Below are 57,532 nucleotides of genomic sequence, written 5' to 3'. Positions count from 1 at the left end.
CTATGGCACGCTGGTGCATATGCTGAACCACGAGGTGGGGCCGAAGCTCATTGGCCGTGACCCTGCCGACATCTCCGCCATATGGGAGATGCTCTACAACGGCGTACGCCACGAGATGGCGGCGATTTCGGGTCACGCCATGCCGGAGATCGCGCGGCGCGGTCTATCCGTCGCGGCGATCAGCGCGGTCGACATGGCGCTGTGGGACATTCTCGGCAAGTCACTCGGCGTCCCCGTCTGGAAGCTCTTGGGTGGCCGCAAGGCGGACAGGTTGCCTGCCTATGCTTCGGGTGGTTGGGAGAGCGCGGACCGGATCGGCGAGCAGCTCCAGTCCTATATCGCGGCCGACGGCTTCAAGTCGGTCAAAATGCGCGTCGGCGCGATGGACCGTGCGCCGCATGTCTCGGCGTCGCGGGTGCGGGCGGCTCGCAAGGCGATCGGCCCCGACATCGACCTGATGGTCGATGCGCACGGCACCTATACGGTCGCCGAGGCGAAGCGCTTCATCCAGATGGTGGCGGATTGCGACCTCGCCTGGTTCGAGGAACCGGTGATAGCCGACGATAAGCCGGGCATGGCGGAGGTACGCGCGGCGGGCAATGTGCCGATCGCCGCGGGCGAGAGCGAGGCGACCCGTTTTGCCTTCCGCGATCTCGCGGTGCTGCGGGCCGCCGATATATTTCAGCCCGATCCGGCCTTCTGCGGCGGCATCACGGAGGCGATGCGCATCAGTTCGCTCGCCAGCGCCTTCAACCTCCGTTTCGCACCGCATCTGTGGGCCGGTGCGCCCTGTTTTTTCTCGGGCCTGCACCTGTGCGCGGCTTCCCCGGCAAGCTTCGTCATCGAGTATTCGCTCGGCGCGAATCCGATGATCCATGATCTCGTCGAGGACACTGTGTCGGTGAAGGACGGCATGATAGAGATTCCCGATAAACCCGGCCTGGGCTTCACGATCAATCAGCGGGTCCTGGAGGCTCACGCGCAAAGATAGTGACGATGAAAGAAAACTCCCTACTCTCCGATCTCGCAGGATATCTTTTCGCGAATTCGAGCGACAACGGCCGCACGCCTTCAGAGCGGGAGCTTGCAGAGCATTTCGCCGTCAGCCGCGGCCAAATTCGCGAGGCGCTGGCGATCCTGGAGGCTATGCGCATCGTCGAGCGCCGCGCCAAGTCCGGTATCTACCTGACGACCACGGAGGCGAGCGTCGAGGCCATGGCACTCTTTGCCCGCGCCGGCGTGCCGCTTGATCCGATCCTGATCTACGAGACCGTGGAGCTTCGCAAGATCCATGAGATCAAGGCCGCGGAACTCGCCTGCCTGCGGGCCACGGAAGAGAATTACCAGCGCCTGCGCGATATCCTCGCCGCGTCCGAGGCGAAGCTTGCCGCTGGCGAGGGGCTGGCGCGCGAGGACCGGGATTTCCATCTGGAGATCGTCCGAGCGACCAAGAATAGCGTCTTCTATCGCGTGTGCAGTGTCTACTACGTGATGGGCGAGCAGCGCCTGCCGATCTATTTCGGCGACATCGCCCGCAGCCGGCGCTCGCATGAGGAACATATCCGCATCTACGAGGCGCTTATTGCTCGCGACGGCAATCTCGCCCAGGCGCTGATGAGCGCGCACCTCCAGGGTGCGGAAAGCTACTGGAAGGGTCTCATCGGCGGGCCCGAGACGGTCGCCGGATAGCCGTAACCGGCTGGGAGGGCCGATGAGCTTCATCTTTTCCACGCATCCCCTGCATCCAGCGGCCGAGGCCATGCTCGAGGCTGCGGGCGATCTGCGCGTCGCGTCCGCCGCCGATCCCGAAACGTTGCTTCGAGAAGGGCAGGGCGCGGGCATCATCGTCGTGCGCGCGCCGATCCCGCCGGCCTTCTTTCGGGATGCGCCGGCGCTTCGCGCTGCGATCCGCCACGGCGCCGGGCTCGATATGGTGCCGATGGATGCGGCGACCCGTGCGGGCGTGCTCGTCGCCAACGTGCCGGCCGTCAATGCGCCGACGGTCGCCGAGCACGTCTTCCTCGTGACGATGGCCCTGCTTCGGCGCTTCCGCCTGATGGACCGGGAACTGCGGCAGAAGGGCTGGGCGGCGGGGCGCAGCCAGTCGGACGGGGCTGTGGACCTCGGCGGCCGAACCATAGGCATCGTCGGCATGGGCAATGTCGGCAAGGCAATCTTCCGGATCGCGAAGTTCGGTTTCGGCGTGGAGGTGGTCGCCACGAGCCGGTCGCCTGAAAGCGTGCCACATGGTGCGCGCTACCTGCCGGTCGACGACCTCGTCGCGACGGCCGACGTCGTCGTGCTCTGCTGCCCCCTGACGCCGGAGACGACCGGCCTGCTCAATGCCGAGCGCATCGGCCGCATGAAGCCCGATGCCATTCTGGTCAACGTCTCGCGCGGCCCGGTGATCGATGACGCGGCGCTGATCCAGGCGCTGCACGATGGCCGCATCGGCGGAGCCGCGCTCGACGTCTTCGCAACGCAGCCACTCCCACTCGACCATCCCTATTTCGGCTTCGATAATGTCATCGTCACTCCGCATCTCGCCGGTCTAACGGAAGAGAGCATGATGCGTATGGGAACGGGCGCGGCCAGCGAAGCCATGCGCATCATGAACGGCGAACTGCCAGTCAATCTGCGCAATCCCGAGGTGGTCGAACACTATCGCCGGCGCTTTCCGGCATAGCTCTGAGCCCCCTCGCGACAATCCGAAACGCTACCGACCCCCGCGGTGTCACGCGGGCCGCTGGCATCTCTCGGATCTATCAGGTCAGCTCGGGTACCGCAGGCTCATACCGCTGTTGCCGTCGAAAAGCACGACCTTTTCAGGATTCCAAGAGAAGCGCACGGACTCGTCGATCTCCAGCTCGGTGCGGGCCGGCACGGTTGCCTGCAACAGCTCCCCGTTGCCGGTTCGCAGCGTCACGATCTTTTCGACGCCATGGTTCTCCACGTCGTGCACCCGTGCTTCCCCCGGCGCACCGCTGTCGAGGAAGAGGTCCTCGGGGCGGATGCCGAAGGTGAGCGGGCGACCGTCCGTCGCAATCCCGTGCCCGTTGCCGAGCGGCAGCCGGTAGCCCTCGGTGGCCACGGCCTCGCCGCCTTCAAGCGTGCCGCCGATCAGGTTCATCGGCGGCGAGCCGACCGCGCGGGCGACGAAGGTGTTGACCGGGTTGTTGTAGATTTCATGCGGCGTGCCCGTCTGCACGAGATGGCCGTTGTTCAGCACGCCGATCTTGTCGCCCATCGACATGGCCTCGATCTGGTCGTGTGTGACGAACAGGAAGGTCGCGCCTAGGTTCATCTGCAGGTTTTTCAGCTCGGTGCGCAGCGCCTCGCGCAGTTTGGCGTCGAGCGCCGAAAGCGGTTCGTCCATCAGGAAGACGCGCGGCTTGCGTACTATGGCTCGGCCGATCGAGACGCGCTGCATCTCGCCGCCCGACAGCCGGTCCGTCTTGCGGTCGAGCAGGTGCTCGATGCGCAGGGTTTTGGCGACCCGGTCGACGCGTTCCTTGATCTCTGCAGGTTCGACGCGGCGGATAGGAGATTTCAGTGGAAATTCCAGGTTCTCCCGCACCGTATAGCGCGGATAGAGCGAATATTGCTGGAGCACCAGGGCCACGTCGCGCTCGGCGGCGCCCCAGTCGGCGACGTCCTGCCCGTCGATGAGGATCTGCCCTGCCGTCGGCTTTTCCAGAGCGGCGATCAGGCGCAGCGTCGTCGTCTTGCCGGCACCGGTCTGGCCGAGCAGCACGAAGAACTCGCCGTCAGCGATTTCGATGTTCAGGTTTTTCAGCGCCGCGTGGTTGCCGAAGGTCTTGGTGATACCCTTGAGTTCGATATGCGCCATCAGAGTCTGATCCCGAGCGACGAGCCGGTCGCCGTGTTGAAGAAATGCGCCTGGTCGGGGTCGATGCGTGCCCAGACGGCTTCGCCCGGACCGGGCACGAATCCGCTCTTGGTGCGGGCCCTGATCATCTGGTCGCCGACCTTCAGGTCGACGATGTCGTGCGAGCCGAGCGGTTCGATGATATGCGCCTCGACTTGCATGAAGCCCTCGCGGGCCTCGCGCGAGATGAGTACCCCCTCTGGCCGGACGCCGAGCGTCAGCTTGCCGTTCTCGGCCTTCGCGTCCGAGAGGCGGTTGGCAAGGGCGGCGGGGAACTCGAAGCCCTTTGCCCCACCGCTGACCTGCACGCTGGCATGGCCGCCCGTTTCGCTGACGGTCGCCTGCGCCATGTTCATGACGGGGCTGCCGACGAATTGCGCGACGAACATGTTCGCGGGATAGGCATAGACCTCGGACGGGCTTCCGACCTGCTGGAGAATGCCCTCGTGCATGATGACGATGCGGTCGGCGAGCGACATGGCCTCGACCTGATCGTGGGTCACGTAGATGGTGGTCGAGCCCTGCTTGATATGCAGGCGTTTGATTTCGGCGCGCATCTCCTCGCGCAGTTTTGCGTCAAGCGCGCCGATCGGCTCGTCCATCAGCATGGCCTTTGGGCGGCGCACGAGTGCCCGGCCGATCGCCACGCGTTGCATGTCGCCGCCCGAAAGCGCCGAGGGCTTGCGGCCGAGAAACTCGGTGATGCGCAGCACGCGCGCGATCTCGCGCACCGCCGTGTCAATGTCGCCCTTGCTCATGCGCGTCGCGCGCAGCGGAAAGGCGATGTTTTCGTAGACCGTCATGTGCGGATAGAGTGAGAAGGACTGGAACACCATGGCGATGTCCCGGTCCGATGCCTTCATGTGCTGCACCGGCTGGCCGTTGATCAGGATGTCGCCTTCGTCGATGGTCTCCAGGCCCGCGACGGCGCGCAACGTCGTCGTCTTGCCGCAGCCGGATTGTCCGAGCAGCACGATGAATTCGTTGTCGGCGACGGCGAGATTGAGGTTCTTGATGACCTGGACGGCACCAAAATATTTCTGGATGCCGCGAAGTTCGATCTGCGTCATGAATGGCTGCCTTCGTCTCGTTGCTCGTCCCGCGGGATTTTGGTCGTCACCATGAAGGCGATCAGCCCGACGAGTGTCATCGTCAAGCCGTAACGGTGGAGAAACAGGTTCCAGGGCTGGCAGAGCGCGATGATGCCGAAGATCATCAGGTACTGCGAACCGGGTTCGAGATATTTCTGGCTGAGGGTGCGGAAGGTCATTTGCGGATCGCTCCGAAGCTCATGCCGCGCAGGAGATGGTTCCTGAGCAGGAAGGTGAAGATGGCGACCGGCAGCAGGAACAGGAACGTGCCGGCCGCAATCACCGTCCAGTCCGGCAGGCCCGAGCCGACCTGGCTCGGGATGAAGGGCGGTGCGGTCTGCGCGCGCCGGTTCGTCATGATCAGCGCGAATGCATATTCGTTCCAGGCCGTGATGAAGCAGAAGACGGCGGTGGCGGCGATGCCTGTCGCGGCTTCCGGGATCACGATCTTGAAGAAGGCCTGCATGCGGGTGTAGCCGTCGACGAGTGCCGCCTCCTCATATTCCTTCGGGATCTCGTCGATGAAGCCCTTCATGAGCCAGACGGAGAAGGAGAGGTTGAAGGCAGTGTAGAGTATGATGAGGCCCCAGTGCGTGTCGTTGAGGCCGACGACGCGGTACATCAGGAACATCGGGATGGCGACGACGACGGGCGGCAGCATGCGGGTCGACAGGATAAAGAAGAGAAGGTCCGCTTCTCCCTTCACCTTGAAGCGCGAGAAGCCGTAGGCCGTGAAGGTCCCCATGCCGACGGCCAGCACCGTGGACGTGATGGCGACGATCAGCGAGTTCATGAAGCGGTTCGGATAGCCGGACGGCTGGATTTCGCCGCGCCCGGAGCGGACGATCTTCTCGCCCCCGTCGAACACCATGCGCTCCCACCAGGGGGCGGCGGCATATTCTTCAGGAGTCGGCGCTCCGCGCAGTTGCGAGCGCTTGGTGAAGAGCTTCACGAAGGGCGAGATTTCCGGCTCGAAGAGCACGGTCGGCGGAATGGTGGTGGCGAGGTTGCGCGGCTTGAAGGCCGTCGAGGTGATCCAGTAGATCGGCGCCAGGAAGATCAGCGTGATGACCAGCACGGCGGCGATCGCCACCCGGTTCAGCGCGCGTTCGGAGCGGGTTTGGACGGCAGCCATCTCAGCGCTCCTTCACCTTGTTGAGATACTTGACGTAGATGTTGGTGATGGCGAGCACCATGATGAGCACGATGTAGGCGAGCGCGCAGGAGCGCCCTGTCTGCCATTCCTGAAAGGCCATCTTGTAGAGCCGGATCGAGATCACCTCGGTCGTCGGTTGGCTCGTCAGGATGTAGGCGAGGTCGAAGGTCTTGAAGGCTTCCATGGTACGGAAGATGATCGCGATCATCAGGATCGGCGCCACCAGCGGCAGCGTGATGCGGAAGAAGGTGTAGAACGGCCCCGCCCGGTCGATAGCCGCCGCCTCGTAGAGATGCTTCGGCACGGCGGAAAGGCCGGCGAGCGACAGCAGCATCACGAAGGGCGACCACATCCAGATGTCGGTGATCGCCACGGCGTAGAGCGCCATGTCGGGGTTCGACAGCCATTCAAAGGAGCCGAGGCCGAGCGCGTAGTTGATGATGCCGAAGGACGGATCGTAGAGCAGCTTCCAGAAGAGGCCGACCACCGCCATCGACAGCATCATCGGCAGCAGGAGCAGCGTGGTGAGCAGACCCTTCAGCGGAATGTCGCGGTTGAGCAGCATTGCGGTGCCGAAGCCGACGATCACCTGCCCTGTCACAGAGACGATCACATACTTTGCGGTGATGGCGAAATTCGACCAGATGAAGGTATCGTTGAGCAGCTCGCGGTAGTTCTGAAGGCCGACGAAATTGGCCCGCGCGTTTGACGAGGCGCGGAAGTCGGTAAAGGAATAGCCGAGCGAATAGATCAGCGGAAAGATGTTGAAGACGATCAGAAAGAGGATCGTCGGGATGATGAACAGGTTGCGGATACTAATATCGCTCATGCCGCGCGAGGCGGCACGCGATTTCGCGTCCAGGGATGTCATGACGACGGTTGCCAATGTGCTCCTCCTCAAAGAGCCCAGCGCTGGACGCAGTGATGGCATCCGGTTGCGCATTACCTGAGCATGAACAAGTGCCATGCGTCCTTTGGTTCTCGGGTGCAGAAAAACGGGAGGGAGCTACGCACCCTCCCGTGCTGTATCAACGCCTAGTGACGGCCATACTTCTTGAAGGTCGTGTTCCAGTCCCTAGCAAGCGCGTCGAGCGCTTCCTTCGCTGTGCCCTCGCCGGCGGTGACGAAGGGATAGATGCGCTGGTTCATCTGGATCAGCAGTTCGGCATATTCAGGCGTCGCCCAGAAGTCCTTCACCTTGAACATGGTCTCGTAGAAGGCCTTATTATAGGGTGTTGCATTCTGGAATTCCGGCGATTCAAGCACTTTGGCGCTTGCCGTGTAGCCGCCCAGTTCGGCCCAGCGCTTCTGGGTCTCGTCCTTGATGAACCATTCCAGGAATTTCATCGCCTCTTCCTGGTTGTCCGAGTATGAAACGACCGAGATACCCTGGCCGCCGAGCGCTGCGAACTGATCGCCGCCCGGACCTGCCGGGTTGGCGAAGAAGCCGGTGACCTTGGCGTTCGGGTTGGACGCCTCGTTGACCAGCGCCGGGAAGAAGGCGAAGTAGTTCATGCTCATCGCCGTCAGATTCTCGGTGATCGCCTGGTTGTTCTCGACGAAAAAGGTCTTGGCCCAGCCGGGAGGCGTGAAGCCGTAGAGCTCGCGATACATTTCGAGCGCCTTGACGTTCTTCTCCGAATTGATGATGCCGTCGACCTTGTAGTTCTGATAATCGCCAAGCTCGCCGCCATAGGAGAAGATCGCGTTCTCGACGCCCATCACCAGGCCGTCATAGGAGTTGTCGGTGTAGATCGCGATGCCGTAGCGCTTTTCGTTCGGACGGTGGAAGAATTCGGCGATGTCACGCATCTCGGCCCATGTCTTCGGCGGGGCGAGGTCGTAGCCGTATTTGGCCTTGAAGGCCTCCTTCTCCTTGGGGTCCTCGAACCAGTCCTTGCGGTAGGACCAGCCGACGGCATCGCCTTCAGCCGGGATCGACCAGTACTTTCCGGAGTTCGAGGGATATTCGGCGTAGTATTTCACCGTTGCCGGCGCCATGACTTCTTTGAGCTTGTGCTTATTGAAGAAGTCGGTGAGATCGACATAGTGCCCGGCTTCGGACGCAGCGCCGATCCACTGGCTGTCGCCGACGACCATGTCGTAGGCCGAGCCCTTGGCGTTGAACTCGGTGAAGGCCTTGGTCTGAAAGTCGGCCCACGGCGTGGTCTCGACAGTGACCTTCACGCCGGTTTCAGCCTCGTATTCGTTCACGAGCTCCTGAAGGTAGTTTGCTGGGTCCCACTCGGCCCAGAAGATCGTCAGTTCCTGGGCTTGTGCGGACGTTCCGCAGGCCCACATCAAGCCGACACCGGCCAACAGACCGGTCATAGTTTTGCGCATAACGTTTCCTCCCATTTATGCACGCTTCCCGCTTCGTTGCAGGCCTTCCGATCCGACTTTCCGATCCTCATGGGTGGTTGTTCGCTCTGGTGGGGCCTCCCCGACCCTTGCCCCGTTTCAGATCTCTAGCCTGAATGCTGGTTCCTTCATCTGGTAGTACCAAATATAATTATCGTCAAGAGCAACTTTCGGCGGAGATTCCGCCCGTGACTCGCCTTCAAAGTCTCTAGATCGCACCGATAAACTCGCATTTCTGGATGTCGTCTTGTCGGGCAGTCTGATTGATGGTGGCCGATCCGGACAACAACACAGAAAGATATTCATTAAACTGGTCGAACCAGTTTTCATTGTAGGTCGGAGGGTTGTCAATGTCATGCCTCGCTCCCCGCCTCCCGTACCGCAGCTTCAACGAGTGCCTTGGCCGCCCATGCGGCAACAGACTGTGCGCTTTCGGAGGTAAGTCCCCAGATATCCTTCAACACGATCAGCACCTCGACGCCGAAGACAAGGGAGAGTGCCTGTGCAAGGCGTTCCCGGGCCTCGGGCGGCACGGTGCCCTGCAGGGGCCTGGTCACGCTCTTCAGGAGATCGACGCGGTGGCCGCGCGTGAACAACGGCTCGTTGCCGAGCGTGCCGGCCTGGCGCTGCGCCCACTGGTCCAGCGAAAGCTTCAGCGCCGCTTTGAAGGTGGCCTCGAACTCGTCAATGCGCGGCATCGCGGTCGCCAGCAGGTCGGCAACGCGGGTGCGCGCATCGGGACTGTCGGACGACCAGTCGAGTATGGGTCCCAGAGCCTCGTCCACCACGGCATGCACGAGCGCAGCCTGGCTTGGAAAGTAACGGTAGGCGGTTGCGCGCGAGACTTCGGCCGCCTCGGCGACTTCGCTTACCGACGGAGTGATGCCGGATTGCATGAGCCGCGTTGCCGTTTCGAGCATCAGTTTCCGCGTGCGGGCACGCGGGCCTCGCTCGGCGGTTCTGGCGGTTTCGTTCTGTTGACGTGAGACATGCATGTCTTTATGATACGCGCGTCTCACAAATTTGCAAGAGCCGATCGAGTGGCTGTAAGAGTGGGATATGGCGGGGTGGGAAACCACCTAGTCGCGGAGGAGAAATGAAGCACATCTACGTGGTCGGAACGGCCGACACGAAGGGCGAGGAGCTTGCCTATCTGGCCGCTTGCGTCGAGACGGCGGGCGGCGGTGTCGTGCGCGTCGATGTCGGCACGCGCCAGCCTGCGACCGCCGTCGATATAAATGCCGAGACGGTTGCGGCCTTCCATCCGGAGGGCGTTGGAGCCGTCCTTGCCTGCGACGACCGCGGCAGGGCGGTCGAGGCAATGGGCATTGCCTTCTCGCGCTTCCTCGCCGAGCGCCAGGACATTGCCGGCGTCATCGGTATCGGCGGAGGCGGTGGCACCTCGATCGTCACCGCAGGCATGCGCCAATTGCGGCTCGGCCTGCCTAAGATCATGGTCTCGACGCTCGCGTCCGGCGATGTCGCCCCCTATGTCGATGTTTCCGACATCGTGATGATGCCCTCGGTCACCGACATGGCGGGCCTGAACCGGCTGAGCCGGGTCATCCTGCACAATGCGGCCCAGGCGATCACGGCCATGGCCAGCCGGCCCGCTGAGGTGACGGCGTCGAAACCGGCCCTCGGCCTTACCATGTTTGGGGTAACGACACCTGCAGTAACCGCCATGGTCGAGCGCCTCAGGGCGGACTACGATTGCCTGGTCTTCCACGCCACCGGTACGGGCGGGCGCACGATGGAGAAGCTTGCCGACAGCGGGCTCGTCTGCGGTGTGCTCGACATCACGACCACCGAGGTCTGCGACTTGCTTTTCGGTGGCGTCCTGCCTGCCGCCCCGGACCGTTTCGGCGCGATCGCTCGCACAGGCTTGCCCTATGTCGGCTCCGTCGGCGCGCTGGACATGGTAAATTTCTGGGCCCCGGAGACGGTGCCGGGGCACTATGCCGACCGGCTCTTCTACCGCCACAACCCGAACGTCACGCTGATGCGCACGACGCCCGCCGAATGTGCGCAGACCGGACGCTGGATCGGCGAGAAGCTCAATCTCTGCCACGGCCCCGTACGCTTCCTCATTCCCGAGAAGGGCGTCTCGGCCCTCGACATCGAAGGCGGTGCATTCTTCGACCCGCAAGCCGACGCCGCGCTCTTTGCCGCGCTGGAGGCGACCGTGAAACCGACGGCGGCGCGACGCATCGTCCGCCTGCCGCTCCATATCAACGACCCGCAATTCGCAGACGCCGCCGTCGCGGCCTATCGTGACATCGCCAACCCCTGAGAGACAACATCAATGCCAGCCATACCTCGCAAGACCATCCTCGAAAAATTCCACGGCATGATCTCAGCCGGGGTGCCGATCGTCGGCGGAGGCGCCGGCACGGGCATCTCCGCCAAGGCCGAGGAGGCGGGCGGCATCGACCTCATCATCATCTACAATTCGGGGCGCTACCGCATGGCGGGCCGCGGCTCGGCGGCCGGCCTGCTCGCCTATGGCAATGCCAACGAGATCGTGAAGGACATGGCGCTCGAGGTGCTTCCCGTCGTGAAAACGACGCCGGTGCTTGCCGGCGTCAACGGCACGGACCCCTTCGTGCTGATGCCGCGCTTCCTCGCCGACCTGAAGGCAATGGGCTTTTCCGGCGTGCAGAACTTCCCCACAATTGGCCTCTTCGACGGCCGGATGCGGCAGAGTTTCGAGGAGACGGGCATGGGCTACGCTCTGGAGGTCGAGATGATCGCCACCGCCCACGGGCTCGACCTGCTGACGACGCCCTATGTCTTCAATGAGAGCGAGGCGATCGACATGACGGTTGCCGGCGCCGACATCGTCGTGGCGCATATGGGGGTGACGACCGGCGGCACGATCGGCGCCACCTCCGGCAAGTCGCTCGATGACTGCGTCGATGAGATCAAGGCGATTGCCAAGGCCGCGCGCTCCGTGCGCGACGACGTCATCGTGCTCTGCCACGGCGGCCCGATTTCCATGCCTGAGGATGCGCGCTACATCCTGGAGCGTTGCCCTGGCTGCAACGGCTTTTACGGCGCAAGCTCGATGGAGCGCCTGCCGGCAGAGGCGGCGATCCGCAAGCAGACGGAAGATTTCAAGGCGCTCGCCATCGGCGCGGTCGTCTGAGGACGGACACGGAGGAGGCCGTTTCATGGCAAAGGACGCGTATTTCATCTATCCAAAGGATGTGAGCGCCTTCGGTTTCGACTGGGGCAAGCTGTCGCTGACGGTGGCGCCGGAGGTCAACGGCGCCAACCGTTTTTCCGGTGGTGTCGTCGACCTGCCGAGTGGCGAGGGCCATGCCCGCCACAATCATCCGGGGGCAGAGGAGATCATCTTCGTCATCTCCGGCGAGGGCGAGCAGATGGTTGAGGACGAGAACGGCAATCCGATCACGACGAAGGTCGGGCCCGGCTGCACGGTCTATGTTCCGGAAAGCCGCTTCCATTCGACGAAAAATACCGGCGCGGAGCCCATGCAGCTCTTCGTCGTCTATTCGCCGGCGGGGCCGGAGCTTGCGCTTCGCGAGCTGCCGGACTTCCGCCTGCTGCCGCCGGGCTCGTGAAGCCGGGCATACATTTTCTGGGAGGAAAAACGGTGAACATCGATGCAAGGGAAACAAGGCCCGCCGTGGCGCCGTTCGATACGGCCAAGCTCGACCGGCTCATGGAGGAGGCAGGTATCGACGTCATCGTCGCCACCTCCAAGCACAACACGCAATATCTGATGGGCGGCTACAAGTTCATCTTCTTTGTGGCCATGGATGCCATCGGCCATAGCCGGTACCTGCCCGTCGTCGTCTACGACAGGGGCGCACCTGACCACGCGGCCTATCTCGGCAACCGAATGGAAGGCGGCGAGCACCAGAACAATCCATTCTGGACACCGACCGTGCACACGGCGACCTGGGGCACGATCGATGCCGCAGCACTTGCCGTCGAACATCTGAAGAAGATCGGCAAGGCGGGTACGCGCATCGGCATCGAGCCGGCATTCCTGCCGTCGGATGCCCGCGATGCGCTTGTCGCAGGCCTCGAGGGCGCGCGTTTCGTCGATGCGACGCATACGCTCGAACGCCTGCGCGCCATCAAGACGCCGGACGAGCTTGCCAAGCTGCGGACGGCTTCCGAACTCATCACGGAAGCGATGAACGCGACGATCGCCGGCGCCCGGGAGGGTTCGACGAAAACGGAGATCATTGAGCAGCTCCGGCGCGAGGAGACGAACCGCGGGCTCCACTTCGAATATTGCCTGCTGACGCTCGGCTCCAGCCACAACCGCGCGGCCTCGCCGCAGGCCTGGGGGAAGGGCGAGGTCCTGTCGATCGATTCCGGCGGGAACTATCACGGTTATATTGGCGACCTCTGCCGCATGGGCGTGCTGGGCGAGCCGGACGACGAACTCGAGGATTTGCTCGCCGAGGTCGACGCGATCCAGCATAAGGCTTTTGCCAGGGTTCAAGCTGGCGCTTTCGGCCGCGAGATGATCGAGGCGGCCGAGTCGGAACTGAAGGCGTCGCCTTCTGCGGTCTTCACCGATTTCTTCTGTCACGGTATGGGCCTGATCAGCCACGAGGCGCCGTTCCTGATGACCAATCACCCGGTCGCCTATGAGGGGATCGACGCGGACCGGCCGCTGGAGGCCAACATGGTGCTGTCGGTGGAGACGACGATGCTGCATCCGAAGCGCGGCTTCATCAAGCTCGAGGATACGCTTGCCGTCACCGAGACGGGCTACGAGATGTTCGGCAGCACGGGCCGGGGCTGGAACCGCGGCGGCGCGTGATTGCAGGCCCCACCGCAAAAAAGGTCCGGCAGCTGTCACCTGCCGGGCGCCTTTCTTTTTGTCCCGTCGTCTCAGGCGTGATGGATTTCCGTGCCGAGAACCTTTAGGCATTCGCGGATGAAGGCGGCGAGCGCCGTCCAGCCCTTGGCCGAGACCATCGTGCCATCGACATAAGCTTCCGTCGGCGACAGATCGACATAGGTGCCGCCGGCCAGCGTCACTTCCGGTTCACAAGCGCCGAGCGCGCCCACCTTCTTGCCGCGCACGACGCCATCGACGGCGATCAGGATCTGGACGCCGTGGCAGATAGTGAAGATCGGCTTCTGCGTTTCGTGGAAGTGGCGGACGATCGCCTGAACGCGCTTGTCGGTACGAATGTATTCAGGCCCGCGACCGCCCGCGCAGTAGACGGCGTGGTATCCGTCGAGTTGCGCCTCGGCCTCCGAGAAGGTCTTGTTGATGACGACGTTGTGTCCGAGCTTTTCCGTATAGGTCTGGTCGCCCTCGAAGTCGTGCAGCGACGTCTTCAGAATGTCGCCCGCTTTCTTGTCGGGGCAGACGACGTGCACCGTATGGCCGACGGCCTCCATGGCCTGCTGGTAGACGAAGATTTCGTACTCCTCGGTGAAATCGCCGGTGAGCATCAGGATTTTCTTGCCTGGCATGGGTTCTCCTCCTCGTTGTCAGGTCGGGCAGGCACGTCCTTGCCTGCCGGGTTTGCTCAGATTTCGTCGAATGCCGGCAGCAGCCGGTCGCGCGAGTGTTCGATATGGATACGCATTGCGTTCGCCGCGGCGTCGGGGTCGTGAGCCGCGAAAGCATCGAGCAGCGTCTGATGCTCGCCGAGCGCCTCCTCGGTCACGCGACGATGAAACATCAGGCGGAAGATGTGGAAATGCGTGTGCTGGAATGTCAGCATCTCGCGGATCAGTTCGTTGCCGGCAAATTCCATGATGCGGTCGTGGAAGATAGCGTCCTGGCGGGCGAAGGTCGAATAGTTCGTCCGCTCGTCCTTGTTGTCACTGCGCGTCATCACGCCTGCGGCCTCCGTCAGGATAGCGAGCCTTTCGTCGTTCATCGCTTGGGCCGCCTTCGCAGCGCCGGCGGGCTCAAGCAGCAAGCGGAGTTCATAGAGTTCGTCGAAGCGGTGGCGCGTGATCTGGGGTGCGGCACGATAGCCGACGAGATGCTGCTTGACGACGAGACCCTCGCCTTCAAGCCGGCCGAGTGCTTCGCGGATCGGGGTGTGGGAGACGTTAAACGCCTTGACGAGGTTGTCGACCGTGATGCGCGCACCCGGCGCGATCTTCAACGACATGAGCTGGTTGAAGATCGCTTCGTAGACGTCGCCGGCCAAGCTGTTGGCGCGCTGTATCTGGGTCGCGCCCGCTGAAGGTTCGTTGGGTCTCGTCAAAATCATCTGCTGTCTTGCCTCTTGACAGGTTCAATCGCTAGCACGATGCTGCCGCCAATACAATCCTATATCCTATACGATTTAATATAGGGGGAAATATGCGGATATCCGAAGCGGCAGCCCTTGCGCTCGCCACCCGCCTGCTGGAAGAGCACGGCGCACCGCGTGACCATGCGGTCTTGCAGGCGCGTGTCCTGGTGACGGCCGAGATGAAGGGGCACCCTTCGCATGGCCTGCACCGCCTTCCGCGACTGGTCGAACGGATCGAGCGCGGTGTCATTGATCCTGAGATGAAGGGCACGCAGCGCTGGCGGGCCGATGCGGTGATGGAGGTGGAGGGTTCTTCAGGCTTCGGCCCTGTCGTCGCCATGGCGGCGATCGAGCGGCTTGCACCCCACATTCCCGACCTGGGCATCGGCCTTGTCGCCGTGCGCAATGCGAACCACCTCGGCATGCTCGCGCATTATGTGGAGGCCATCGCCGCGATGGGTTTCGTCGGCATAGCGCTCTCGTCGAGCGAGTCGCTGGTTCATCCCTTCGGCGGTACGCGGGCCATGCTCGGCACCAACCCCGTCGCGATCGCCGTGCCGACCGCCGAGGAGCCGCTCGTGCTCGATCTCGCCACCAGCCTCGTGTCGATGGGCAGGATCCATCACCACGCGGCGACCGGCAGGCCCCTTCCCGAAGGATGGGCGCGCGATGCGGAGGGCTACCCGACGACCGATCCGGTTCGTGCCAAGGCCGGCGCGATCGCGCCCTTCGGCGACGCAAAGGGCTACGGCCTCGGCATTGCGATGGAACTGCTGGTGGCAGCCCTTGCGGGCTCGGCGCTCGCGCCTGATGTGCGCGGCACACTGGACAGCCAGTCGCCATGCAACAAGGGCGACGTCTTCATATTGATCGAGCCCAGTCTGGCGCCGGGACTGCCTGCGCGGCTGTCGGCCTATCTCGATGCCGTGCGCGCCTCACCGCCGGCCGAGGCCAGCGAGCCGGTCCGCGTGCCGGGCGATCGTGCCCGCCGGCGACGAGCGGCGGCGAGCCGCGACGGTTTCGATATCGACCCGCGCCTTTGGGAAGACCTCAACGCGCTTACCCGCTCCCGCATACTGGCCTTCGAAGGGTAAAGATCATGAGCCTGTTTGCCGTCCTGAGGCTGCCGCGCGAAATCCTGTTTGGCATCGGCCAGCGCCATGCGCTCGCGAGTGTCGCCGGTAGGACCGGCCAGCGCGCACTCGTTTGCACGGATGCGCGTTTTGCCGCGACACCCGTCTTCGCTGAAGTGATCGCCGCGCTCGAAGCTGCCGGCATCGCGGTCGTGGTGTATGACCAGACGCTGCCGGACGTGCCGCGCGATACCGTCGCGGGTTGCGTGGAGGCCACGGGCGGCTTTGCGCCCGATATGGTGATCGGCATCGGCGGTGGCAGTTGCCTCGACATGGCGAAATGCGCCTCGCTGCTGCTCGCCCATGGCGGCGGGCTCGCCGATTACTATGGTGAGTTCAAGGTGCCAGGACCCGTCCTGCCGGTCATCGCCGTGCCGACGACCTCGGGCACCGGCTCCGAGGTCACGCCCGTCGCGGTCGTCTCCGATCCAGACCGCACCCTGAAGGTCGGCATTTCGAGCCCCTATCTCATCGCCGCAGCGGCGATCTGCGACCCGGAACTCACGCTCTCCTGCCCGCCGGGCCTCACGGCGATTGCAGGTGCGGATGCGCTGACGCATGCGATCGAAGCCTTCACGGCCATGCGCCGCCCCGGCGATCCGGAACTCGCGCAGCAGCATGTCTTCGTCGGCAAGAGCGATCTCTCCGATCAGTTCGCGCTTCATGCGATCCGGCTCCTCAGCCGGAGCCTGGAAAAGGCCTTCGTCGACGGCTCGGACATCGATGCGCGCGCCGATGTGATGATGGGCGCGCTTGCGGCAGGCTGCGCCTTCGGCACGGCGGGCACCGCTGCGGCCCATGCGGTGCAATATCCGGTCGGTGCCGTGACCCATACGGCGCACGGCCTCGGGGTCGCCACCATGCTGCCCTATGTGATGACCTATAATCGCCGCGTCGCCGCCGGGGAAATCGCTGTTGTCGGCAGGGCGCTCGGCCTCGACCCAGACGGCGTGGAGGACGAGGAGACGCTTGCCGATGCGGCGATCGGCGAGGTAAGGCGCCTCTTCGTCGCGATCGGCATCTCGCCGACGCTCGCCACGCTCGGCCTGCCGGAAGACCGGCTTGACTGGACCGCCGAGCAGGCGCTCGGCATCGGCCGGCTGATCAAGAACAATCCGCGCTCCTTCGATTCGGCCGCCATGCGTGGCCTGGTTCGCGCCGCCTATGACGGCGACCTGGCCGCTTCCGCCCTCTGACCTTGAGAAAACAATCATGAACGCCAACCAGCATCCTTCGCATCCCGACCACGACCGCTTCGGGTTCGGCTTGTTCTCCCACGGCCTCTATATTGGCGGCGCCTGGCGGCCGGCCGCGGGCGAGGGTCGGATTCAGGTGATCGACCCCTCGACCGAGGCCGTCATTGTCGCCGTGCCCGATGCGACCGTCGCGGATGCGGCGGCGGCCGTAGAGGCTGCTGCAAGCGCGACAGAAGGCTGGCGCAAGACGCCGCCGCGAAAGCGTTCCGAGATCCTGCGCCGCTGCTTCGAACTCATGGTGGAACGCTCCGAAATGCTTGCCACACTCATTTCGCTCGAGAACGGGAAGGCCTTGCGCGACGCGCGCGGCGAGGTGGCCTATGCGGCGGAATTTTTCCGGTGGAACGCGGAGGAGGCGGTGCGCATCTCCGGCGAGTTCGGCATTGCCCCGTCCGGTGCGAACCGAATCGTCGTCGATTACCAGCCTATCGGCATCTGCGTTCTCGTCACGCCGTGGAACTTCCCGGCCGCAATGGCGACCCGCAAGATCGCGCCAGCCCTTGCCGCAGGCTGCACCGTCATCCTGAAGCCCGCGAGCGAGACGCCGCTGACGGCCTATGCGCTTGCGGCCCTCTACGAGGAGGCTGGCGTGCCGCCGGGCGTCGTCAACGTGTTGACAACGTCGACGCCAGGCCCCGTCACCGCCGCCATGCTGGCCGACCCGCGCGTGCGAAAACTCTCCTTCACAGGCTCGACGGGCGTCGGCCGCACGCTTCTGGCGGAAGCGGCGAAGAATGTCATCTCCTGTTCCATGGAACTCGGCGGCAACGCGCCGTTCATCGTTTTCGACGATGCGGACCTCGACGCGGCGATCGAGGGCCTGATGGTAGCGAAAATGCGCAATGCGGGCGAGGCATGCACGGCTGCAAACCGCATTTATGTCCAGTCCGGTATCCACGATGCCTTTGCGGAAAAATTTACCCAACGCATGGCCGCTCTCAGGGTCGGCCCAGGTGTGGATCCTGATACGGAATGCGGTCCGATGATCACGCGCAAGGCGGTGGAGAAGATCGACCGGCTCGTTGCGGACGCCATTTCGCGGGGCGCGCGCGCTCTCTGCGGCGGACGGGCACCGGCAGGACGCGGCTTTTTCTATCCGCCGACCGTGCTTGCGGATGTCTCCCCGGCCTCCGACATGAACCACGAGGAGATTTTCGGTCCCGTGGCGCCGCTCTACCGTTTCGAGAGCGAGGCAGAGGTCGTCGCCGCCGCCAACGATACGGAATATGGCCTCTGCGCTTACATCTATACCCGTGACATCGGCCGTGGCATGCGCATCTCCTCGAAGGTGGAGGCAGGCATGATCGCCCTCAATCGTGGACTGGTCTCCGATCCCGCCGCCCCCTTTGGGGGTGTCAAGCAGAGCGGCCTCGGACGTGAAGGAGGGCAGCATCACGGGATCGCGGAGTTCATGGAAGCCAAGTACATTGCGACAAGTTTCTGAAGGAGGAACCTGTGGCCACCGATCCGTTCCGCATTCGTGACCATGTCGCAAATTTCGACGACATTGTCGACGATATCCGTACCCGCAGCAGCGCCACTCGCCGCACCGTCGCCATGGAGGCCAACGTCGCCTACGGTCGCGAGTCGGGCGAGACGCTCGATATCTTCCTGCCAAATAGTGGCGGTTCGGGCATGCCGATTCACATGTTCATCCATGGCGGCTACTGGCGTATGTTCTCCAAGGAAGACTATTCCTGCGTCGCTGAGACCATCACCCGCGCAGGCGCGGTCGCCGCTATCGTCGATTATTCGTTGATGCCCATCGCGAGGATGGAGGTCCTGATCGGTCAGGTCCTGAAAGCCAAGGCTTTCCTGCTGGCGCATGCCGATCGCTTTGGCGCCACGCCCGGGAGATTTTCCGTCAGCGGTCACTCCGCTGGTGCACATCTTGCGACCTTTCTCTTCAATCGCTCGGTAGAGCCCTCGGGTGTAATTGCTGCTTTCCTGCTTGGCGGGCTATACGATCTCGAACCCTTGCAGACGTCTTTCCTGCGTGACGAGATCGCCTTGAGCGACGAGGAGGTGCGACGGTTTACGCCGATGCATCGCAAGCACGACCCTGCAACGCGCGTAGCTATCATGACCGGCGAACTGGAGACTAACCCCTTCAAAACCCAGGCAAATGCCTTCAAAGACCTTCTTGTCACCCAAGGGCTTGAAGTGCGAGCATCGCGCGTTGCAGACGGGGATCACATGAGTACGGTTCGCGATCTCGCCGTCGTTGGCACACCTATAGCGGCGGCATTGCACGCCTTAATTGCCAATGATGCCTGGGAGAAACCGCGGTGAGGATGGCTCAACCGTTCGGGCCTGTCGCAAAAGATATTCGTAGGCTACAATCGACCGCGGGGGCCGTAACAAGAATTGTTCAAAATCATCCGGTAGGCATCATCCTGATAGGGCGCGCCGAACTATAGCAGCTCTCCCGTGACAAGCGCAGCTCACGCGTCCTTCAGGGCAATTGCCGAAAACACCTCTTGTGCGAGGGCGCGTCAGTGCACCCATGCGATCTCAGCGCGAGCTCCTCCAATAATCGTTGGCAAAGCCGCCGATCGTCATCTCACGCAAAATAATTATTCCGTCGTGATGGATGCACGATGAGGCCTGCCTTAACCGTAGGCAAACTCCAAATGCGGACGCAACTCAGTGATTTATGCACGCTTCGCGGGGAGGTGCCCGCAACAATGGTGATGAGCATAGGCGTCCCGTTTCGGTGAACAGCCGAATATCAACTACTGAACGGTGTCGCGGGGCGTACTGACAAGCACGGCGGCTGCATGATTGGCGGCGCGGAGCGCGTCCTCCATGCCGGTCCCTCTTGCGATTTCAGCGGCCAGCACGCCGGTGAATTCGTCGCCGGCGCCATGGGTGCTGACGAGCCTTACCTTGATAGCCTCGATCAGAAATTCCTTGCCCGACTTCGTCGCGCAGGCAAGGCCCTCGCCCCCCGCTGTGACGACTGCGGCTGGATACGTTTGGGCAAGCAGACGCGCGGCGTCGAGAGCGCCCGCAAGCGAGTCGAATACGGCGACATCGGTCAGTTGCTCGGCTTCGATGGCATTGACGACGATGACGTCGACCAGTTCGCAGAGTGAGCGAGACAGATCGCGAGCCGGGGCCGCGTTGAGGATGACGCGCCCGCCAGCTGCTTTCATTGCCTTGGCGGCGGCGACATTGGCCAGGTCGGGCACCTCGTTTTGCAGAACAAGTACGCCTTGCTCGCTGAACAGCTCCGCTGCTCGATCCACATCCGATTGTCCGAGGAAGAGATTGCTTCCGGACACGATCACCGCTCCATAGTCGCCCTCGCTGTCGAAGATCGCTACGCTCATGCCGCTGCCAACGTCATCCGCTACCTTGACGAAGCGGTGGTCGACGCCTTGACGACCGAGATTTTCTACGAGCGCGCGGCCGAAGGCATCATCGGCGACCGCGCCAATCATTGCGGTCCGGATGCCGGTCTTCGCCGCCGAGACCGCCTGGTTGCCGCCCTTGCCACCGCACTTCGGGTGCCAGCTCTCTCCCGCCACTGTTTCGCCTTTTCGCGGTCGCGCCGGGCCATGCACCATGATGTCATAGTGCAGACTTCCGAAGACAATAACGGAGGGGGAGGCGATCGTCATACGATCTTGTCCTTGCGTTTTGATGCCACCGCCGACATCGTTTTTTCGAGGTTCTTTTCCGCGGCGTCGTAGTTGCGTTGAGCGACCGCGACAAAGAGCGCGTCGAGAATGTTGAGCTGGGCGATCCGGGCAGCAGCGTTTTCGCCCATCAGAGGGGAGCCCTGGGCCGTCGAGCAGAGAACGATGTCGGCGATCTGCGCCAAGGGCGAGCCCCCGTAATTGGTGATCGCGATCGTTCGTGCGCCACTCCTTCTGGCCAGCTGCACTGCATCGATCACTGCCGTGGTGTTGCCGGAATGAGAAAAGGCGACCGCCACATCATCCGCTCCGAGCAACGACGCCGACATAAGCATCATATGAGAATCGTCCTGCACGTTCGCTCTTACCCCGATCCGCAGGAACTTATGGGCGACATCTCTTGCGATCTGGGCAGACCCGCCGACGCCATAGAAATCCCTCTGCCCAGCCTTCACAAGGAGGTCCGCCGCTCTGTCGAAAGCATCGACGTCCAGGATCGCCAGCGTTTCCTCGAGCGCATGGATCGAGGTCCTGAATACCTTCTGGATGATCTCCCGCGAGCTATCCTCAACGGAAAGCTCCTGATGCATCTCGGCCGTCGGAAGCTTGTTGTAGTTCGACACCGCCGAGCGGAAATCCCGGTAGCCGTTGAAACCGAGCTTTTTAGTGATCTTCACCACCATGGCCTCGGATACCCCGGCCTCGGTTGCGATGTCCTTGAGCGCGGTGTCCTCCGAGAAATCACGCAATCCGAACACAGTTTCCACGACCCGTGCTTCCAAAGGGGTGAGCCGAGGCATCATCATCCGGATACGTGGGCCCACCGCCTTGAGATCATTTGCAGAATTCATCCTCTACCCCTTGTGACGCGATCGATCATCATCGCGACCAGGATAATAAGACCAGTGGCCAGAAGTTGATAGAAGGCCTGGACGTTCATCAGCGTCAGTCCGTTGCGCATCGCGCCGAGGATGATCGCACCGAAAATAGTGCCGATGACGCTTCCCTTGCCGCCCATCAAGGATGCCCCGCCGATCGCGGCCGCTGCGATCGCGTCGAGTTCCCAGAGATTGCCAAGGATGGGCTCTGCTGCGCCAAGGCGACCGATCAGGATCATGGAGGCCAGGGCGGCGAGGACACCTGAGATCACATAGGCGGTGATTTTGGTGACAGCGATCGGCACGCCGGCGACATAGGCGGCCTCTTCGTTCCCGCCAACGGCCAAAAGGTATTCACCCAGAGGTGTCTTTTTGAGGAGCATCCAGGCCAGCAGGGCGACCACAGCGACCATGATGACCGCATTGGGGATGCCCATCAGCGAACCGTTGAACAGTGCTCGGAAGCCCTGGGGAACGCCAAGCACCGGATTGCCGCCCGTATAGATCAGTGCGATGGCGCGGTATGTGCTGAGTGTGCCGAGCGTGACGATAAACGGTTGCAATCCGGCGTAGGCTACGAGAACACCGTTGACGAGACCGCAAATGACGCCGATGCCGAGGCCGGCCAGAATGGCGAGCGGAACGGGTATGTCCGCAACAAGCAGCGTCGCCGTGATCACGGCGGCGATTGCCGCGGTAGGGCCGACCGAAAGATCAATGCCGCCAGAGATGATCACCAGCGTCATCCCGAGGGCCAGGCATGCATTGATGCTCGATTGCTGCAGGATGTTGAGCAGATTTCGCTGGGATAGAAAGTCAGGGGCAAGCAAGCCGAAGAGCACCACGATGGCAATCAGGCCGATCAAGGTGCCGGTATCTCGTACCGAGAAAGATCCGAACAGTTTGGACGAGGGCACTGCGGCATTCTGGGTCGTGTCAGACATGGAATTGTTCCTGTTGGTCATGCCGCGCCAGGGCGACTGTCGGCCTTCCCGACGGCATGGGAGACGATGGTTTCTTCGGAAAGCTCGTCGCGACCGAGTTCTGCGACGATAATGCCGTCACGCATGACCAGGACGCGGTCGGAGACCCGCATCACTTCGGGAAGCTCTGAGGAGACGACGATCACCGAATGACCTTCTGCAGCGAGGGCCTCGATCAGGTGGTAGATTTCGGATTTCGCGCCAACGTCGATGCCTCGCGTCGGTTCGTCGAACAACAGGATGCGCGAGCCCGCCGCCAGCCACCGTGCGATGATCGCCTTCTGCTGGTTGCCGCCACTAAACAACCTGATCTGGCGATCGAGCTGGAATGGTCTGAGGTTGACGCGTTTGAGCAGGTCTTCTGCAGTCCGCTTGAGTTTCCGGTGGTTGATGAACCCGCCTTTCGAGAAACGGTTCATCGATGGCAGCGCCACATTGATGGTGACGGACCGGCCGGGAATGATGCCTTCGCGCTTGCGCTCTTCGGGAAGGAGGCCGATGCCTGCGGCAATGGCCGCGCGTGGATTGGAGAGAGTGAGCAGCTTCCCGTCGACCTTGACGGTGCCCGACGTCACCTTGTCGGCACCTGAGAGCGCGCGCAAGAGTTCAGTCCTGCCCGAACCAACGAGACCCGCCACGCCCAGGACCTCGCCTTTGTGAAGGTCAAAGGATATGTCGCGGACGCGAGCCGTGTTGAGGTTCCGCGTCTCGACACTCGCCGTCGTCGTTGCGTGCGAGTGGTGCTCCTCGGCCAGGAGCTCGCGGCCAACCATCATCGCGATGACCTCGGCCGTTGCGGTTTTCCTCAGATCGACCATCCCGACGACCTTACCGTCGCGCATGACCGTGGCGCGCTGGCAGACCCGGAACACCTCGTCCATCTTGTGGGACACGTAGATGATTGAGACGCCGCTCGCCGCCAGCCGCTCGATGATATCGGCCAATCGTTCGAATTCGCTCGGTGTCAGGCTCGACGTGGGTTCGTCCATGGCGATGATCTTCGCCTTGTCCAACAGCGCGCGGGCGATCTCGACGACCTGCCGCTGCGCAACCTTCAGCGTGGAAATGGGAGCGGCCGGATTGATGGAGGGATCGATCATCGCGAGCGCCTCGGCTGCGCGCCGTTCCTGCTCCCGGCGATTGACCACGATGCCGCCGAAACGGGTCAGCGAGTGACCGAGGAACATGTTCTGCGCCACAGTGAGATGCGGCACCTGTTGAAGCTCCTGGTGGATCATGGCGATCCCGGCCTGGCGAGCACTATCGGGACGCTTGAAGTGATGGGCGGCGCCGTCGACCCTGACTTCCCCTTCCGTCGCACGAAAGACACCAGACAGGATTCGGAGCAATGTCGACTTTCCCGCGCCGTTCTCACCAAGCAGCGCATGGATCTCACCGGGCGCGACGTCGAAGGAGACGTCGGAGAGCGCTTTGACGCCGGGAAAGACTTTGGAGATATTCTCGAACGCCAATCTGGGAGCAGCCATGGAAATCCAACCTTTGAGAGTTTGGACGGCCGGCCATGCCGACCGTCCCGTTTGGGAGGCGTTTACTTTCCGGCCGCTTTCATCAGCACCGAGCGCACATCGACACCTTCGCCTTGGAAGTCGTTGATGTTGTCCTTGGTGATGAGAGCCTGTGGCGTTGCGACAACCCGCGGCAGCTTCTGGCCCGCGACGAGGCGGAGCGCCACTTCCATCGCCACTTCACCCGTCAACACTGGGAAGCTGTCGACTGTACCCGTCAGTTCGCCCGCCGCGATCGACTTGTAGGCATCAGAGATGCCGTCCGTGCCGAAGACGACGACCTTGTCCTCCAGGCCCACGGCTTTCACGGCCTCGACAACGCCAAGCGCCATGCCATCGTTGTTGCAGTAGAAGCCGATGAGGTCGGGATGCTGCTGCAGGATATTGGTTGCCGCATCATAGGACATCTGGCGATCCCAATTGCCGGGCACGCTCGCGACGACAGTGAATTTGCCGCCTTCTTCGATCGTGCTCTTGAAGCCGTCAGTGCGCTGGACGGCTGCATAAACACCCGCCTGACCCTCGACTATTGCGACTTTGCCGCCATTCGGACGGTTCTCGATGAACCATTTTGCGACTCGGACGCCGTTGTCTCGCTGGACATTGCCGACGTAATGCTCCGCCTGCGGGATCACAGCATCGTTGACGTTAACGACAGGCACGTTGGCAGCCTTCGCCTGTTCAATGACGGGCTGGAGGTTGGCGTCGGTTTGCGGCGACACCAGCAGCACGTTGTAGCCCTGGGTGACCATGCCCTCGGCGATCGTCAGCTGGCCGAGCTGGTCACCCTCGCTCTGGGCGGCCTGATAAGCCACCGTCGCGCCGACTTTGTCCGCGAACTTCTGATAGCCTTCGCCGAGCGAACGCCAGTATTCATTGGTCAGGGTCTTGGAGACGCCACCGACCTTGAAGCCCTCGGGCAGCTTCGGTAGCGCACCGAGTGTCGTTTCCAGTTTGGACCAGTCCATGCGGTCTGGTTCAGAATCCGAATTGAGCGGCTTCAGTTCCTGTGCTGTCGCGATGCCAGCACAAAGGGTTGCGGCGAGAGCCACAGCGAAAATTCTCTTCATGTTTTCCTCCCGGAGGGTTTGGTGGTTCAGTGCTCCGCGCCGAACATCAGCTCCTGTACGATGGCCTGCGTAGAAACGGCGTCCTGTCGGTCAATCGCGCTTGCGAGGCGATTGTCCTGCTCGAGGCGGTCGACGACCTTCAACATCCGCTGGACGGTCTTGATGTTGACCTCGCATTCGTGGACCGGATCGAGCCCGGTCATATCGGGGAACGTGTCGAAATAAATCGCGCCGTCATAGCCGTCGCGCCTGATCTGGCGGAGTAACTCGATGGTCTGAAGCGTGTGGACCGCGCCGACCATTAGGCCGTCGTCACGCTTTGCGTAGCCGTCATTGAGATGGACACCAAGCACGCGGCTGTGGCGGGCGATCAAGGCGGCAGCGAATGCAGGCTGCTCATCGGCGTAGAGCACATGCGCGAAGTCGAGCGTGACGCCCAGGTTCTTCGCACCGACTTCCTTGATGGCGAGCAACGTCGTGGCCGCATCGGGCATCAGGCTATAGGAGCGGGGCTCGTTCGGCTTATACTCGATCGAGATCAGGCAATCGGGATCGTGCTCACAAACTTCACGGATTCCATCTATTTCGTGTTGCCACATTTTCTCATAGTCGGCCTGGAATGCATAATCGAAGCCGTCTTGGCCAAGCCATATCGTCATCAAGCTCGATCCGGCTTCACGGGCGGCATCGATCCCTTTCTTCGTCAGATCGATCGCCTCGCGCCGGACGGCTTCATTCGGATGTGTGAAAGCGCCGAGCTTAAAGGCAGGATTTGTATAGTAGCGCATAGCGAAGCCATTGATCGAAAGCCCGAGATTGCTGAGCATTTGCGCAAGTTCCTTGGGATTCTCACTCACGTGGTCGGGATAGTTCAGGTCGAGGTCGGTCAGGCCTTTCACCCGGGCGGCGCGGTTGGCCATCTGCACGACCGACGGCTTTGTAGACTGGCCCGGCCATTCCCGATGAGCGGCGGAAGCAAATGAATTGAGGCGGGTGGCAAAGCGTGTCGGGTTCAAGGCATCGGTCCCATCTGTGAAGTTATACACTACTTCACAGATTATGATATCTTTGTAAAGTATGAATCCTTTTTCGGTGTAGGAATTGTGTGCTGCGTTGCAAAATGCAGACACCTACCTGACTTCTTGTGCGGCAGGTTGATGCCGCTGAGTGGGTTAGCCCGAAGGTCCAACTTCAGGGTTCGATCTGCTCAGTGATCCCAAGTGCGTCGTCAACTTCTGGCCGACTACGAGACGGTGCTTTCGAGCCTCGCGGCAGCAATAGCTGAGCAGCCCGCAGATTTCCGGTCTTCTAGCAAATCTGCGTAAGGCACACTCGGCCGATGCTCCAAGATTGCAGGGTCAACAGTTGGATTCCCATCAAGAGCCGCTGGCTCGCGAGGATATATTTCCGGTAGAGGAAGTGGCCGAGCCGGCTGATGAGCTGCAGGCCGCGTTGGCCCCCGCACGGGAACGCGGCCGACGTCGCGTGGCGGAAATCCTCGCCGAGGACGACATGCTGAGCGCGGAAGCGTTCGCGGATCTCTCGGCGTTTCGCGCGTCACTGTCACTACAAATCGTCAGAATGGACAGGTTCTCGGTCTCGACGGGGCCAAACGGGGTTTCCGTTTCCCGTCATGGCAACTCGTTATGGACCGCTGATATCGAACCTCACTACAGCAACTCAGCCTCTGGCTGATACGGAACGACACTTCAATCGAGCATAGTGTAGATCACCTCTAGCGGGTGAGGTAGAGACCTACCATCGATCATCTTTGCCTGGCATCGGCACGAATACCCTGTGGCCATGACGACCTTGTTTTCTGATGCTTCAGCTACAGACGGCGCCCAACTCATAGCGTAAAGCTGCTCCGAGATACCGCGGTTGCGGACCTCGTGACCAAAGGTCCCGGCCATTCCGCAACACCCTACATTTTCTACATGCACACTTGCGCCAAGAGCCTGAAAAACCGACTTCCACTGGTTTGAGGCGGACGGAAGGTGGCTCCGCTCGGTACAATGAGGAAGGAGGCTGTATTTGCGTGACGGCGATGGAATAGGTTTAATCGATAGCCTGCTCAAATTCTCTGCAAGCCATTCTTGCGGAAGAAGAACGGTCGCCTTGCGACCACTCGTCCGTAATCCGTGATACTCGCTGCGGTAAACAAGCGTCATTGAGGGATCCAACCCAACGAGAGCAACGCCGGCGTCTGCTAGGGCTCGGAGGTAACGTTCCGTCTTTGCGGCCGCTTTCTCGAAACGACCGAGGTACCCATGAACGTGTAATGCTTTACCATTGTGATGGCATGCGGCGAGATACGGGATCAAGTCCAGCTTACGAGCAACGCGAATGGCTGCAATCGCCACGTTTGGTTCGAAATGAGATGTGAAGCTGTCGAAAACAAATACGACAACCCGATCCTTTTCATCTGGCGATAGCTTCTCGATCTCTCTCGCGTGAGCGATCTCGACACCCAAACGGCGGACTTCCTGGGAAAATGAGCGCCGCGGCAGAAGTGGAAGCGCCGTCAACCCAATCGCTCGCATCAGCCGCTTGCCAGGCGATGTGCCGGCGACGAGATTGTAGAGCGGACGGATCCGCGCCATCAAAGGGAGGGTGGTTTCGATACCGGAAACCACCGAGTCCTTTAGTGGACGCAAGTAACGGCCATAATACAGCTCCAGAAACTTAGAACGGAACGCCGGCACACTGACCTTCACGGGACACTGCCCGGCACAAGCCTTGCAGGCGAGGCAGGTGTCCATTGCTTCTCGCACCTCGTGGGAAAAGTCGTTACGGTTTCTCGGGTTAAGGCTGTTTATAACACGTGCCGTCAGGCTCAAGAGTGGGTGTCGCCGGCGCAGACGTACGGACTCTCTGCGTGGATCAATGCCCTTCTCGCCAAGCAGTCGCAGCCATTCCCGCACAAGCATGGCGCGTCCTTTTGGCGAGTATCGCCGATCGCGGGTCGCCTTGTAGGAGGGACACATGGGGCTCGTCTCGTCGAAGTCGAAACAAGCGCCATTGCCGTTGCAATAGGCGGCATTGTCGAAGGCGGCGCGTATTTCGTTACTGATTATGCGATCGAAAGCGCCCCTTAAAGGTACTTCGTCGATCTTGAGCAGTGACGCGGTGGACGGCGCGGCGATCTTGCCCGGGTTGAGGCGGTTGTTCGGATCGAAAGCCCGTTTGATGTCTTGGAGGCAAGGATAAAGGTCGCCGAAGAATTCCGGCACATATTCCGAGCGCACGCCCTTACCGTGCTCGCCCCACAGAACGCCGCCGTGTTTGCGAGTGAGCGCCACTACGGCGTCGCTGATGTGGCGCAGCAAAGGTACGTGATCGTCACGGGTCAAGTCGAGTGCCGGCCGTACGTGCAGCACCCCTGCGTCGACATGACCGAACATCCCGTAGGAGAGGCCCGCCCTGTCAAGTAGCGCGCGAAATTCACGGATATAGGCAGCCAAGTTCTCAGGCGGGACAGCTGTATCCTCGACGAAGGCGACCGGACGGACGGGGCCGTCCACATTGCCGAGCAAGCCGACAGCGCGCTTGCGCATATTCCATACCGCCTCGACGTCGGCATGCCCGCGGACCACAGTATAGCTGAGGCGGTTGATATCCAGTCCCTCATCGAGCACCGCCGTGACCGCTTCAAGCTTTCGTTGGAGTTCGGCCTCATCGTCGGCCAGCACCTCGACGAGATTGATGCCGTTTGCCACGCCTGTGTGGCTCTCAGGGAAGAACCGGGCTATGTCGGTCCAGACGATATCGTTCTTTGCAAGCCCCAGCACCTTCCCGTCGATCGTCTCGACAGAGGCAACATTGAGGGCGCTTAGGGTGCGAGCGTCTTCCAGCGCGGCGTTGAAGTCGCTGTAGCGGATGTTGACGAGGGCGGCCTGCGCCGGGATCGGCAGAAGATTGAGTTCTGCCTCGGCGATCATGGCAAGGGTGCCTTCCGAGCCGCACAGAAAGGCGTTCAAATCGAAGCGGCCGTCGGCGCGACGGATATGAGCTAGATCGTAGCCGGTCATGTAGCGATTGAGGTTGGGAAAAACCTCCTCTATGCGATCGCGCTTTTCTCGTGCGATGCGCTCAACCGTCCTGTGAACGTCGCCGATTCGGTCACCCCTCGCCAGGGTCTTGGCAAGCGCTTCTTCGTCCATCGGACGCGACCACCAGTCGGAGCCGTCCATAAGCACGATACGAAGCCCAAGCACGTGATTCGAGGTCTTGCCGTAAAGGCACGACCCTTGGCCGCAGGCGTCGGTCGACACCATGCCACCGATTGTGGCCCGGTTCGAGGTTGAAAGCTCCGGCGCGAAGAACAATCCGTGTGGCTTCAAGGCTTGGTTCAACTGGTCCTTGACAACACCTGCCTGAACTCGAGCGACCTTTCTCGCCTGATCAATTTCCAGGATCCGGTTCATGTACCGTGAGCAGTCCACCGCGATACCGGAGGTGAGCGACTGTCCGTTCGTCCCCGTGCCGCCCCCACGCGGGGCGATGGTGAGATCCGCGAAACGAGGATCGGAAAGCGCTTTTGCAATCTTCTTCAGGTCGTCGGCATCTCGCGGAAACAGAATTGCTGCCGGGGTTACCTGGTAGATAGAATTGTCAGTCGCGAAGACAGAGCGCGACATTGCGCGCTGTTCCACGTCGCCATTGAACCCGACTTCGACGAGCCTCTCGACGAAGCCGGGCGGCAACTGCTGTTTTCCAAAACCGGAATGGAGGCGCGGTATCATCAGTCTATACGCACCCCGAACCAGGCAATGACATCAATTCTGCAATGCAGAGCAAGCATGCTTGATACGATTGAGTGCTTCCATCAATTCGGCTTCCGAAGTCGCGTACGAAATCCGAAAATAGGGAGATAGGCCAAAGGCCGAGCCAGGGACGACCGCGACGTGGGCCTCTTCTAGAAGATAGTCGGTGAAGTCATGGTCGGCTTCAATCTTCTTACCTTTCGGTGTCAGTTTGCCCAAAACGCCGGCGCAACTGGAAAAAGTATAGAAAGCACCCTCAGGAGTACGGCAATCCAACCCGTCGATTTCGTTCAGGCGCTCGACAACAAGATCGCGGCGACGACGGAAGCTCTCCTGTCTCTCCTTCAGAAACTTCTGGGGTCCGTTCAGAGCCTCAACCGAGGCAGCCTGGCTGACCGAACAGGGGCAGGACGTCGCCTGGCTCTGGATCACCGCCATCGCTTTGATCAAAGCCTTCGGGCCACCCGCATAACCGATGCGCCAGCCCGTCATCGCGTAGGCTTTCGATACACCGTTGATCGTCAACGTGCGATTCTTCAGTCGAGGCTCGATCGCGACAGGTGTCGCAAATGCGAAATCGTCGTAGACGATGTGCTCGTACATGTCGTCGACCATCAACCAGACCTGCGGATGACCGATCAAAACATCCAGGAGGGGGCGGTAATCCTCGGCGGTGTAGGCAGCGCCCGATGGATTGGACGGCGAGTTAAGAAGAATCCAACGGGTTTTTGATGTGATTGCCTTTTCCAGCTGTTCGGCCTGGAGACGGAAGTTGGCCTTGGCGTCGCACGGGATAAGGACTGACACACCACCGCAAATCTCGACGATGTCGGAATAGGAAGTCCAGTAAGGCGTCGGGATGATCACTTCGTCGCCGGGATCGAGCGTCGCCATAAAGGCGTTGAAGAGGATCTGCTTGGCGCCTGTCGCAACCGTAACCTCGTTGATATCGTAGTCGATGCCGTTTTCCCGTCTGAACTTTTCGACGATCGCCTTCTTCAGGGCCGGCGTGCCGTCCAGAGCGGTGTATTTCGTTTCGCCAGCGTCGATGGCGGCCTTAGCCGCCTCCTTGACGTTCTCCGGCGTATCGAAATCAGGCTCGCCGGCTCCCAGCACGATGACCGGCAGACCATCGCGCTTCATTGCAGCGGCGCGTGCGCCGATCTGGAGAATCTTCGAAACGCCAACCGAGGCGATCCGTGAAGCCGGTTTGAAGCCCGCTTCTTCGATTTTTGTTGAGATCGTCATGAAACGCGCCATTCCTATTCGATGTCAAAAGAAACGCCCTGTGCCAGGGGCAGCGACTTCGAATAGTTGATCGTGTTCGTCGTACGGCGCATGTAAGCTCTCCAGGCGTCGGAGCCGGATTCACGGCCGCCTCCCGTTTCCTTTTCGCCTCCGAACGCACCGCCGATCTCTGCACCCGACGTGCCGATGTTCACGTTGGCGATACCACAATCGGAGCCATCGGCAGCTACGAACCGCTCGGCTTCTCTCATGTCCAGGGTGAAGATCGAGGAAGACAAGCCCGCAGCCACCGCATTGTGATCGGCGATGACCGCGTCGAAATCGCTATATCTCATGACGTACAGAATAGGTGCGAAGGTCTCTTCCAGAACCGGGCCTTCATGCTTGGGCATTTCGACAAGCGCCGGCTTGACGTAGAATGCCAGATCGTGACCGACATCCACACGTTGCCCACCCAAAACGGTGCCTCCGTGTGCCTTGGCTTCAACAAGTGCCTTCTGCATGTTTTCAAAAGCGATTTTGTCGATCAGCGGTCCGACCAACGCTGTCGACTGCAGCGGATCCCCAACAGAGACGCTCTTATAGGCCTTTTTCAGGCGCGGTACGAGCTGATCATAGATGCTTTCATGGACGAACAGGCGACGCAATGTCGTGCACCGCTGGCCAGCCGTGCCCATCGCGCCAAAGGCGATGGCTCGAAGCGCCATGTCGAGATCAGCTGACGGGCACACGATGCCGCCGTTGTTGCCACCAAGTTCCAAGATGGCGCGAGCGAAACGCTTGGCCAGCCGCGGGCCGACGTCGCGGCCCATGCGAGTGGAACCCGTCGCTGACACGAGCGGAACCTTTGGATGATCAACGAGCACTTCACCGATCGCTCGATTGCCGATCAGAACCTGCGAGAGGCCTTCCGGAGCCTCGCCATAACGCTTGAGGGCGCGTTCGAGAATCGCCTGCGACGCCAATGCTGTAAGCAGCGACTTCTCCGATGGTTTCCACACGATGCTGTTGCCGCAGACCAAAGCCAATGCTGCGTTCCAGGCCCAAACGGCGACCGGGAAATTGAAAGCGGAAATGATGCCGATGACACCGAGGGGATGCCAGGTTTCCATCATACGGTGGCCCGGGCGCTCGGTAGCAATTGTGAGACCGTAAAGTTGGCGGGAAAGGCCGACAGCGAAATCGCAGATGTCGATCATTTCCTGCACTTCGCCCAATCCCTCGGACGGAATTTTGCCTGCTTCGATCGAAACGAGGCGGCCCAGATCCGTTTTGGCGGCACGTAGTTCCTCGCCGAGGAGACGAACAAGTTCGCCACGCTTCGGAGCGGGCACGAGGCGCCACGTCTGGAAGGCTTCGTGAGCCTTTTCGATCACCTTGGTCGCCTCTGCCGAACTCATCGCTTTCAGCTTGCCCGTTTGTTCGCCGGTAATCGGAGAGAAGGCAGCGATGTCGCCTTCGGTGTAACGTGATTTTGCCACACCGAGGCGGCCGAGTATCGCGGCGGCTTCTTCAGTAACGGAAACAGTCTTTACGGAAACGTTCATTTTGGGACTCCAGGTCGGCTTCTGCTTGCGCGATTTCTATGACGGTTCACTCGGCGGCGGGGCGATTTTTCAGTTGCGAGATGCAGGCTTCCAGTGAAGCTTTCTCAATTTGCGCATAATGATCAAATTCGTTCAGCACTTGCGCACCGAGGTCTGCTTCGAAGCGCTTTTGATTTGGACTCGCCACGAATTCCTGCTGAGCGCCGTCGCCAAGATTCGACTGGAAAATGCCGGCTGCGCTGACGGGAAGGAAATCCTCGTAAACGATGGGATCAAACTGGATCAGGCCGTCTGCAATGAGGGATTCTATGCTTGCACCCGGCAGCACAGAGCCTTTCTTCCCTTTCTCCGTGAGCGAGTAACTGAAATACCCTAGCCCATCAGAGCGGATGGCCGCCCAGTTGTCGGGGAACGCATGAAACGTTTGCGCAAGCGCCGCTTCGTAAGCCTTGGCGTTCGAGCCATCCGCAGCCGGTCGCACAACCTTGCGCGATTCGTCGAGAAGCTTGTCGTAAAGACCCCTGCCTTTTGGGGTAAGGGCAATGCCCCGCTGTTCGATCTCGCCGAAGCGCGCCGTATGGGAGCCGGCTTTCCAGCCTCCCCGACCGTCCTCAAATGACACCGCTTCTTCAAGCGCCTTAAAAGAGGTCTGGCGCAGCAGGACCGGGCAGTCGCGCGTCGGCGGTCCTTCAACCACCGCTTTAGGGGAAATCCCGTATTCGGGCATCAGCGCCTGCACCTTGTCGATATCAAGCGTGCGAGGGGTGAGGTGGTTGATGTGTGGTCCCTTGAAGGAAACGACATCGGCGATCAGGCGATGGGCATCGTGCAGACGATGATACATATCGGCATCGACTATAGCTTTGTCATGCCAGCGGAACGTCTCCAACACTTCCGCAACGAAACGATCCGCATCCTCGTTGCACAGCCCACCTTCGACTTCCGCCTTTTCGGTCAGCTCGACCGCGCCACTGGTGAAAATCTGCCGCTTGGCGAGAATGTCGGCCGCTTCTTTGCGCAAGGTCTCGTCCGCAATAATGTCGAGGCGAAGCAAAGACGTAAAGACGCGAAAAGGGTTGCGCTTAAGGGCTTCCTCGCCGACCGGTCGAAACGCAGTCGAATGGACGGGCACTCCTGCCGTGGATAGATCGTAGTAGCCAACCGGATACATACCCATGACCGCAAAGACGCGCCGCATCATCGCAAGCTCGTCCGCCGTTCCCAAGCGGATTGCGCCGTGACGCTCCTCAGATATCCGATCAAGATTGTCTGTCGCTTCAAGGCGAGCCCTAAGTTCGGGCTTGGCGGCAAGTGCTTCCTTGTTAACCCGGGCCACAAGATCCATCAGAGTTCCGTAAGCAGGGACCTCGGTGCGATACATGGCCGACATCGCTCCAGAAAACGCGGCGCGGATGTCGCTCGACGTGACATGCTTCGTCATTGTTTTAGACCTTTGAAGAGTTTGTGACTTGATGCTGGAAATGCAATATACTCTTCTGTGGCAGCCACGTGTTGTGACTTGTGCGGCTAACTTTATGCGAAAATGGAATGGGTATGCGCCGAAGCCTAGTGCCAGACATTGTGACCCTTCAAGCGTTTGAATGTGCGGCCCGCCACGCGAATTTTTCTCGCGCAGCAGAAGAGCTAAACCTGACCCAGAGCGCGATTAGCCGCCAGATTGCAGATCTGGAGCGACAGACTGGCCTCAAGCTTTTCGAGCGCATTCGTCAACGTGTAATCCTTTCTGAGGCCGGACAAAGGCTACTGCCGGAGGTTAAGGATCTTCTTGCACGATCGGAACGGCTTATGATCGATGCCGCGGCAGCAGGTCGGACGCGCGCATCGCTAAAGATAGCGACACTTCCAACCTTCGGCGCGAAATGGCTCGTCCCCCGCCTTGGGCGTTTCCTCGCGACGCATCAAGATGTTGCGCTCACGATAGAATCTCGTTCGAAGCCCTTCAGCTTCATGGAGGATAGTTTCGATCTCGCTATCCACTACGGACAACCTATATGGGCAGGTGGCACCCCGACGTTCCTCTGCCATGAGACCGTTATGCCGATAGCAAGTTCAGCACTCGCCGAACGGGTGAGGCAAGAGGCAGAAGGCGATCTCTCTACCATTCCATTGCTACACCTCACCACGCGGCCAAAGCTATGGTCGGACTGGTTTCGACTACAAGGTTCGATCGTAGACAATGCATATGTCGGGCTCCGATTTGACCAGTTTTCGATGATGGTGGCAGCAGCGATAGCCGGGCTCGGTGCGGCGCTTCTGCCAACTTATCTGATAGAGGAGGAGCTAAAGACCGGCATGCTCCTACCCCTGACGTCCAGCACGATGAGAACCGAAAACGCGTATTACGTCGTCCGCCCTGAGGAAAAACAGAGCCTTCCCATCGCCGATGAATTTCAGGAGTGGCTACGCTCTGAAGTACAAGACGATTAAATGCGTGCGGACAACGGATCATCATCCAACCGATCAACCATCGCGGCATTTTGCCAGACATGCAGCGTCTCTCGGCGGATCGTCGGTCCAAACGATGACCTTGCAGTGACCTCACGATTCTAGACTTGACGCCCGCGGCGAGGCGGCGTGACGCATCAAACTCCACTCACATCGTGAGCGAAGGGGCCTCATCGCCTGCAGCTAGAACAAGGACAGATTTTTTTTGCATTGCTGATTGGTTTCTCTCAATCCGCATGACAATCTATGTCACATTGTGAAGAAACCCTATCTTTCCCTGAGGTGATCTCGATGAAGCGTCCCACGATTGCGGACGTCGCAGAAGCGGCTGGTGTTAGCGTTGCAACAGTCGATCGCGTGTTAAATGCCCGACTCCCCGTGCGCGAAGAAACATCAAAACGGGTGTTCTCTGCTGCCGAGCGGGTCGGATTTCACGGCACAAATATAATTCGCCAGCGAATGCTGGCAGATTTACCCTCCTACAATCTGGGCGTTGTTTTGCGCAAAGAACGCCACGCGTTCTATCAAGCATTTGCCGAAGAACTGCAGACCGCCGCACGTGCGGTCAAGGACCGGCGTCTTCAAGTGCATGTGCAGTTTGCAAAGTCCGGCGAGCCCGGTGAGATTTCAGAGCTGCTGCTTGGCATGAAGGGAAAGGTACAGGCAGTCGGTGCTATCGGACCAGACCATCACGACGTCACAGCGGCGGTGAGCGCTCTCAAATCCAAGGGTATTCCTACCTTCTCCCTGCTTTCCGACTTTGCCCAAGGCGTGCGGGAGGCATATCTCGGCACGAACAACATGAAAGTGGGGCGGACCGCCGCATGGCTCCTGTCCAAGCTGTCGCACTCACCTGGCAAACTGCTCCTGCTTCTAGGTGGTCACCGATTTCACGGGCATTCGCTACGCGAGACTGGATTTCGCAGTTATATGCGGGAATACGCTCCGGAGTTCGAGGTGCTGGATGCGCTAATCAACCTTGAAACCCGGCGCTTGACGTATGAATTGCTGATGGACGCCGTTTCTCGCCATCATGACCTGGTGGGTGTTTACTGCATCGGGGGCGGGATGGAAGGCGCGATCGAAGCTTTGCAGGAAACGAACAAAGGCGAAAAGATCGGCTGCCTCGTCAATGAACTGACGCCGGAATCACGACAGGCGCTACTTGAACGGCGCATCACCGGCGTATTTCAGACGCCACTGCGTGAATTATGCGCTGACCTCATTGCCACCATGGTTCATACGATCGAACACGGCATGGCAGAAACGCCGGGACAACGCTTCCTCCCTGCACAGCTTTGGGTGCCTGAGAGTCTGTGATGGTTTGATGGATTCTATCATGCACAGCTGCATTGTTTCTATCAGCGCTGATAGCCGGTAGCCGTCAAGAGACGTTGACGACGGCCCTCCACTAGGAAATTGTCCTGCCGGGTGGTGGAGACAGGAGGCTGCCCCACCGGGATAACTAAAATCCTGACCAACCGATGATGGAGATCATTGATCTTCGTCAGCGAATTCTTGTTGCCAAATGACTGACCTGGGGCTTTTGGCCCCGCGATAACCTCTGGAGGAGAATGAAATGAAAAAGCACCTGATTATTGCAGCTTTCGCCAGCATGTTGGCGACGACCGCGTCGGCCGAGACGATCGGCGTCTCGATGGCGCTCTTCGACGATAATTTTCTCACGGTTCTTCGAAACGGCATGACCGACTACGCCAAGACCCAGGACGGCGTTACACTTCAGATCGAGGATGCGCAAAACGACGTTGGTAAGCAGCTCAGCCAGGTCCAGAACTTTGTCGCCTCCGGCGTCGACGCCATTATCGTCAATCCAGTTGATACGGATGCGACCGTTGCGCTCTCGCAGGCTGCCGATGCGGCAGGTATTCCGTTGATTTATGTCAACCGTCAGCCAGTAAACGTGGACCAGCTTCCCGAAAAGCAGGCCTTCGTGGCTTCCGACGAGAAAGAGTCCGGAACGCTCGAAACCAAGGAAGTTTGCCGCCTTCTGAAGGAGGCTGGGAAGACAGAGGCGAAAGCCGTCGTCATGATGGGCGAGCTCTCCAACCAGGCCGCCCGCATGCGCACGCAGGACATCAAGGACGTGATTGCGACGCCCGAGTGCAGTTTCATCAAGATCGTTGAGGAGCAGACCGCCAACTGGTCGCGCACACAGGGCGCCGACCTGATGACCAATTGGCTATCTGCCGGCGTGGAGTTTGACGCTGTCATTGCCAACAACGATGAGATGGCAATTGGCGCGATCCAGTCGCTGAAAGCTGCCGGAAAAGACATGAAAGACGTGATTGTCTCCGGGGTGGACGCCACTCAGGACGCGCTTGCTGCCATGGCCGCTGGCGACCTCGATGTCTCCGTCTTCCAGAACGCTGCGGGGCAGGGAAAGGGCGCTGTAGATGCGGCTCTGAAGATTGCGCGCGGCGAGACCGTCGAGAAGAAAGGCTATGTACCGTTCGAACTCGTTACGCCGGCAAATCTCAAAGACTACCAGGCCAAGAACTAAAACAGATCGTAGCGTCGAAGGAGGCGGAGATGCCGCCTCTTTCGATTTCCGAGCGATGGAGGATAAGCCATGGTAAGTCCCACCACAGCGGCAGCTATCAAGCGCGTACTCGAGGCCACGGAAGCCGACGGCCTGCTTGCAATCGAGGGTATTCGCAAAGAGTTCCCGGGTGTTTTGGCGCTCGACAACGTGCAGCTTCGCGTCAGACCCGGAACGGTCCACGCATTGATGGGCGAAAACGGGGCTGGCAAGTCGACGCTCATGAAAATCATCGCCGGGATATACCAGCCAGACGCTGGTGAAATACGTCTTCGCGGTGTCCCGACAGTGCTGAAGTCACCGCTTGACGCGCTGGAGCAAGGGATCGCGATGATTCACCAGGAGCTCCAGTTAATGAACTGGATGACAGTGGCGGAGAACATCTGGATCAGACGCGAGCCCAAGAACCGCCTTGGACTCATCGACCATTCCAAGATGGTGACGATGACGGAGGAGCTCTTTGCTCGCCTGAACATCGTACTCGATCCACGAGCTCAAGTGTCCGAATTGACAGTAGCTCAAAAACAGATGGTCGAGATCGCGCGCGCAGTCAGCTACGAATCCTCCGTCCTCATCATGGACGAGCCAACATCGGCGCTGACAGATCGCGAAGTTGAGCATCTTTTTACGATCATACGTGACCTCCGCTCGCGCGGCATAGGTATCGTCTACATTACCCATAAAATGAACGAACTCTTTGAGATCGCCGACGAGTTCACGGTGTTTCGCGATGGGAAATATGTCGGGACACATTCTTCAAAGGATGTAACCCGCGACGACATCATCCGCATGATGGTTGGACGTGAGATCACCAACATGTTTCCCAAGATCGACTGCCCGATCGGCGATGTCGCTCTTGAGGTTCGGAATTTGTCGATTCCCGGCGTCTTCCATGACATCTCGTTTTCGGTCCGGCGAGGAGAGATCCTCGGCCTTGCGGGTCTCGTGGGCTCAAAGCGCTCCAACGTCGCCGAAGCGCTGTTTGGTGTTCAACCGGCAGCGTCAGGCGAGATCGTGATCGATGGCACGCCGGTAAAGATCGACAGTCCGAGCGCGGCCATGGCCCATGGCATGGCCTTTCTGACCGAGGATCGAAAGGAAACGGGCTGCTTCCTGATACTGAATTGCCTTGAAAACATTCAATCCGCGCTGATCACGCGGTCGCACGTCAAAGCCGGCTTCGTCGATCAAGCGACAGTGACAAGACTCTCGGAGGAAATGGCCGCCAAGCTTCGTGTCAAGACGCCGAACCTCCAGGAGACCGTCGAGAATCTCTCGGGCGGGAACCAGCAGAAGCTCTTGATCGCACGCTGGCTTCTGACCAAACCGCGGATTTTGATCCTCGACGAGCCAACTCGCGGCATCGATGTCGGCGCTAAAGCGGAGATTCATCGCCTGATAACGGCCCTTGCCGCCGAAGGTGTGGCGGTCCTGATGATCTCATCTGAATTGCCGGAGGTCCTCGGGATGAGCGACCGGATCATGGTCATGCATGAAGGGCACGTTTCGGGCTTTCTTGATCGCGCCGAGGCAACTCAAGTGAAGATAATGAACCTCGCAGCACGCTAGTGTTCATGACGGGAGGAAAGATCTTATGACGAACGCGACATCACAATCGGCATTGCCGGCCACCCGACCCCGGCGACGCGTGCCGGCGGAACTGAGCATCCTGCTGATTCTTCTCGGCATCTCGCTGACATTTGAGATTCTGGGCTGGATTCTGCAAGGCCAAAGCTTCCTTGCCAACACTCAACGCCTCTCGATTATGATCCTCCAGGTATCGGTCGTGGGCATCATCGCGATCGGCGTGACCCAGGTCATTATCTCTGGCGGGATCGACCTGAGTTCCGGTTCGATCGTCGGTGCGACTGCCATGATATCCATGAGCCTGGCGCAGGTCGGCACGTATGATCGAGCAGTCTATCCCCACTTGACTGATCTGCCGGTAATACTGCCGGTTGTGGTGGGCTTGGTCGTCGGTCTGCTCTGTGGCATGATCAACGGCCTTTTGATAGCGTACACAAAAATTCCCCCCTTCATCGCCACCCTTGGTATGATGGTCACGGCTCGCGGTTTTGCCAAGTGGTATACGAAGGGGCAGCCGATCAGCTTTCCGACCGACAGTTTCGCTGCACTCGGAAAGGGTTTGGCCCCCATCTTTATCTTCCTTGCGGTCGCAGCGATCCTGCACATCGTTCTCCGCTATACGCGCTACGGCAAGTTCACCTATGCCGTCGGCGCCAATCCCCAGGCGGCGCGGGTGTCGGGTATCAACGTCGAGCGCCACACCGTCAAGATTTATGCCGTAGCCGGCTTGTTGTCTGGCCTTGCTGGTATTGTCGTCGCTGCCCGAGGTCTGACCGCGCAGGCCGGCATGGGCTCTATGTACGAGCTTGATGCGATTGCAATGGCTGTCATCGGCGGCGTTTCGCTCTCCGGCGGCCGCGGATCAGTCATTGGCACGATGATCGGAATGGTCATTTTCGGCGTGATTATCTCAGGTTTCACCTTCCTGCGGCTGGACGCCTATTACCAGGAGATGCTGAAGGGCGCGATCATTGTGGCGGCTGTCGTCGCCGACGTCTATCGCCAACGCAAGCGTATCAAGAAGAGCTGACGGATGGGCGGCCCCTGCCGCCCTCTGTCTTCGATAGGCGAAGATGGGACGACCCGAAATGAAGAAGCTGCTCATAACGACCGCGCTTTGCCTTCTAGCCGCGCCGGCCTTTGCTGGCACGCGCGTGGCGGTGACAATGACGTCGTTCGATAACCCATTTCTGACGATTCTGCTGAACGGAATCCGCGATGAAGCAAAACGGGTAAAAAATGTCGAACTCCTCACAGAGGACGCTCAACTCGATCCTGCGAAACAGCTCAACCAAATTCAAAACTTCATTGCCAACGGTGTTGATGCAATCATCGTGAATGCCGTTGACGGCGACTCGACGGCCGCGATCACACGGGCGGCAGCTGATGCGAAGATCCCGCTCGTCTACGTCAACCATCCGCCGGCCGAACTCGCTTCGGGATTGCCGGAAGGCACAGCCTTTGTCGGTTCCAACGAACTCGATTCCGGCACGATGGAAGCGAAAGCCGCCTGCAAGCTTCTGGGCGGCAAAGGTCGCGCCGTAATTCTGATGGGGCCGCTTGAAAACCATGCAGCCCTTGTGCGCACAAAGGATGTCGAGGCCGTCTTTTCTCAACAAGTTTGCCGGATCGATATTGTCGAAAAGCAGACAGCGAACTGGAACAGGACCCAGGCGCAGGATCTCGTATCTTCCTGGCTGACGGCTGGGCTGAAGTTCGATGCGGTGGTTGCCAATAATGACGAGATGGCCATTGGCGCGGCTCAGGCTTTGAAGGCGGCTGGCGTCGCGATGAACGACGTTGTCATCACCGGCATTGATGCCACGCCAGATGGACTGGCCGCCATGAAGGCCGGAGACATCGACGCGACAGTTTTCCAGAACGCAACAAAGCAAGGCGAAGCCGCAGTCCAGACGGCTGTCAAGTTGGCAGGAAAGCAGGCCAGCGAGCGCACCCTTTGGGTACCGTTCGAACTCGTCACCCCCGACAACATGGCCGCCTACCAAAAATGACGGCCGCGGCCGCGGTCGATCTCCTCCCGGATCCCGCGGCCCACCAATCGACGCCTTCTAAGGCATGTCGCTAAAACACGAAGGAACCAACATATGCGTATCGCCCTTGACCCGTTTATGCATCGTCATCTCAGCCTCGAGGAGCTGCCGCGGAAGGTCCGTGAGCTCGGCTATGAATGGATTGAGCTGAGCCCCCGCGCCGATTTTCTGGAGTGGTTCAAGGCTCCACGGGTTTTCCCTGAGCGTATCAAAACCTTCAAGAAAGCGCTCGCCGCCGAGGGCGTGAAGATCGCCTCACTGTTGCCGATGTATCGCTGGGCCTCGAATGACGAGACCGAGCGTCAGGCCGCTGTGCGTCACTGGAAGCGCGCCATCGAAATCGCGGTGGAGATGGAAGTCGATACGATGAACTCGGAATTCGGGCGCGGTCCGCACCCCGACAGGGGCTCGTGCTACTGCTGCCACACCGGGTCGATGATCGAGGCCTGTGAAGACGCATGGTGGCGCTCGATGGAGGAACTTGTACCGATCTTCGAACGTGAGAACATCAATTTACACGTCGAGCCGCATCCGGAAGACTGGTGCGAAACCTTGCAGCCCGCGCTCGACATCATCCGCACGGTGAATTCGAAGAACGTCAAGTTCCTCTATTGCGCCCCGCACACCTTTTACTTTGGCGACGATACCAAGGCGATGCTGCGCGAGGCCAAGGACGTTCTAGCGCACGTTCATGTGGGCGATACCTTCAATCACAAAGCGTCCTCGGGTCTGCGCTATATTCTCAACCCACCGGGTACCCAAGCGCGTGTTCACCAACATCTCAATATCGGCCAAGGCGAGGTCCCCTGGGACGACTTCTTCGGCACGCTCGCCGATATCGGCTTCGACGGTATTATGACTTCCTGCGTCTTCGCCTGGGAGGACAAGGCGGACGAGTCCGGACGGTTCATGTGTAGCGAAATGAACAATTACATCAAAAAGTACCGAAAGTGAGGCTTTCCAAATGACTGTTAGAATAGGTGTCATCGGCACCGGTGCAATCGGCCGAGACCATGCACGCCGCATCAATCAGGTTCTTGGCGGGGCGACAGTCGTCGCGTTGAGTGACGTGAACCGCGCCTCGGCCGAAGCGGTGAAAAGCGACATTGCGCCTGATGCTGCAATTTTCACCACCGGCGAAGAACTGATTTCCTCACCCGATGTGGACGCTGTGCTTGTCACCTCTTGGGGTGCCACTCACGAACAATATGTACTGGCGTCGATCGCTGCCGGTAAGCCATGCTTCTGCGAAAAGCCTCTGGCGACAACCGCCGATGGCGCCAAGCGCATCGTCGATGCCGAAGTTGCGCACGGCAAACGACTTTTACAGGTCGGTTTCATGCGCAGATATGATGCGGGTTATGTCGCCCTGAAGCAGTTCGTGGATACCAAGATCGGTGCGCCGATCATGGTTCATGCCGCCCATCGCAACCCAGCCGTCCCCGAGCATTATGTTACGCCGATGGCCATCCACGACACGATGATTCACGAAATCGACGTGCTGCGCTGGCTGTTGAATGACGACTATGTTTCCGCTCGTGTGCTGTTTCCCCGTTCGGCAGCGCGCAGTCATGCCAAGCTTAGGGATCCCCAGATTGTCATTCTGGAGACTGCCAAGGGCACGATCATCGATGTCGAAATCTTCGTCAACTGCCACTACGGCTACGACATTCAGTGCGAGGTCGTTGGCGAAGACGGTGTCGCCACTCTGCCTGAGCCGATGGCAATCCAGACGCGTCTCGGCGCCAAGCTTCAAAACGATATCCTCACCGATTGGAAGGATCGCTTCATCGCCAGCTACGACGTTGAGCTGCAGGACTTCATCAACGCCGCTACCAAAGGCACGGCGGCTGGCCCGAACTCCTGGGACGGTTATGTGGCGGCAATCACATCCGATGCCTGCGTAGCCGCGCAGGAGGCAGAGGGTGCCGCAGTCGCGATTAATCTTCCCACTCGCCCTGCGCTTTACAACTGAGGTCCTCCATGCGTTTTGCCATCAACCACATCACCGCGCCCAAGCTGTCGCTTGAAAATTTCTTTACGGCGGCTCGCGACCTGGGTCTGACGGAGGTCGAGATCCGCAACGATCTTCCCGACATCGTCGGGACGGTGAAGCCTGAAGTCGTCAAAAAGGCCGCAGCGAGCGCCGGCGTCACGATCATCTCGATCAACGCGCTCTATCCGTTCAACGTCTGGTCGGGTGAATTACCGAAGAAGGCTGTGGCGCTCGCCGACTATGCGGCCGCTTCCGGCGCCAAGGCGCTTGTCATGTGCCCGCTAAACGACGGCACGAAAGTGTCGTTCGATGATCTCGTCGCGGCGCTGAAGGCCATGAAGCCCATCCTTGAGGAGCGCGGACTGACAGGCCTGGTCGAACCTCTCGGCTTCCCGATCTCCTCGCTGCGGACCAAGAAGGAAGCGCTTCGCGCCATCGACGCGGCTGAAGGAGGCGGCATCTACAAACTCGTGCACGATACCTTCCATCACCACCTGGCCGGCGAGACAGACTTCTTCCCGGAAAGGACTGGTCTGGTCCACATCTCGGGCGTCGTCGATCCGAATGTCGCCGTGGACAAGATGCTCGACGCCCACCGCGTGCTCGTCGATGCCAAAGATCGGCTGGAGAACATTCCGCAGATCAAGGCGCTCATCGCCGCAGGCTTCGAAGGCCCCTACAGCTTCGAGCCTTTTGCCGAGGAAGTGCATGCACTGGCAGATCCGGAAACCGCAGTGCGCGAGAGCATCAGCTACGTCTCGGGCAAGCTCTGAGCCGACAACCCGCTGCCTGCGCCTCGAGCGGCGCGGGCAGCATGCACGTTGGGCAATTGCAGCCGGGTGCCGGAGGAAGAAATGAACAAGTCATTGGATGTCATCACGATCGGACGCTCGTCCGTGGATCTTTACGGGGTACAGATCGGCGGCCGTCTGGAAGACATGGGGTCGTTCCACAAATATATCGGCGGCTCGCCGACCAATATGGCTGCCGGCACCGCCCGCCTCGGCCTACGCTCGGCGCTGATCACCCGCGTCGGCGACGAGCACATGGGCCGTTTCATTCGCGAGGAGCTTGCACGCGAAGGCGTCGACGTCACCGGGGTCAAGACCGATCCCGAGCGGCTAACGGCACTCGTGCTCCTCGGCATCCGGGACGAGGACCGCTTTCCGCTGATCTTCTACCGCGAGAACTGCGCCGACATGGCGCTCTGCGAAGACGATATCGACGAGGCGCTGATCGCCCGTTCCCGCTCGGTCGTCGCGACCGGTACCCATCTCAGCCATCCGCGCACGGAAAAGGCCGTGCTCAAGGCGCTGGAGCTCGCGCGCAAGCATGGCGCGCGGACCGCGCTCGACATAGATTACCGTCCGAACCTCTGGGGCGTGGCCGGCCATGGCGACGGCGAGAGCCGCTTCGTCGAATCGGGCAAGGTGACCGCCAAGCTGCAATCGACGCTGCGTCTCTTCGACCTGATCGTCGGCACGGAGGAGGAATTCCATATCGCAGGCGGCTCGACGAACACGATCGAGGCTCTGCGTGCCGTGCGTGCCGTCTCCACCGCCACGCTCGTCTGCAAGCGCGGCGCGGCCGGCGCCGTCGCCCTTACCGGTGCGATACCGAATACGCTCGACGAGGGAGAAAGCGGCCCCGGCTATCCGATCGAGGTTTTCAACGTTCTCGGCGCAGGCGATGGCTTCATGTCGGGCCTCATCAAGGGCTGGCTGGAGGATGCGCCCTGGCCACGCGCGCTTCAGTATGCCAATGCCTGCGGCGCCTTCGCCGTCAGCCGCCATGGCTGCACGCCGGCCTATCCGTCGTTGGAGGAGCTCGACTTCTTCCTGAAGCGCGGCATCAAGGACAAGGCGCTGCGCAAGGACGCGGACCTCGAGCAGATCCACTGGGCGACCAACCGCCACAATGACTGGTCGACCATGCGCGTCTTCGCCTTCGACCACCGCATGCAGCTGGAGGCCATGGCAGGTGCCACGCCCGAAAAGATTGGCCGTTTCAAAGAACTCTGTCTGAAGGCGGCCCTTAAGGTTCAGGGCGGCCGACCAGGCTATGGCATCCTCTGCGACAACCGCCTCGGCCGCCGTGCGCTTCACGCCGCGTCAGGCACTGGCCTTTGGGTCGGCCGACCGGTCGAATGGCCGGGCTCGCGTCCGCTGACGCTGGAACCCGAACTTGGCCCCGACTTCGGCGGACTTGACGAGTGGGCGCTTGAAAACGTCGTCAAGGTCTTGTGCTTCTGCCATCCCGACGACGATGCGCAGATGCGAGCTTCGCAGGAAGAGACGATCAAGCGGCTGTTCGCGGCGGCCCGTCGCAACCGGCTGGAATTCCTGCTCGAAATCATTCCGTCCAAGGTCGGCCCGGTCGATGACGACACGACGGCGACCCTGATCCGGCGGTTCTACGAGATCGGCATCTATCCGGACTGGTGGAAGCTAGAGCCGATGGCCAGCAGTGCCGCCTGGGAAAAGGCTTGCGCTGCGATCAATGAAAATGATCCGCACACGCGCGGCATCGTGGTGCTCGGTCTCGACGCGCCGGAGGCCGAACTCGCCGCGAGCTTCAAGGTCGCGGCCGGCTTCCCGCTGGTCAAGGGCTTTGCGGTCGGCCGCACGATCTTCGCGCAGGCCGCACGCGACTGGCTTGCTGGCACCATCGCCGATGCTGAGGCGATCGAGGATATTCAGGCCCGCTATCAGCGGCTCTGCACAATCTGGGACGAAGCGCGCAGCGCAAGCCAGGACAGTAACGCGGCGGGACCGTCGCGCAGGAGGGTATGACATGACGGGAACCATTCGCCTTACGGCAGCACAGGCCATGTTCCGCTGGCTGGCCGTACAGATGACTGAGGAGGGGGAGCGCTTCATCGAAGGCGTCTGGGCGATCTTCGGCCACGGCAACGTCGCCGGAATTGGCGAGGCTCTGCATGGCATTGGCGATAAACTGCCCACCTGGCGTGGCCAGAACGAGCAGACCATGGCCCATGCGGCGATCGCCTATGCCAAGACCAAGCGCCGGCGCAAGGCTATGGCGATCACCTCGTCCATCGGCCCGGGCGCGACGAATATGGTGACGGCTGCAGCGCTCGCCCATGTGAACCGCCTGCCCGTACTATTCATCCCCGGCGATGTATTCGCCAACCGCCGGCCGGACCCGGTTCTGCAGCAGATCGAGGATTTCGATGACGGCACTGTCACCGTGACGGACTGCTTCCGTCCGGTCAGCCGCTATTTCGACCGCATCACCCGTCCCGAGCATCTGCTGACCGTCCTGCCTCGCGCGATGCAGGTGATGACCGATCCCGCAAATTGCGGCCCGGTCACACTTGCATTTTGCCAGGACGTGCAGGCCGAGGCCTACGACTGGCCGGAAAGCTTCTTTGAGCCGAAGACGTGGCGCATCCGTCGTCCAGAGCCAGATCCGCGCGAAGTCGACGATGTCGTCGCAGTGCTCAAGGCCTCTTCACACCCGGTCATCGTCGCAGGTGGCGGTGTGCTGTATTCCGGCGCAGAAGCCGATCTGCTCGCCTTCGCCAAGGCGCACAATATACCGATCGTCGAGACGCAGGCCGGCAAGGGTGCAATCGACTGGCAAGAAAGGCTCAACTTCGGCTCGCCGGGCGTCACCGGCACCGATTGCGGCAACAAGATCGCCGCCAAAGCCGATCTGATCCTTGGCGTCGGCACCCGCTTCCAGGACTTCACGACCGGCAGCTGGGTGATCTTCAGCAATCCGAGCCGCAAGCTCGTCTCGATCAACCTCGCCGGCTATGACGCGGCCAAGCACGGCGCCATCCCGTTGGTCTCCGACGCCAAGGTGGCGCTGCGGCGCATTTCCACTGCGCTCGGTTCGCACCGTTTCGCCGATCCGGATTTCGCCGCGCGCGAGGCCTGGTTCAAGGCGACTGATACCGTCACAGCGGCCCCCGGAACGCCGAAGCCGAATTTCCGGCCCTCCGATGCCCAGGTCATTGGCGCGGTGCAGCGTATCGCGGGTCCAAAGACGGTTGCGATGTGCGCGGCTGGCACCATGCCCGGCGCCCTGCAAGTGCTGTGGCGGGCGGCCGCTGGCGGCTATCACATGGAATACGGCTATTCCTGCATGGGCTACGAGGTCGCCGGCGCTTTCGGCATCAAGCTCGCGGCACCGGAAAAGGAAGTCGTGTGCTTCGTCGGCGACGGCAGCTACATGATGGCCAATTCCGAGCTCGCGACCGCCGTCATGCTGCGCGTGCCCTTCACCATCGTGCTGACGGACAACCGTGGCTATGGCTGCATCAACCGTCTGCAGCAGGAATGCGGCGGTGCTGAGTTCAATAACATGTACAAGGACTGCAATGTCGAGACCCAGCCGGAGATCGACTTCGTCGCGCATGCGACTTCGATGGGCGCGTATGCCGTCAAGGCCGCCGACATCGCGCAGCTCGAAACCGAGATCGTCTCGGCGCGCAGCCGGGACATTCCCACGGTGATCGTCATCGATACGGAAGCGGAAACCGGAGCCGGCATCGGCGGCGCCTGGTGGGATGTCGCCGTGCCGGAAGTCGGCACCACCGAAAAGCTCAAGAAGGCGCGCGCGCACTATGAGGCGAACGTAGCCCGCCAACGCATCAACTAACCCTCGCGACAATGCCTGGAAGGACCGAACCATGATATTTTACGGAACAAATCCCATTGCCTGGTCCAACGACGACGACCAGACGATCGGCGCGCATCTGACGCTGGAGGATTGCCTGTCGGATTGCCGCAAGATCGGGTTCGACGGCATCGAGAAGGGCCACAAGATGCCCGACGAGGGCGGCGCGCTGAAGGCCAAGCTCGGCGAGTTCGGCCTGCGCTTCGTTGGCGGCTGGCATTCGACTAACCTTCTGGTGAACGACATCGTCACCGAGAAGGCGGCGCTGCAGAAGTTCATCGACATGACGAAGGCTGCCGGCGGCGACCACATCAATGCCTGCGAATGCTCCAACACCGTTCACGGCAGCGACGGAACGCCGGTCAACAACCGCCCGGTCATGAAGGAGGAACAGTGGAAGCGCTTCTCGGAAGGCTATGAGGCGCTTTCCAAGTATGCTGCCAATCAGGGCGTCAAGATGGGCTATCACCATCACATGGGCACGATCATCGAGAGCGCTGCCGACATCGACCGTTTCATGACGATGGCTGGCCCCTACACCCGTCTTCTGCTCGACACCGGCCATTGCACCTTCGGCGGGGCGAACCCGGAAGAAGTGGCGAAGAAATACATGGGCCGCGTGACGCATATCCATGCAAAGAACATCCGTCCGGAAATCATGAAGCAGGTCCGTTCCGAAAACCTCTCCTTCCTCGAAGGCGTGCGCCGGGGCGTGTTCACGGTTCCGGGCGATCCGGAAGGCTGCGTCGATTTCGCGCCGGTGCTGAAGGTCGCGGCCGAACATGACTATTCGGGCTGGCTGGTGATCGAGGCCGAGCAGGACAGCGCGGTTCGCGAGCCCTTCCACTACCAGAACATGGGCCTGAAGGCGTTGAAGTCGATCGCCCGTGACGTCGGACTGGACAAGGCTGCCGCCAGAGCAGCCGGATAAGGAAAAAGCGCAATGAGCATTCTCCTGCGCCGACCGTTCGGCAGTCATGGCAAGGTCCACGAGATTACCCCTCAATCGGCGGGCTGGCGCTATGTCGGCTTCAGCCTCTACCGCCTGCGGGAAGGCGAAACCATCGGCGAGGCGACCGGGGGCATGGAAGCGGTCGTGGTCATGGTCGAGGGCAAGGCCCGCTTCACCGCGGCCGGCAAGGACTGGGGTGAACTGGGCGAACGCATGAACGTCTTCGCGAAGACCCCGCCCCATTGCCTCTACGTGCCGAATGGCGAGCAGTGGGAAGCGCGCGCCACGACCGATTGCACGGTCGGCGTCTGCCTTGCCCCCGGCAAGGGTGGCCACAAGGCACGACGCATTGGCCCGGACGGCATCCAGCTCACGGCGCGCGGGGTGGGCGCCAACCAGCGTTTCATCAACAACATCGCGATGGAGGCCGAGGACTATTGCGACAGCCTGTTGGTGACGGAGGTCTTCACGCCGGCCGGCAACTGGTCATCCTATCCGAGCCACCGTCACGACGAGGACGATTTCCCGCGGATCACTTATCTCGAAGAAACCTACTATCACCGGCTCAATCCGGAGCAGGGTTTTGGCGTGCAACGGGTCTATACCGATGACGGCTCGCTTGACGAGACGATCGCGGTGAAAAACCACGACGTGGTGCTCGTCCCTCGCGGCCATCACCCCTGTGGCGCGCCCTACGGGTTTGAAATGTATTACCTCAACGTCATGGCAGGCCCTTTGCGCAATTGGCGCTTCGTTCCTGATCCAGCGGTCCAATGGATCATGGATCGTGATGCACGCTAGGTGAATAACCCGCAGTGCCTGTAGGGGCGCTATCGGCCAACGGTTAATAGGATCTCCCTTGCCCCTCATCAAGCTTCACATACAAAAAGGCCGCTCCGAAGCCGAAGTCGAACTGCTACTCGATACGGTGCATGAGGTCATGTTGTCCGCGTTCAATGTGCCAGAACGTGACCGCTATCAATTGGTCTTCGAACACCAGGCTTCGCATTTTCGTGCTCTGGATACTGGCCTTGGCTTTCAGCGAACGCAGAATTTTGTTCTTGTCGAAGTCGTCTCGCGGCCTCGGTCTAGGACGGAAAAGCTTGCCTTCTATCAAGGCTTGGCCGCGCAATTCGAGGAAAAATGCGGGATTTCTGCCTCTGACATCATGGTGTCGTTCGTGGAAAATACCGATGAAGATTGGTCCTTCGGCGCGGGAGTAGCGCAGTTCGTCACTGGCGAATTATGAAGACTTTTGGAGGATCCGCCTACGCATCGTCAGGCATCATCGATGCGAACCGAATGTTTGTTTGGGGGGGGGTCGAATGAGCAGCGAACACCGACGGCCGCCAGAAGATTTCGAAGCATTGCGGTCCTTAATCAATGCCAAGCACGCGCTGTTTCCTAAGCGTCTTGCCCAAGTTGCGCGCCATGTTCTCGATAATCCTGATGAGGTTGCGTTGGGTTCGATCGCCTCCATCGCAACTGCAGCGCAGGTAACGCCTTCAACCCTGATACGTTTCGCCCAGTTCCTCGGCTATGACGGCTTCAGCACACTACAAGCGATTTTTCGAGAGGCTGTCCGCGCAAAGATCGCGCCAGGCGAAAAAGGCGGAAGCCGCCGATCAGGACGGGAAGGTGTCGCGCGCGAAGCGCAGGTGTTTTATGAAACGATAGAGGCCTGTCATCATTCGCTCGAAACATTATCCAAGACAATCCGCGTGGCTGACATCAAAGCTGCAGCGGAAATTCTTTCCTCAGCCAACTGCGTGTTCATCCTTGCGGGGAACGGCACTTTTCCGATGGCTGCCTTGCTTCAACATTGCCTGACCCGATTGAGAATTCGTTCGACCTTGCTAACGGACATTGTCGGCGGCGACGATGTGCTCGCGTTTGCAACGCCGGACGATGCGGCAGTCATCATCAGTTGCGCACCCTATGCTGAGGAAACGACGGTACATGCGTCAAACCTATCGGATCGAAGAGTTCCTGTCATTGCTCTGACGGACTCCAACTTTTCGCCATTGTCGGAACTCGCTTCGGTCAGGTTCAGGGTGATCGAGTCGGGCCATGATGGGCTCTTGCTCGCCACGGCTGGGATCGCGCTCAGCGAAGCCTTGGCAATCTGCACGCGACAGACCCGACAGAACGCAGCGAACACTATATAACCCGCCGCTTCTTCGAGGTTTATTCGGTCAGCCCCGCTTCGGTGAAGCTTATACCGATAGCATTCCGGATCGCGTCGAGTGTTGCCATCGTGGCAAGCGATGCATCCAGCGGCCGGCAGACGCTTTCCAGTTGTCCTTCCGAAATCGCCCATGCGACGGCCGCAGCTTCATAGTAGAGGCCCTCGAAATGCGCGCCCCTGGGCTCGTCATATTGGAGCCGGGCGGATCCATCCAATGACCAGATTTCGAAGGAGCCAGGCAGGTGGAATTCCGTGTTGAACCGGATCGACCCACTGGTACCGACGATGGCAGCGTTCGTCGGGGTGAAGCCGTAGAGCGTGGTCGACATCGTGCCGAGCGCTCCACTGGCGTTGGCGAGAACGACCGACAGCTGCCCGTTGGCGCCGGCGGAATCGGCCTGTCCGATGCCAACGACCTTCTTTGGCACGCCAAGGAGTTTTGCCAGCAGCGAGACCGGATAGGTGCCGAGGTCGAGAAGCGGTCCGCCGGCAAGGCGCGCGTCGAAAATACGGTGATTGCGCGGCAGATATTCGCCGTACTCGGTGTAAACAGACAGGATGTCTCCGATTGCTCCAGCATCCAGCACCTGTTGGAGCACATCGAATTTCGGCAGGAAATAGGTCCACAGTGCTTCCGCGAAGAACACCCCCTTGCGGCGGGCGGCTGCGACCATGCCTTCGGCCTGTGCGCAGTTGAGTGCCATAGGCTTCTCGACGAGCACATGTTTCCCCGCCTCGATCGCCAGCAGCACATGTGCGTGATGCAGATTGTGCGGCGTCGCTACATAGATGACGTCAAGATCATCGGCGGTGACGAGCGCCTCGTAGCTGTCATAGGCCCGTGCGATCCCCCACTGCGCGGCAAATGCATCCGCCGCGACGCGCGATCGCGAGCCGACGGCGGCAATATCCTGGCGCGTATGAGCCTTGACCGATTCCGTGAACTTGGTGGCGATCCAGCCGGAGCCGAGAATGCCCCAGCGAAGCGGCGGGGCTTCCATGGCGGACAGGGTCCGCGCGGCGGGCAGGGTTTGCGGAAACGACATGTCTTTTTTATCCTCCCATGATCGGTGAGCGCCCGTCGCTCAGCCGGCGATCCGCTGCCAGGTGTTCTTCTCCAGTGACCGTTCCATCGCGTCGATGATGCGCTCGTTGGCAAGGCCGAACTCGAAGTTCGGAAAGCAGTCCGGCGCGTCGACGATGCCCTCGATCAGGTCGCGCACCTCGATGACCTTGACGTCGAAGTAGCCGAGGCCGCCGCCGGCGAAGTCGAAGCCGAAGAAGGCGGAAAACTGCGGAACCTGACTGCCGGCATAGATCGTCTTGAATCCGCGGTCGGGCTTCGGATCGTTGAAGCGCGCGATCTTCAGCTCGTTGAACCGCTCGCCGTCCATGATGAGCGTGCCTTCCGTGCCCGACACTTCCCAGTAGATGCCGAAGACCTTTCCCGCTGCCACGCGCGACGCTTCGATCGTGCCGCCAGCGCCGCTTTTGAAGCGAACGAGCGTCTGGATCTGATCCTCGTTTTCCACCACCGCGCGCGGTGCGTCGCTGCCGGCCTTTGCACCGTAGCCGGAGCCGCCTTGCGCAACCGGCCGCGTCGGAAAGAAGGTCTGCGTCTGCGCGATGACACTGTCGACGTCGCCCATCAGATACTGCGCGACGGAGATCACATGGCTGCCGAGGTCGCCGAGCGCGCCGGAGCCGGCGTCCTTGCGCGTGCAGCGCCAGGAAAATGGTAGGTCCGGATCGTTGAAGAAGCCCTGGTCGAACCAGCCCCGAAACCGCATCGGCACTCCGATGTCGCCCCTGTCGATCAAGTGCTTGGCGAGCATGGCGGCGGGCGTCTTGATATTGTTGAAGGCGACCATGGTCTTGACGCCCTTGCGCCTTGCGGCGGCGGCCATCTCCTCGGCTTGGGCCAGCGTAACGGAGAGGGGCTTCTCGCAATAGACATGCTTGCCGGCCGCAATTGCGGCGAGCGCCATCTCATGATGCAGGGCGTTGGGCGAGGTAATGTCGACGACGTCCACCTCGGGGTCCTCGACCAGCTTGCGCCAGTCGCCCGTGCTCCTCTCGAAGCCGTAGCGGGCAGCGGCCCCGGCCGCCAGCTCCTCGGTGGCATCAGCCAGCAGAAAGAGGCGCGGAATGGCGGGCAGGTCGCGGTAGAGCATGCCCGCGCGGCGATAGGCATCGGCATGGGCCTGACCCATGAATCCGGAGCCGATCAGGCCGATGTTAAGGATTGTCTTGCCCATAATTTTCTCCCGATGAAGCTGCTCAGGCAGCAAAGGTGTCGAGGATGTGGCGGAAGGCCGCGGTGACTGCCGGCAGCGGCGGTGCAAGCGCCGGGTCCTGCTCCGCCTCGACCACCAGCCAGCCCTGATAGCCGCTTTGCCGAACAAAGGCTGCAAGCGGGGCGAAGTCGACGATTCCGCCGCCGGGCACAGTGAACATACCCCTGCGCACGCCGGCATTGAAGCTGAGGTCGCCGGCACGGACCTCGGCGATGACCGGCCCGCGCACGTCCTTCAGGTGAATATGGGCGATGCGGTCGCCGAAGCGCTCGATCAGCCGGGCGTAGTCGAAGCCGCCTGCGGCGGCATGGCCGGTGTCGAGCAGCAGTCCGGCGGCCGATCCCGCCTTGTCGAACAGGGCAGAGACCTCGTCAAATGTTTCCGCCACCATCATGAGGTGATGGTGATAGGCCAGCGTCAGCCCGTATTCTCCGGCCAGCCTTGCGCTGAAGTCGGTGAGCCGGGCCGCATAGGCGGCGATGTCCTCCTTCGGCATCACGCACCGTGCCGACATCGGCGCATCAAGCGGCGCGCCGGGCGCCATCATCGCCACCTCGCCATAGACCAGCACCGTTGACCCCATGGCGCGCAGGAGTTCGGCGTGGGTGGCAACCGCGGCCATCTCCGCCTCGACACCGCGCTCGGCAAGCTCTCCGGAATGCCAGCCTGAGGCGAGCGCAAGGCCACGGCTTTCCAGGAGCGGCGCCAGCGCCTCGCGGCTGCGCGGCAGCTTACGCCCGAGCTCGACGCCTTGGTAGCCGGCACGGGCGGCATCGTCCAGGCAGGTCTCGACCGCTATATCAGCGCCGAGATCCTCGAGCACGTCATTGGCCCAGGAAAGCGGGCTTACAGCAAGGCGGACCCCGTCCGGCAGCGCCGCCAATTTCTCTTTCGTCATGATTTCCTCCTGGATGAAAGTGAAGGCGCTAAGGTCGCCAGTCCGGCCCGATGCGGACGGGCATGCCACTCTGCATGGAGACAAGTGCCGCCTCGGCGATACGCTGCGCCTCCAGTCCGTCCCGGATGCCGGCAAGCGGCCGGCCTCCTGTTTCGATCAGGGAGACAAAGGCCGCCATCTCATTGCGATAGGCATCGGCGAAGCGCTCGATGAAGTAGTTCATCGGGGCGGATGCGCGAAAGCCGTCGGCATCGGCGATGGTCACTCCACGCTGCGGCCGGTTTTCCACATAGAGCGCCTCCTTCGAGCACAGCACTTCCAGCCGTTGATCATAGCCGAACGGCGCGCGGCGGCAGTTGACCATCTGCGCGAACCGGCCGGAGACGGAGGTCAGCGTCACCATCGCCGTATCGATGTCGCCGGCTGCGCCGATCTCCGCATCGATGAGACAGTTGCCGACGGCGTAGACGGTGGCAATGTCCTCGCCGAGCAGATAGCGGGCCATGTCGAAATCATGGATGGCCTGGTCGCGGAACATGCCGCCGGAGCGCTCGACATAAGCGCGCGACGGCGGCGCGGGATCGCGGGTGTGCATGACGATGTGCTCAAGGGCACCCGCCTCGCCGCTGACGATCCGCTCGCGCACGAAGCGGAAATCGGGATCATAGCGGCGCTGGAATGCCAGAAGGCAGACAACGCCGGAGGTCTCGACAGCGCTGGTGACGGCCTCCACCGTTACGAAATCGAGGCTGACCGGCTTCTCGCAGAAGATCGCTTTGCCGGCACGGGCCGCCTGAAGGAGCAGCCCGGCATGCGTATCGGTCGAGCTGGCAATGACGATCCCGTCGACCGACGCGTCGGAAAACACGGTATCGGCCGAGACGATGTCCGCCCCAATCCTTGCCGCAAGGCCGGCCCGCTGCTCGCTTGCGACCGGGTCGACGAGGTACTTTACTCGCACCGAAGGCAAGCTGGCGGCATTCAACGCATGCACATGCCCGATACGACCCGCGCCGAAGACAGCGAGATTTGTCATTGATTGCCTCCCATTCTTGCCCGGGCGCCGTTTCCGCCTCCATCCCGTTGCCTGCAGATTAGCCGAGTGCTACTGAAGGAGAACGTCAATTTTGAAGAGATTTCTTCAAACAGGGATCGGGCGATGGCAAAACCGACGGCGCGGGATCTGGCTGCTGCGGCAGGGGTATCGCTTTCCACGGTCGATCGAGTTCTCAACAACCGCGGCGGAGTAAGCGAGGACAAGGAACGTCGCGTGCTCGAGTATGCGCGCAAGCTTAAGATCGACCGGGCGCTAAATCAGCGAGCCGCACGCACCCTTCGCATCGCCGTGTTGCTTCAGTCACGCGCCAATCCGTTTCACGCTGCATTGCAGGACAGTTTTGAAGCCGCAAATAGGGATTTCCTCCAGTATAATCTTCAGTTTCAAGTCCACCACATCGATCCAACGCGGCCGGCGGCGACGGTGACCCTCGTAAATGCACTCTCCTCGCGCTGTGATGCACTGGTCATCGTCAGCCCTCAGAACGAGGACATCGCAGCCGCCCTAAGGGCATACGGTCGGAACGGAAAGCCTGTCATCACTCTGGCGACCGATATTCGTGATGCCGAAAGATACGCTTATGTTGGACCAGACAACAGGAAGGCAGGCCGTGTCGCAGGCGATTTGATGGGGCGCCTGCTTGGCGAGCAAGGGGGTGAGATCGTCGTCATCTCCGGCATGCTCAGCATGATTGGCCACGAGGAGCGCGAGATGGGTTTTCGCGCGGTTTTGCGCGAGCGCTATCCCCAGTGCAAGGTAGCAGAGGTCCTCGAGAGTATGGAGCGTGGGGAAAGGGCAGGTGACCTCGTCTTTAATGCCTTGAAAGGCAACCCTCGCATTCGAGGCATTTACAACGCTTCCGCGGGAGCGCGCTCGGTGGTCAGCGCGATGAATGCTCTCGGGAGAAGGAATGAAATCGTCTTCATCACGCATGAATTGACTGACGAACGCCGCCAATTGATGCGCGAGGGCCTGATTGATGCCATCATCGATCAGGATCCGGCGCTTGAAGTGCGAGCGGCAGTTGAAGCACTGGCTGCCCATTTCGGTCGCAAGGACGACCCACCTGCTTGCCTTACCACGTCAATCCATATTCACATGATCGAGAATTGTTGAGGCAACATATTTGCTGTCTCATGTGGCGTCAAAACGCCAAGAAGTGCGACGTTTTTTTGCAGTACTAGCAGGCGATCGCCAGGAACTGCCCGGCATCTGCAACATCTTGCAGGGTCGGGCGAGACAGCGTTCGCATGGGACTGCACCTTGCTTGCTGAAGTTGTCAAAGTTGACAGAGTTGCCTCAAGAGCCTTTCCCTTGTTCAGGAGATCAACCCAATGGCACAGAAGCTTCAATCAAGCACTCAAACCGGTTCCTTTCAGCCGGCCGGCAAACGGGCCGGTCAAAGCATGGCCGTGTTTGTTGTCAAGGGCGATCCGATGAAGGCGCTCGCCGGATTCAAATTGCCAGAAGGTGCTGAGGTCGCCGTCGTTTCGTCGAGGCCAGAGACGACGCAAAAGATCAGCGAAACACTCGGCAAACGCGTTAAGAGCGCGGCCCAAGTCGTGACCTCAGGAAGCCCCGCGGGAAAGAAGGCGGTGATCAATCAAGCCGCGTTCGAGCCCGATGCGCGCAGTCTTGCATTGGTCGAGGGCGTGAGGATCGCCCAGAAGGACCTGGAGGAGGCCGGCGGCGCCTATGACCTCGATCAGGTCCGGACCTTGATGCAAGGCGTCTCTCGTCAGGCGGTCGACAAGCGGGTCAATGACGGCAGCCTGCTGGCGGTCCCCGGGCCTAGCAATCGGCGCGCCTATCCGACGCTGCAGTTCAACCGCGATGGCTCGATTGTCTCAGGCCTGAAGGAGGTTCGCCAGGCATTACCCACTAAGAACGCTTGGGTGATCCTGAATTTCCTCGCGCGGCCTGACGCGCGGCTCGGCGGCCGCAAGCCGATCGACGTCTTGAAGATCGGCGATATTCCCCTCGTTGTGGAAGCGGCGCGCCGATATGGCGAGTAAGGTGCGTGACGCCACCGCT

The 57,532-nt window shown here is 60.8% G+C and carries 52 protein-coding genes and 1 pseudogene (2 of these 53 cut by a window edge); 30 read left to right on the top strand and 23 right to left on the bottom strand.

Going from position 1 to position 57,532, the window contains the following annotated elements:
* The 3 genes in view from ISN39_RS30735 to ISN39_RS30725 are tightly spaced (at most 22 nt apart) and all read left to right on the top strand, a layout consistent with a single transcriptional unit that may run on beyond the window.
* Positions 1 to 991, top strand: the 3' portion of a protein-coding gene (locus tag ISN39_RS30735; protein WP_194731683.1) for a mandelate racemase/muconate lactonizing enzyme family protein. It extends 176 nt beyond the left edge of the window; only the last 991 of its 1,167 coding nucleotides appear in the window; its start codon lies off the left edge, out of view; it ends in the stop codon at positions 989 to 991.
* Positions 992 to 996: 5 nt separating this feature from the next.
* Entirely contained in the window at positions 997 to 1,689 is a 693-nt protein-coding gene (locus ISN39_RS30730) for a FadR/GntR family transcriptional regulator (protein ID WP_194731682.1), read from the top strand.
* Between the two features lie 22 nt (positions 1,690 to 1,711).
* Positions 1,712 to 2,686, top strand: a complete 975-nt coding sequence (locus ISN39_RS30725) for an NAD(P)-dependent oxidoreductase (protein WP_194731681.1) — start codon at positions 1,712 to 1,714, stop codon at positions 2,684 to 2,686.
* Between the two features lie 84 nt (positions 2,687 to 2,770).
* Here ISN39_RS30725 and ISN39_RS30720 read toward each other — a convergent pair whose 3' ends face one another.
* From ISN39_RS30720 to ISN39_RS30690, 7 genes are all read right to left on the bottom strand, one after another.
* Complete coding sequence (locus tag ISN39_RS30720) at positions 2,771 to 3,850, bottom strand: ABC transporter ATP-binding protein (protein ID WP_194731680.1); 1,080 nt, start codon at positions 3,848 to 3,850, stop codon at positions 2,771 to 2,773.
* Entirely contained in the window at positions 3,850 to 4,959 is a 1,110-nt protein-coding gene (locus tag ISN39_RS30715; protein WP_194731679.1) for an ABC transporter ATP-binding protein, read from the bottom strand. The genes ISN39_RS30720 and ISN39_RS30715 overlap by 1 nt, the downstream gene beginning before the upstream one ends.
* Entirely contained in the window at positions 4,956 to 5,159 is a 204-nt protein-coding gene (locus ISN39_RS30710) for a hypothetical protein (protein WP_194731678.1), read from the bottom strand. Before ISN39_RS30710 ends, ISN39_RS30715 begins: the two co-directional genes overlap by 4 nt.
* Positions 5,156 to 6,115: a carbohydrate ABC transporter permease gene (locus ISN39_RS30705; protein WP_022713859.1), complete on the bottom strand. Its 960-nt coding sequence runs from the start codon at positions 6,113 to 6,115 to the stop codon at positions 5,156 to 5,158. The genes ISN39_RS30710 and ISN39_RS30705 overlap by 4 nt, the downstream gene beginning before the upstream one ends.
* Before the next feature lies 1 nt (position 6,116).
* Positions 6,117 to 7,022 carry a sugar ABC transporter permease gene (locus ISN39_RS30700; protein WP_022713860.1) on the bottom strand — a complete coding sequence of 302 codons (906 nt, stop codon included), beginning with the start codon at positions 7,020 to 7,022 and terminating at the stop codon, positions 6,117 to 6,119.
* Positions 7,023 to 7,171: 149 nt separating this feature from the next.
* Positions 7,172 to 8,479: a sugar ABC transporter substrate-binding protein gene (locus tag ISN39_RS30695; protein WP_194731677.1), complete on the bottom strand. Its 1,308-nt coding sequence runs from the start codon at positions 8,477 to 8,479 to the stop codon at positions 7,172 to 7,174.
* 371 nt (positions 8,480 to 8,850) lie between these two features.
* The gene (locus ISN39_RS30690; RefSeq protein ID WP_194731676.1) at positions 8,851 to 9,492 is read right to left on the bottom strand and encodes a TetR/AcrR family transcriptional regulator; all 642 of its coding nucleotides are present in this window, start codon (positions 9,490 to 9,492) and stop codon (positions 8,851 to 8,853) included.
* 101 nt (positions 9,493 to 9,593) lie between these two features.
* Here ISN39_RS30690 and ISN39_RS30685 point away from each other — a divergent pair, with 101 nt between their 5' ends.
* Genes ISN39_RS30685 through ISN39_RS30670 form a run of 4 tightly spaced genes read left to right on the top strand, consistent with a single transcriptional unit; the run spans position 9,594 to position 13,304 of the window.
* Positions 9,594 to 10,790 carry a Tm-1-like ATP-binding domain-containing protein gene (locus tag ISN39_RS30685; RefSeq protein WP_194731675.1) on the top strand — a complete coding sequence of 399 codons (1,197 nt, stop codon included), beginning with the start codon at positions 9,594 to 9,596 and terminating at the stop codon, positions 10,788 to 10,790.
* 12 nt (positions 10,791 to 10,802) lie between these two features.
* Positions 10,803 to 11,645 carry a phosphoenolpyruvate hydrolase family protein gene (locus ISN39_RS30680; protein ID WP_194731674.1) on the top strand — a complete coding sequence of 281 codons (843 nt, stop codon included), beginning with the start codon at positions 10,803 to 10,805 and terminating at the stop codon, positions 11,643 to 11,645.
* A 25-nt stretch (positions 11,646 to 11,670) separates the two neighbouring features.
* Positions 11,671 to 12,084: a cupin domain-containing protein gene (locus ISN39_RS30675; RefSeq protein ID WP_074071283.1), complete on the top strand. Its 414-nt coding sequence runs from the start codon at positions 11,671 to 11,673 to the stop codon at positions 12,082 to 12,084.
* A gap of 32 nt (positions 12,085 to 12,116) precedes the next feature.
* Complete coding sequence (locus tag ISN39_RS30670) at positions 12,117 to 13,304, top strand: Xaa-Pro peptidase family protein (protein ID WP_194731673.1); 1,188 nt, start codon at positions 12,117 to 12,119, stop codon at positions 13,302 to 13,304.
* Between the two features lie 71 nt (positions 13,305 to 13,375).
* On the opposite strand, the gene ISN39_RS30665 is transcribed toward ISN39_RS30670, so the two are convergent.
* Positions 13,376 to 13,969: a DJ-1/PfpI family protein gene (locus ISN39_RS30665; protein WP_194731672.1), complete on the bottom strand. Its 594-nt coding sequence runs from the start codon at positions 13,967 to 13,969 to the stop codon at positions 13,376 to 13,378.
* Between the two features lie 56 nt (positions 13,970 to 14,025).
* Entirely contained in the window at positions 14,026 to 14,724 is a 699-nt protein-coding gene (locus ISN39_RS30660) for a GntR family transcriptional regulator (RefSeq protein WP_194731671.1), read from the bottom strand.
* 92 nt (positions 14,725 to 14,816) lie between these two features.
* Between ISN39_RS30660 and ISN39_RS30655 the strand changes: the two genes are divergently transcribed.
* Genes ISN39_RS30655 through ISN39_RS30640 form a run of 4 tightly spaced genes read left to right on the top strand, consistent with a single transcriptional unit; the run spans position 14,817 to position 19,429 of the window.
* Positions 14,817 to 15,842, top strand: coding sequence for an Ldh family oxidoreductase (locus ISN39_RS30655; protein WP_194731670.1), 1,026 nt, complete (start codon positions 14,817 to 14,819; stop codon positions 15,840 to 15,842).
* 5 nt (positions 15,843 to 15,847) lie between these two features.
* The gene (locus tag ISN39_RS30650) at positions 15,848 to 17,077 is read left to right on the top strand and encodes an iron-containing alcohol dehydrogenase (RefSeq protein ID WP_194731669.1); all 1,230 of its coding nucleotides are present in this window, start codon (positions 15,848 to 15,850) and stop codon (positions 17,075 to 17,077) included.
* Positions 17,078 to 17,093: 16 nt separating this feature from the next.
* A complete protein-coding gene (locus tag ISN39_RS30645) occupies positions 17,094 to 18,581 on the top strand; it encodes an NAD-dependent succinate-semialdehyde dehydrogenase (RefSeq protein WP_194731668.1) in 1,488 nt (495 codons plus the stop codon).
* Between the two features lie 11 nt (positions 18,582 to 18,592).
* Entirely contained in the window at positions 18,593 to 19,429 is an 837-nt protein-coding gene (locus ISN39_RS30640) for an alpha/beta hydrolase (protein WP_194731667.1), read from the top strand.
* Between the two features lie 443 nt (positions 19,430 to 19,872).
* On the opposite strand, the gene ISN39_RS30635 is transcribed toward ISN39_RS30640, so the two are convergent.
* The 6 genes from ISN39_RS30635 to ISN39_RS30610 form a co-directional block, all read right to left on the bottom strand.
* Positions 19,873 to 20,763: a ribokinase gene (locus ISN39_RS30635; RefSeq protein WP_194731666.1), complete on the bottom strand. Its 891-nt coding sequence runs from the start codon at positions 20,761 to 20,763 to the stop codon at positions 19,873 to 19,875.
* Complete coding sequence (locus ISN39_RS30630; protein ID WP_194731665.1) at positions 20,760 to 21,632, bottom strand: MurR/RpiR family transcriptional regulator; 873 nt, start codon at positions 21,630 to 21,632, stop codon at positions 20,760 to 20,762. The genes ISN39_RS30635 and ISN39_RS30630 overlap by 4 nt, the downstream gene beginning before the upstream one ends.
* Complete coding sequence (locus ISN39_RS30625; protein WP_194731664.1) at positions 21,629 to 22,603, bottom strand: ABC transporter permease; 975 nt, start codon at positions 22,601 to 22,603, stop codon at positions 21,629 to 21,631. Before ISN39_RS30625 ends, ISN39_RS30630 begins: the two co-directional genes overlap by 4 nt.
* 17 nt (positions 22,604 to 22,620) lie before the next feature.
* Positions 22,621 to 24,129, bottom strand: coding sequence for a sugar ABC transporter ATP-binding protein (locus ISN39_RS30620; RefSeq protein WP_194731663.1), 1,509 nt, complete (start codon positions 24,127 to 24,129; stop codon positions 22,621 to 22,623).
* A gap of 62 nt (positions 24,130 to 24,191) precedes the next feature.
* On the bottom strand, positions 24,192 to 25,238 hold the full coding sequence (locus ISN39_RS30615; protein WP_194731662.1) for a substrate-binding domain-containing protein: 1,047 nt from the start codon (positions 25,236 to 25,238) through the stop codon (positions 24,192 to 24,194).
* Positions 25,239 to 25,264: 26 nt separating this feature from the next.
* Entirely contained in the window at positions 25,265 to 26,254 is a 990-nt protein-coding gene (locus tag ISN39_RS30610; protein WP_194731661.1) for a TIM barrel protein, read from the bottom strand.
* 361 nt (positions 26,255 to 26,615) lie between these two features.
* Here ISN39_RS30610 and ISN39_RS30605 point away from each other — a divergent pair.
* Positions 26,616 to 26,881 (top strand): annotated as a pseudogene (locus ISN39_RS30605) (XRE family transcriptional regulator); the annotation flags it as partial.
* 66 nt (positions 26,882 to 26,947) lie between these two features.
* On the opposite strand, the gene ISN39_RS30600 reads toward ISN39_RS30605, so the two are convergent.
* The 4 genes from ISN39_RS30600 to ISN39_RS30585 are packed head-to-tail and all read right to left on the bottom strand — an operon-like array spanning position 26,948 to position 34,240.
* Positions 26,948 to 29,983 (bottom strand): FAD-binding and (Fe-S)-binding domain-containing protein, encoded by a 3,036-nt coding sequence (locus tag ISN39_RS30600; RefSeq protein WP_194731660.1) that lies wholly within the window; start codon positions 29,981 to 29,983, stop codon positions 26,948 to 26,950.
* Positions 29,984 to 30,016: 33 nt separating this feature from the next.
* Positions 30,017 to 31,252 (bottom strand): pyridoxal phosphate-dependent aminotransferase, encoded by a 1,236-nt coding sequence (locus ISN39_RS30595; RefSeq protein WP_194731659.1) that lies wholly within the window; start codon positions 31,250 to 31,252, stop codon positions 30,017 to 30,019.
* Between the two features lie 14 nt (positions 31,253 to 31,266).
* Entirely contained in the window at positions 31,267 to 32,799 is a 1,533-nt protein-coding gene (locus ISN39_RS30590; protein ID WP_194731658.1) for an aldehyde dehydrogenase family protein, read from the bottom strand.
* A 46-nt stretch (positions 32,800 to 32,845) separates the two neighbouring features.
* Positions 32,846 to 34,240, bottom strand: coding sequence for a VOC family protein (locus tag ISN39_RS30585; RefSeq protein ID WP_194731657.1), 1,395 nt, complete (start codon positions 34,238 to 34,240; stop codon positions 32,846 to 32,848).
* Between the two features lie 107 nt (positions 34,241 to 34,347).
* Here ISN39_RS30585 and ISN39_RS30580 point away from each other — a divergent pair, with 107 nt between their 5' ends.
* The 15 genes from ISN39_RS30580 (at position 34,348) to ISN39_RS30510 (ending at position 51,226) form a co-directional block, all read left to right on the top strand.
* Positions 34,348 to 35,247 carry a LysR family transcriptional regulator gene (locus tag ISN39_RS30580; protein ID WP_194731656.1) on the top strand — a complete coding sequence of 300 codons (900 nt, stop codon included), beginning with the start codon at positions 34,348 to 34,350 and terminating at the stop codon, positions 35,245 to 35,247.
* 309 nt (positions 35,248 to 35,556) lie between these two features.
* The gene (locus ISN39_RS30575; RefSeq protein ID WP_194731655.1) at positions 35,557 to 36,585 is read left to right on the top strand and encodes a LacI family DNA-binding transcriptional regulator; all 1,029 of its coding nucleotides are present in this window, start codon (positions 35,557 to 35,559) and stop codon (positions 36,583 to 36,585) included.
* A gap of 259 nt (positions 36,586 to 36,844) precedes the next feature.
* Positions 36,845 to 37,786, top strand: coding sequence for a sugar ABC transporter substrate-binding protein (locus ISN39_RS30570; RefSeq protein WP_133940216.1), 942 nt, complete (start codon positions 36,845 to 36,847; stop codon positions 37,784 to 37,786).
* A gap of 69 nt (positions 37,787 to 37,855) precedes the next feature.
* On the top strand, positions 37,856 to 39,394 hold the full coding sequence (locus ISN39_RS30565; RefSeq protein WP_194731654.1) for a sugar ABC transporter ATP-binding protein: 1,539 nt from the start codon (positions 37,856 to 37,858) through the stop codon (positions 39,392 to 39,394).
* Between the two features lie 25 nt (positions 39,395 to 39,419).
* Positions 39,420 to 40,442 (top strand): ABC transporter permease, encoded by a 1,023-nt coding sequence (locus ISN39_RS30560; protein ID WP_194731653.1) that lies wholly within the window; start codon positions 39,420 to 39,422, stop codon positions 40,440 to 40,442.
* A gap of 58 nt (positions 40,443 to 40,500) precedes the next feature.
* Positions 40,501 to 41,424: a substrate-binding domain-containing protein gene (locus ISN39_RS30555; protein ID WP_194731652.1), complete on the top strand. Its 924-nt coding sequence runs from the start codon at positions 40,501 to 40,503 to the stop codon at positions 41,422 to 41,424.
* 93 nt (positions 41,425 to 41,517) lie between these two features.
* Positions 41,518 to 42,417, top strand: coding sequence for a sugar phosphate isomerase/epimerase (locus ISN39_RS30550; protein WP_194731651.1), 900 nt, complete (start codon positions 41,518 to 41,520; stop codon positions 42,415 to 42,417).
* A gap of 10 nt (positions 42,418 to 42,427) precedes the next feature.
* Positions 42,428 to 43,438, top strand: a complete 1,011-nt coding sequence (locus ISN39_RS30545) for a Gfo/Idh/MocA family oxidoreductase (protein WP_194731650.1) — start codon at positions 42,428 to 42,430, stop codon at positions 43,436 to 43,438.
* 8 nt (positions 43,439 to 43,446) lie between these two features.
* The gene (locus ISN39_RS30540; protein WP_194731649.1) at positions 43,447 to 44,232 is read left to right on the top strand and encodes a TIM barrel protein; all 786 of its coding nucleotides are present in this window, start codon (positions 43,447 to 43,449) and stop codon (positions 44,230 to 44,232) included.
* 81 nt (positions 44,233 to 44,313) lie between these two features.
* A complete protein-coding gene (gene iolC / locus ISN39_RS30535; protein ID WP_194731648.1) occupies positions 44,314 to 46,251 on the top strand; it encodes a 5-dehydro-2-deoxygluconokinase in 1,938 nt (645 codons plus the stop codon).
* A 1-nt stretch (position 46,252) separates the two neighbouring features.
* A complete protein-coding gene (iolD, locus tag ISN39_RS30530; RefSeq protein ID WP_194731647.1) occupies positions 46,253 to 48,088 on the top strand; it encodes a 3D-(3,5/4)-trihydroxycyclohexane-1,2-dione acylhydrolase (decyclizing) in 1,836 nt (611 codons plus the stop codon).
* 31 nt (positions 48,089 to 48,119) lie between these two features.
* Positions 48,120 to 49,037 carry a myo-inosose-2 dehydratase gene (iolE, locus tag ISN39_RS30525; protein WP_194731646.1) on the top strand — a complete coding sequence of 306 codons (918 nt, stop codon included), beginning with the start codon at positions 48,120 to 48,122 and terminating at the stop codon, positions 49,035 to 49,037.
* A 12-nt stretch (positions 49,038 to 49,049) separates the two neighbouring features.
* Entirely contained in the window at positions 49,050 to 49,859 is an 810-nt protein-coding gene (gene iolB / locus ISN39_RS30520) for a 5-deoxy-glucuronate isomerase (RefSeq protein ID WP_194731645.1), read from the top strand.
* A gap of 58 nt (positions 49,860 to 49,917) precedes the next feature.
* The gene (locus ISN39_RS30515; protein ID WP_194731644.1) at positions 49,918 to 50,307 is read left to right on the top strand and encodes a tautomerase family protein; all 390 of its coding nucleotides are present in this window, start codon (positions 49,918 to 49,920) and stop codon (positions 50,305 to 50,307) included.
* Positions 50,308 to 50,383: 76 nt separating this feature from the next.
* Complete coding sequence (locus ISN39_RS30510; RefSeq protein WP_194731643.1) at positions 50,384 to 51,226, top strand: MurR/RpiR family transcriptional regulator; 843 nt, start codon at positions 50,384 to 50,386, stop codon at positions 51,224 to 51,226.
* 19 nt (positions 51,227 to 51,245) lie between these two features.
* Here the strand turns inward: ISN39_RS30510 and ISN39_RS30505 are convergent, their stop codons facing one another.
* The 4 genes from ISN39_RS30505 to iolG are packed head-to-tail and all read right to left on the bottom strand — an operon-like array spanning position 51,246 to position 55,477.
* Positions 51,246 to 52,292, bottom strand: a complete 1,047-nt coding sequence (locus ISN39_RS30505; protein ID WP_194731642.1) for a Gfo/Idh/MocA family oxidoreductase — start codon at positions 52,290 to 52,292, stop codon at positions 51,246 to 51,248.
* 39 nt (positions 52,293 to 52,331) lie between these two features.
* A complete protein-coding gene (locus ISN39_RS30500) occupies positions 52,332 to 53,504 on the bottom strand; it encodes a Gfo/Idh/MocA family oxidoreductase (RefSeq protein ID WP_194731641.1) in 1,173 nt (390 codons plus the stop codon).
* Positions 53,505 to 53,526: 22 nt separating this feature from the next.
* Positions 53,527 to 54,441 (bottom strand): myo-inosose-2 dehydratase, encoded by a 915-nt coding sequence (gene iolE / locus ISN39_RS30495; protein ID WP_194731640.1) that lies wholly within the window; start codon positions 54,439 to 54,441, stop codon positions 53,527 to 53,529.
* 28 nt (positions 54,442 to 54,469) lie between these two features.
* Positions 54,470 to 55,477 carry an inositol 2-dehydrogenase gene (iolG, locus tag ISN39_RS30490; RefSeq protein ID WP_194731639.1) on the bottom strand — a complete coding sequence of 336 codons (1,008 nt, stop codon included), beginning with the start codon at positions 55,475 to 55,477 and terminating at the stop codon, positions 54,470 to 54,472.
* Positions 55,478 to 55,600: 123 nt separating this feature from the next.
* On the opposite strand from iolG, the gene ISN39_RS30485 reads away from it, so the two are divergent.
* From ISN39_RS30485 to ISN39_RS30475, 3 genes are all read left to right on the top strand, one after another.
* Positions 55,601 to 56,614: a LacI family DNA-binding transcriptional regulator gene (locus ISN39_RS30485; RefSeq protein WP_194731638.1), complete on the top strand. Its 1,014-nt coding sequence runs from the start codon at positions 55,601 to 55,603 to the stop codon at positions 56,612 to 56,614.
* A gap of 320 nt (positions 56,615 to 56,934) precedes the next feature.
* Entirely contained in the window at positions 56,935 to 57,513 is a 579-nt protein-coding gene (locus ISN39_RS30480; RefSeq protein WP_246763474.1) for a hypothetical protein, read from the top strand.
* A gap of 5 nt (positions 57,514 to 57,518) precedes the next feature.
* On the top strand, positions 57,519 to 57,532 hold the beginning of the coding sequence (locus ISN39_RS30475; RefSeq protein WP_194731637.1) for an RES domain-containing protein. The gene runs 394 nt beyond the window's last position; 14 of the gene's 408 nt are visible here — the first part of the coding sequence; it begins with the start codon at positions 57,519 to 57,521; its stop codon lies off the right edge, out of view.

This window comes from Rhizobium sp. 007 (genome assembly GCF_015353075.1).
Taxonomy (GTDB): Bacteria; Pseudomonadota; Alphaproteobacteria; order Rhizobiales; family Rhizobiaceae; genus Rhizobium.
This window is presented reverse-complemented; position numbering and strand designations above follow the sequence as displayed.

Coding starts and splice junctions, on each gene's coding strand:
- ISN39_RS30730 (WP_194731682.1), top strand. CDS start 997: ATGAAAGAAAACTCCCTACTCTCCGATCTCGCAGGATATCTTTTCGCG.
- ISN39_RS30725 (WP_194731681.1), top strand. CDS start 1,712: ATGAGCTTCATCTTTTCCACGCATCCCCTGCATCCAGCGGCCGAGGCC.
- ISN39_RS30720 (WP_194731680.1), bottom strand. CDS start 3,850: ATGGCGCATATCGAACTCAAGGGTATCACCAAGACCTTCGGCAACCAC.
- ISN39_RS30715 (WP_194731679.1), bottom strand. CDS start 4,959: ATGACGCAGATCGAACTTCGCGGCATCCAGAAATATTTTGGTGCCGTC.
- ISN39_RS30710 (WP_194731678.1), bottom strand. CDS start 5,159: ATGACCTTCCGCACCCTCAGCCAGAAATATCTCGAACCCGGTTCGCAG.
- ISN39_RS30705 (WP_022713859.1), bottom strand. CDS start 6,115: ATGGCTGCCGTCCAAACCCGCTCCGAACGCGCGCTGAACCGGGTGGCG.
- ISN39_RS30695 (WP_194731677.1), bottom strand. CDS start 8,479: ATGCGCAAAACTATGACCGGTCTGTTGGCCGGTGTCGGCTTGATGTGG.
- ISN39_RS30690 (WP_194731676.1), bottom strand. CDS start 9,492: ATGCATGTCTCACGTCAACAGAACGAAACCGCCAGAACCGCCGAGCGA.
- ISN39_RS30685 (WP_194731675.1), top strand. CDS start 9,594: ATGAAGCACATCTACGTGGTCGGAACGGCCGACACGAAGGGCGAGGAG.
- ISN39_RS30680 (WP_194731674.1), top strand. CDS start 10,803: ATGCCAGCCATACCTCGCAAGACCATCCTCGAAAAATTCCACGGCATG.
- ISN39_RS30675 (WP_074071283.1), top strand. CDS start 11,671: ATGGCAAAGGACGCGTATTTCATCTATCCAAAGGATGTGAGCGCCTTC.
- ISN39_RS30665 (WP_194731672.1), bottom strand. CDS start 13,969: ATGCCAGGCAAGAAAATCCTGATGCTCACCGGCGATTTCACCGAGGAG.
- ISN39_RS30660 (WP_194731671.1), bottom strand. CDS start 14,724: ATGATTTTGACGAGACCCAACGAACCTTCAGCGGGCGCGACCCAGATA.
- ISN39_RS30655 (WP_194731670.1), top strand. CDS start 14,817: ATGCGGATATCCGAAGCGGCAGCCCTTGCGCTCGCCACCCGCCTGCTG.
- ISN39_RS30650 (WP_194731669.1), top strand. CDS start 15,848: ATGAGCCTGTTTGCCGTCCTGAGGCTGCCGCGCGAAATCCTGTTTGGC.
- ISN39_RS30645 (WP_194731668.1), top strand. CDS start 17,094: ATGAACGCCAACCAGCATCCTTCGCATCCCGACCACGACCGCTTCGGG.
- ISN39_RS30635 (WP_194731666.1), bottom strand. CDS start 20,763: ATGACGATCGCCTCCCCCTCCGTTATTGTCTTCGGAAGTCTGCACTAT.
- ISN39_RS30630 (WP_194731665.1), bottom strand. CDS start 21,632: ATGAATTCTGCAAATGATCTCAAGGCGGTGGGCCCACGTATCCGGATG.
- ISN39_RS30625 (WP_194731664.1), bottom strand. CDS start 22,603: ATGTCTGACACGACCCAGAATGCCGCAGTGCCCTCGTCCAAACTGTTC.
- ISN39_RS30620 (WP_194731663.1), bottom strand. CDS start 24,129: ATGGCTGCTCCCAGATTGGCGTTCGAGAATATCTCCAAAGTCTTTCCC.
- ISN39_RS30615 (WP_194731662.1), bottom strand. CDS start 25,238: ATGAAGAGAATTTTCGCTGTGGCTCTCGCCGCAACCCTTTGTGCTGGC.
- ISN39_RS30600 (WP_194731660.1), bottom strand. CDS start 29,983: ATGATACCGCGCCTCCATTCCGGTTTTGGAAAACAGCAGTTGCCGCCC.
- ISN39_RS30595 (WP_194731659.1), bottom strand. CDS start 31,252: ATGACGATCTCAACAAAAATCGAAGAAGCGGGCTTCAAACCGGCTTCA.
- ISN39_RS30590 (WP_194731658.1), bottom strand. CDS start 32,799: ATGAACGTTTCCGTAAAGACTGTTTCCGTTACTGAAGAAGCCGCCGCG.
- ISN39_RS30585 (WP_194731657.1), bottom strand. CDS start 34,240: ATGACGAAGCATGTCACGTCGAGCGACATCCGCGCCGCGTTTTCTGGA.
- ISN39_RS30580 (WP_194731656.1), top strand. CDS start 34,348: ATGGGTATGCGCCGAAGCCTAGTGCCAGACATTGTGACCCTTCAAGCG.
- ISN39_RS30575 (WP_194731655.1), top strand. CDS start 35,557: ATGAAGCGTCCCACGATTGCGGACGTCGCAGAAGCGGCTGGTGTTAGC.
- ISN39_RS30570 (WP_133940216.1), top strand. CDS start 36,845: ATGAAAAAGCACCTGATTATTGCAGCTTTCGCCAGCATGTTGGCGACG.
- ISN39_RS30565 (WP_194731654.1), top strand. CDS start 37,856: ATGGTAAGTCCCACCACAGCGGCAGCTATCAAGCGCGTACTCGAGGCC.
- ISN39_RS30560 (WP_194731653.1), top strand. CDS start 39,420: ATGACGAACGCGACATCACAATCGGCATTGCCGGCCACCCGACCCCGG.
- ISN39_RS30555 (WP_194731652.1), top strand. CDS start 40,501: ATGAAGAAGCTGCTCATAACGACCGCGCTTTGCCTTCTAGCCGCGCCG.
- ISN39_RS30550 (WP_194731651.1), top strand. CDS start 41,518: ATGCGTATCGCCCTTGACCCGTTTATGCATCGTCATCTCAGCCTCGAG.
- ISN39_RS30545 (WP_194731650.1), top strand. CDS start 42,428: ATGACTGTTAGAATAGGTGTCATCGGCACCGGTGCAATCGGCCGAGAC.
- ISN39_RS30540 (WP_194731649.1), top strand. CDS start 43,447: ATGCGTTTTGCCATCAACCACATCACCGCGCCCAAGCTGTCGCTTGAA.
- iolC (WP_194731648.1), top strand. CDS start 44,314: ATGAACAAGTCATTGGATGTCATCACGATCGGACGCTCGTCCGTGGAT.
- iolD (WP_194731647.1), top strand. CDS start 46,253: ATGACGGGAACCATTCGCCTTACGGCAGCACAGGCCATGTTCCGCTGG.
- iolE (WP_194731646.1), top strand. CDS start 48,120: ATGATATTTTACGGAACAAATCCCATTGCCTGGTCCAACGACGACGAC.
- iolB (WP_194731645.1), top strand. CDS start 49,050: ATGAGCATTCTCCTGCGCCGACCGTTCGGCAGTCATGGCAAGGTCCAC.
- ISN39_RS30510 (WP_194731643.1), top strand. CDS start 50,384: ATGAGCAGCGAACACCGACGGCCGCCAGAAGATTTCGAAGCATTGCGG.
- ISN39_RS30505 (WP_194731642.1), bottom strand. CDS start 52,292: ATGTCGTTTCCGCAAACCCTGCCCGCCGCGCGGACCCTGTCCGCCATG.
- ISN39_RS30500 (WP_194731641.1), bottom strand. CDS start 53,504: ATGGGCAAGACAATCCTTAACATCGGCCTGATCGGCTCCGGATTCATG.
- iolE (WP_194731640.1), bottom strand. CDS start 54,441: ATGACGAAAGAGAAATTGGCGGCGCTGCCGGACGGGGTCCGCCTTGCT.
- iolG (WP_194731639.1), bottom strand. CDS start 55,477: ATGACAAATCTCGCTGTCTTCGGCGCGGGTCGTATCGGGCATGTGCAT.
- ISN39_RS30485 (WP_194731638.1), top strand. CDS start 55,601: ATGGCAAAACCGACGGCGCGGGATCTGGCTGCTGCGGCAGGGGTATCG.
- ISN39_RS30480 (WP_246763474.1), top strand. CDS start 56,935: ATGAAGGCGCTCGCCGGATTCAAATTGCCAGAAGGTGCTGAGGTCGCC.